Source organism: Gluconobacter thailandicus F149-1 = NBRC 100600 (assembly GCF_000964465.1).
GTDB lineage: Bacteria > Pseudomonadota > Alphaproteobacteria > Acetobacterales > Acetobacteraceae > Gluconobacter > Gluconobacter thailandicus.
Genome location: NZ_BANH01000040.1, coordinates 57,672 through 110,869 on the forward strand (window position 1 = coordinate 57,672; position 53,198 = coordinate 110,869).

Here is a 53,198-nt window from a genome sequence, read left to right on the forward strand (position 1 = left end):
TGTCATCAGATACGCATACAGGTCCGAGACGTCCTGATCGTTAACCTTCGTGAAGTGGTCGAACGGGAAGGCCGGGTAAAGCTGCGAGCCATCGCGGGCAATGCCCTTGTTCATGGCGCGCTTGAACGCGTCCAGAGACCAGTTGCCGATACCCCATTCCGGGTCAGGCGTGATGTTGGATGAGAAGATGTCTCCGAAAGGAGTAGCCATCTTGAAGTCGCCGGCCAGTTCGGGGCCAGGCTGGCCATCTACGCGGGTATGACATTCGGCGCAGTATCCACCAGCCGCGACGATTTCGCCGCGCTTGATGGCGTCAGCGGAGAAGGACGCGGTTGAAGGGGGGGAGATGGGAGCGATTGCGGGGTACCACGCATAGGCGAGGAACCCGAGGCCACCCACCGCGCCGAGGCCCACAATACTGGCGGCGATCCGTTTGAGCATTCTTGCACTGTCCCGGCACTGTTTCAGAACTGCCGTCCTCATTGTGACGGATGATTGTCCCTCAATATGGTACGCGCTCCTGAAATGGAAGATTGAGATAACTCAAAATTTATCCGAATTGATGTTGTGGTTCAGTTTCCAGGGTGGGTTGGCCTCAATGTCACACATATTCGAGAGGTTTTCAGTCAAACTCACGCGGGATTGCGTCAATATTCATATTTATAAATAGGTATTTTATTAGTCCTATATGAACCAGTCACTGTCCTGAAACTCTGAAAAAACGATTCGTAGCGGATGAATATTCTGTCACTCAGTGCCAAAAAGAAGATATGCCTCAATTCAGAGGCATAATCCTGTCGCACAGAGAATGGAGCAGCCCTGTTCCCGATGCCCCCTGATAGGGGATAGGATATGTCGATTATCCCGCGTGAAAGGACGCCTCATTTCCATTCGTCCGGCTCTTATTCGCAGCCTGTCTGCCGTAGCCCTTCTGCTGGCTGGCGTGCTGGCCTTGTGCTGTGGGCGGTATCCTCTGTCGCCATCGCGTGTCGTGGTGGTTCTTGGGAGATTACTGCACTTATGGGGCGGCTCTGACCCGATTGCCGACGCGATCGTCTGGCAGGTTCGTCTGCCGCGTGCTCTGGCAGGGCTTCTGGTCGGAAGTGCCTTGTCCTGTGGTGGAGCGACTTTTCAGGCTGTTCTGCGTAATCCGCTTGTCTCGCCGGATCTTCTTGGTGTTCTGAGTGGATCTGCGTTTGGGGCTGCGCTGGTCATTGTATTGGGTGGTTCGCCAGCACTGATCCAGATCGGGGCGTTCTGCGGAGGGCTGACGGCTGTCAGCTCTGGCCTCTCCGTTTCCCGGCTGTTACCGCAAGGTGGGCTGCTGACGCTGTTGATGGGTGGCCTTATCGCCAATGCCGTGTTCACGGCTCTTCTGTCTCTTGTGAAATATACGGCTGACCCGATGGATCAGTTACCGGCCGTCGTGAACTGGCTTTTGGGCACATTGTCCCAGACAGGCTGGACGGAACTGTCCTGGCTGACTGTTCCCGTACTCGTCCTGGTTATGGTCCTTGTTCTACTGGCACCCTTACTGGATGTTCTGTCTCTGGGAGATGACGAAGCCCGAAGTCTCGGGGTTTCCGTTCAGGTCATGCGGCCCGTTGTTATTCTGCTGGCGACGCTTGTCTGCGCCATGACGATCTCCATGGCCGGAATCATCGGCTGGGTTGGGCTGCTGGTGCCTCATGTGGCGCGGATGCTCGCGGGCGCAGAACATCGGAACATGATGCCGGTCTGTGCCCTGCTGGGAGCAGCGGGGCTTATTCTGGCAGACACGGTCGCACGAAGCCTGACATCCGGAGAAGTGCCGCTCGGGATCATGACCGAGCTTTTCGGCGCTCTGGCCTTTGTTCTGGTGCTGCGCCGTCTGCGCGGGGAGAGCGTATGACGGAGGTGTTCCTGTCCTGCGACGCTGTCACGCTGAAGCGCGCCGGGCGAGCGGCCGTGCTGGACGGGATTACGCTCACATTCCGCCGGGGGGAACTGGTCGGGCTTCTGGGGCTGAATGGCGCGGGGAAGAGTACGCTTCTGCGTATTTTGATGGGATTGCTGAAGCCGGCGTCCGGTACGGTTCATCTGGAAGGTCGTCTGTTATCGTCTTTTCGTTCGGCGGATGTCGCGCGGCGGTTAGCCTATGTACCGCAGGGGCATGCGGCGGTTTTTCCCTATACGGTGCGGCGGATGGTTGAGCTTGGACGTGTTCCCCATCACGGCATCGCCGGGCAATTGGGGAAGGAAGATCAGCGAAAAGTCGATGCTGCGCTGGAGCGTCTGGGCCTGTGTGCACTGGCGGATCGACCGGTAACGGAACTGTCTGGCGGGGAGAGGCAGCGCGTTGTTCTGGCGCGGGCTTTGGCGCAGGAAGCGGTAGGGCTTCTGCTCGATGAGCCCATGACGGGGCTGGATTATGGTCATCAGGTCAGGTTGATGGGACTTCTGGCAGAGCTGGCGTCAGAGGGGCATCTTGTGTTTCTGACGTCGCATCGTCCGGAAGAGTTTTTTTCGTCCGGAAGTCGGGCGCTTGTTCTGGATCAGGGCCATATCGTTGCGGATGGTCCACCAGAGCAGATTGTGACGGCAGAGCGCCTGTCCCGCCTTTACGGTGTGCCGCTGGCGCAGATTGATCATGCCGGGAAGCGGTTTTTCCACCATGAGGAGAATACATGATGACACTGTCTCGACTGTTCGGCGGGCTTCTGAGCCTCTCCCTCATGGCGACAACGGCCTATGCGGCGCCCCCCACGCGGATTGTGGAAGGATGGTACGCGCATAATGCGACCCTGATCATGCTGGGCGCGCAGGATCATATCATCGCCACGGTGGCCAAGCCTTCCATCATGCCCTGGATGTTCAGGCTGGTGCCGTCCCTGTCAAAAGCGCAGCCGCTCGAAGCTGGCAATCTGAACGGTGAAGAGCTGCTGCGTCTTGATCCGGATCTGGTGTTCGTCACGGCGTCCGGTCATTCGGCGGATGCTCTTTCAAAGGTGGGGCTGCATGTCGTACCGGAAGGGTTTGATCGTTTCGTCGGCCTTCTGGAATGTGTGGACGGAACGGCGACCCTGCTTCAGACGCCTCTGGCCGCCAAACGGGCGCAGGCTTATCGCGTGGCGTTCCTGAAAGCCGTCTCGCAGGCCGCGACCAATCCGCAGGGGCCAAAAGTTCTTCATGTTGAATCGCTCAAACCTCTGCGTGTTGATGGCGATCAGAGCATCATTGATCAGTGGATTCTGTCTGCGGGTGGGCGGAATGCCGCTGTCGGCGTTCATGGAAACAAGCAGCCGGTGTCGATGGAGCAGATCCTGACCTGGAATCCGGACATCATCATTATCGGGGCCAATGCAGGAGATCCGGCGCAGCTTGCCAGTGATGGTGTCTGGTCCCAGCTTGCGGCTGTGAAGGCGGGGCGTGTCTATCGCAATCCGTCCGGAATTTTCCCTTGGGACCGGTACGGCCCCGAACTGCTGCTGCAGGTCGACTGGGCACGGCAGATCGTTCAGACCGGCCATGTGGATGAGGCGGAAATGATCACGAAAATGCAGGACTTCTACCGTCAGTTCTATGGCATCGCGCTGCGGTCCGAGGATGCAAAACGGATGCTTGCAGCCCTGCCGCCGGACTGAAACGGTAAAAAACACTCAAAAAGATTGCTGATTCGATCAGAATCGTTTCAGATATTGATTCGAAACTGCAAGGAAACTCTCGGATGACCCGGCCCTCCTCTTTCCCTAACGGTTCTTTCTGGAAAAAAGCATGTCTGGGTGCCGTTCTCCTGGCTGGTACGGCCTTTGGCGGAATGGCGCAGGCAGCTTCAGTACTGATGCCGGTGCCTCAGACAGTCTCTGCTTCCAATGGCGTCAGCCCTCTTTCCGGGGGCGTCCGGATTGTCTGGGATGCGCAGCCCTCTCCACTTCTGCAAAGAGCTGCGGCCCGTTTCACGACGCGGCTTGACGCTATTGCGGGGGCCGCAGGGCACGGCGCGCCTTATGTTCTCCATATCAGTGCTGGTCATGATCCGGCCTATCTTACCACGTCAACCAAAGAGCATTATGCTCTGACCACCTCGGCTGACGGCGCTCATCTTGAGGCTGATGGTCCGGCGGGTGTTGTTTACGGCCTGGCGACATTCCTTCAGCTTGTGCGTCAGACGTCCGATGGGGCGGTCGTAGAGCGACTGCATATTGATGATGCCCCACGCTTTGCATGGCGTGGTCTTCTGCTGGACGTTTCCCGTCATTTTGCTTCTGTAGAGACCGTAAAGCGCCAGCTTGATGCCATGGAGCTGCTGAAGCTCAACGTGCTGCACTGGCATCTGAATGACGGCACGGGCTTCCGTGTGGAGAGTCATGTTTTCCCGAAGCTGACCAGTGTTGGATCACACGGACAGTATTATACGCAGGCCCAGATCCGGGATGTCGTGGCGTATGCTTCGGATCGCGGTATCCGCATTGTTCCGGAGTTTGATGTTCCCGGTCATGCGCTGGCTGTTCTGCAGGCCTATCCGGAACTGGCAGCCCAGCCGCTGCCGGACGTTAATGCCGTGGGTGAAAACCTGAACAACCCGGCTATGGACCCGACCAATCCCAAGACGCTGAAATTCATTCGCGCGCTCTATGCGGAAATGGAGACGCTCTTCCCTGATCATTACTTTCATTCGGGCGGCGATGAAGTTCTGGGAACGCAGTGGACGAATAACCCGAAGATTGCAGCCTACATGAAGGCACATGGTTACGCGGATGCTCCGGCTCTTCAGGCGGCGTTCACGGCGCAGGTCGAAAAGATCCTGTCCAGCCAGGGGCGGGTCATGATGGGCTGGGATGAAGTCAGCGAAGCGCCGATCCCGAAGAATGTTGTTGTGGAAGGGTGGCGCGGTTCCAAATGGACTGGTTCTGCCACGCAGGCTGGCCATCCGGTTGTGGTGTCTTCGGGTTATTATCTGGATCTGCTGACGCCATCGCGCACGCATTATGCGGTCGATCCGTATGACACGAAGGCGAATGGCATTACGCCGGCAGAACTGGAAGAAACGCATCCGAAGATCACGCCACTGCTTCAGGCCTTCCTTCAGGACCCGAATGCAGCCCCTCTGACCGACGATCAGAAGAAAATGGTTCTGGGTGCAGAAGGCGCGTTGTGGACGGAAGTCGTGTCCGAAAACATGCTGGATGCCCGTCTGTGGCCTCGTACGGCAGCTCTGGCCGAGCGGTTCTGGTCTTCTGAAAGCGTGCGGGATGTGGATGATCTGGAGCGGCGCCTGCCCGTCATTATGGCGGAACTCCAGGCAACGGGTTTGCAGGCCACACAGCATGAAAATGCTCTGAAAGAAGGGCTGGCTCCGGGACATACCGGCCCGCTTTCTATGCTTCTGAGTGCTACGGTTCCGGTACGGAACTATGCGTTGAACCGTCTGGCTTCCAAGAGTGGAGATGCGATGCTGTCAGCTCCGGTGGCAATTGCCGATCCGGATGCGTTTGAGGCCACGCGTTTCAACAGCATGGTCAAGCGGTATCTGGCGGGTGAGAAGAGCCTGAAAGCCCCACTGAAAGCCATGCTGACGGCCTGGTCCTCCAATGATGAAGCCTTTTCCGCTATTGCCAAGGACGTGCCAGCTCTCGAAGAGGTAACGCCTGTCTCCCATACGGTTGCGGCGCTTTCCAATGCTGGACTGAATGTTCTGAACGGTGCTTCGGGAACGGCCTGGCGTCTGGATGCGCAGCATCTGATCGCGGCACAGGATGAGTTCTTCCACAATTCGTCGAACCACATCCTGTCCCTGAAGAGTGAGCAGCCACCAGGTGGTCTGCTGATTGCCATTTTGCCGGGCATCAAGGCGCTCGTCGAAAGCCACAACTGAGACGATCGGTCATGCCCCGCTTTCTAGAGGCGGGGTATGGTTTTTGCGTCTCATTCGTTTCGACTGTAAACTTACATAGCAGGCCCGAGGGCAGACCACATGGCCTGCCAGATTTTCACGATCGGGCCTTTTTGCATGCACCAGAAGACATTTCCCCGTAAGGCAGCTTTGCTGTTGTCCGCCAGTCTTGGGCTGGCAGCAGTGCCATCCGTTGTTTCCGCAAAGCCGGCTGTGCCGCTGATCACATATGATCAGTACGGTCTCGATCTCGCGGGCCGCAATATGAGCGTGAAGCCGGGTGACAGTTTCTTCGATTATGCCAACGGCAGCTTCCTGAAGACGCTCGAAATCCCGTCGGATATGAGCAGCTATGGCCCGTTCAATGCTTTGGCCGAGACGTCCCGTCAGCGCATTCAGTCCATCCTCAAGGACCTGTCTGCGCATCCGGTTGATGACCCGCAGTCAATCAACGAGAAGCTCGGCACCTATTATGCGTCCTTCATGGATGAAAAGGCGGTTGAGGCTGTTGGGGCCAAACCGCTGGAAGCCGAGATTGCTACCATTCATCAGATCACGGACCTGAAGACATTCGCCCAGTTCAGCGGTGCGTCCGCTACGACATTCGGTTCTTCCCCGTTTGCAGTGGATGTGGATGTTGATGCGAAAGACCCGACGAAATATGCACTCAGCATTGATCATGCCGGACTGGGAATGCCGGATCGGGATAACTACCTGAAGCCGGAATTTGCCTCCAAAAAAGCTGCTTATCAGACTTACGTCACGACGCTTCTGACGCTTGTTCACTGGGCTGACCCGACGAAGTCCGCTGCGGATATCGTGGCGTTTGAGACGGAAATCGCCAAGGTTCACTGGGCGCGGACGGAACTGCGGGATCCAGACAAGACCTATAATCCGATGACTGTGGCCGCCCTGGTCAAGAGCACACCGTCTTTTGACTGGATGACATGGCTGCTTGCATCTGGTGTGCCGGCAGCTGGTCTGGAACAGCGGACCGTCATTGTGGGAGAGCCGTCTGCCATCAAGGCTGAAGCGGATCTGATTGCCAGGACTGATCTGAATACCCTGCGCGCCTGGCAGGCTTTCCATATGGCCAATAATTCTGCGTCATTCCTGTCTGATCCGTTTGTGCAGGCGCGCTTTGCCTATGCAAAAGCGATGTCCGGCCAGCCTGCGCTGGCGGCTCGCTGGAAGCGCGGTGTGGATTTCACGAGCGCTGCCATGGAAATGGCACTCGGCAAAATCTATGTGGATCGGTATTTCCCGGCCTCGGATCGTGCTGCCATGCAGACCCTGACGGGCAACCTGAAAGCTGCTTTCCACAATCGCCTCGAACACAACACATGGATGAGCGCGCAGACGCGTGACGCCGCGCTGAAGAAGCTGGGCAGCTTTGAAATCCAGGTGGGTTACCCGAATGAATGGCGTGATTATTCCGATCTGGTCGTGAAGAAGGGTGATGTGTACGGCAATGCCGAGCGCGCATTTGCCTTCGAATGGCACTATCAGCTCAGCCATCTGGACAAGGTTGTGGATCGCAACGAGTGGCTGATGTCGCCCGCCACAGTGAATGCCTACAACAATCCGCGTTTTGTAGAGGTCGTGTTCCCTGCCGCGATCCTTCAGCCGCCGTTCTTCAACCCGAAGGCCGATCCGGCTGTGAATTACGGTGCGATTGGTGGCGTCATTGGGCATGAAATGACCCATTCCTTTGACGACAAGGGCCGCAAATACGACGACAAAGGGCGCCTGCGGAACTGGTGGACAAAGGAAGATGGAGAGCGCTTCCAGAAGCTGGCGGACCGTTTCGGTGCGCAGTATGACGCTTTCGAAGTACAGCCGGGCGTTCATGTGAACGGCCAGCTCACGATGGGCGAGAACATTGCCGATCTGGGTGGTCTGACGCTGGCACTGGATGCTTATCATGCGTCCCTGAACGGTAAGCCGGCTCCGGTCATTGATGGCCTGACGGGCGATCAGCGCGTGTTCATGGGCTGGGCACAGGTCTGGCGTCAGAAGCTGCGCCCGGATACCGAGAAGCAGCTTGTCGTCATCGACCCGCATTCGCCGCCGAAAGCTCGTGTGAACATTCCGATGCACAACATAGACCTCTGGTACAAGGCGTGGAACGTGCAGCCGGGCGATAAGCTTTATCTGACGCCGGATCAGCGCGTCAAAATCTGGTAACTGTGCGTGATGGGGTGGAGCGCCACCCCATCTGCCCACTTTTTTACGGGCGCATATAGTGGGCTGCCGCAACCATGTTGATCAGGGCAGCTTTCGTCTCTGCCCATTTGCGGGTTTTCAGTCCGCAATCCGGATTGACCCAGAGGGCATCCGGGCTGATGGTTCTGCTGGCGGCCCGGAGCAGGTCCACCATTTCCTCGACAGACGGCACGCGTGGGGAATGGATATCGTAAACGCCTGGCCCGATTTCCGCAGGGTAACGATAGGCTGCGAACGCATCGAGCAGTTCCATGTGGGAACGGGCGGTTTCAATCGAAATCACATCCGCATCCATCGCGCCAATGGCAGCAATGATGTCGTTAAATTCCGAGTAGCACATATGGGTATGGATCTGCGTCGCGTCCCGTACACCCGAGGCTGAAATGCGGAAACTTTCCACGGTCCAGTCCAGATAGGATCGCCGGTCTGCGCTCGCAGGGCATGCAGGACCGTTCACGCCCCGAACAGGAAATGTGCGGCGTGGAGACATGCGTGACCCGTCCGGAACGCCCCGCCGGAGGATGTTATGTGCGGTGGCAGGTCTCCTGGCTTGCGGGTCTTCGCACCGATTCCGCCTTCCCTCTTAGCCACGCCAGATGTGTGAACATCTCGCATGGAACCATGACAAGCCTCATGACTGCCGCATATTCTGAAAAAGAGTCAATAGCTCTTGCTCATATAAAGAACTCCTTATATGAAAGCCTGTATGGAGCAGGCACTTACCATTTTCCAGGCACTGGCAGACATGACCCGTCTGCGGATTCTGGCCCTTTTGCGCGAAATGGAACTGTCCATCGGCGAAGTGGCGCAGGTTCTTGGGCAGAGTCAGCCTCGCGTTTCGCGTCATGTGAAGATTCTTGCTGATGCTGCGTTGATCGAGCGGCGGAAGGAAGGAAGCTGGGTGTTTCTGACCTTGGGTGCGCCGGAAGTTCTAGAGCCTGTTTTCATGGCGCTGGATCGGTGGACGGCACGGGAACCGGCGGAAATCCGTGCGGATCGTATTCGTTTGCAGGCCATTCGGGATGTTCGTGCCCTTGCGGCCGAAGACTGGTTTGAAACCCACGCGGCAGAATGGGATGCGTTGCGTTCCCTGCATGTTTCCGAGCAGGAAGTTGAAGCGGCCATCCTGCAGACGCTCTCGGCGTTCCCGATCGGTCGGCTTGTGGATATAGGCACCGGAACTGGTCGCATGATGGAGCTGCTGGGGCGGGGAGCCCGAACCGTCATCGGGTTTGATCGCAGTCCGGCCATGCTGCGGCTGGCGCGAACCAAGCTGGGGGAAGCCGGTCTGGAGCACGCCGATCTTCGGCAGGGCGATTTTCAGGCACTTCCTTTGCCGGAAGGCTCGGCCGACGTCGCGGTCATGCATCAGGTTCTCCACTACGCGCAGCATCCTGCGGCCGTGATTGCAGAGGCCGCGCGTATTCTGGACGCCAATGGCCGACTTTTGGTTGTCGATTTTGCTTCTCATAACCGGGAAGAACTTCGCACGCGGGATGCGCATGTCCGGCTTGGGTTTACGGATGCGCAGATGGCGACATGGTTTCGTGCCGCCGGTCTGATCCCCGCGGAGCCGGTGGCTCTTGAAGGTGAACTGACCGTCAAACTCTGGCTCGGCCAACGCCCCAACTGATCTGAATTATTGAACAAGGAGCTGGCGTGATGCCCGCACAGACAGGGCCTCTGCCCGCAATTTCGTTCGAGTTTTTTCCTGCCAAGACGGAGAAGGCTGCCGCTACCCTCCTGGAGAATGCAAAGACGCTTGCTGCTTTTGGTCCGCAGTTCATGTCCGTGACTTACGGGGCAGGCGGGTCAACACGGGACCGGACCCTGGCCACGCTGAAAGACATGGTTCGGGAAACTGGCGCGCCACTGGCGGGACATCTGACTTGCGTCGGAGCCTCCAAAGAAGAGGTCAATGCCGTGGCTCAGGCATACTGGGATGCAGGTGTGAAGCACATCGTGGCCCTGCGTGGTGATCCGCCGCCGTCAGCCGGGGGTGTGTATGAGCCTCATCCGGAAGGTTATGCCGGGGCTGTGGATCTGGTGCGTGGATTGAAGGAGATAGCGCCTTTCGAAATCTCCGTTGCGGCTTATCCGGAAACCCATCCTGCCGCTCTCAATCCTCAGGCGGATCTGGAGCATCTACGGGCGAAGATTGACGCTGGAGCAGACCGGGCTCTGACACAGTTTTTCTTTGAAGCGGAGACGTTCCTGCGATTTCGGGACCGTGCAGCTGCGATTGGAATCGAGCGTCCGATTGTGCCAGGTATTCTCCCTATAGGGAGCGCAGCGCAGGCATGGAAGTTTGCCGAAATGTGTGGCGCCAACGTGCCGAAGTGGATGCGGGATCTGTTCGATGGTCTGGACGAGACGCCGCAGACACGTGCGCTTGTTGCAGCGACCGTGGCGGATCGTTTGTGCCAGACACTGAAAGCGGAAGGTGTGGAACAATTCCATTTCTATACGCTGAATCATGCAGATACGGCGTCTGCTCTTTGCCGCCTTCTCGGGTGTCGTCCGCTCTGAAGGGGAGAGGGCTGGATTTCCTGTGCGAACGGGGTGACAAAAGGGAATGACAAGATTCCCGATCGTTCTTCTCGACTACGATGGTACGCTGGCGGAAACGCAGCCGGCCATTCTTCGCAGCCTGAAGGAAGCTTTTGAGGCCAGTGGCTACGAAGCGCCGTCTTCGGACGCTCTCAAGAAGCAACTGGCCAAGGGCGGCACGCTTCAGACGCTCTTTCAGGCCGTTGTCCCCAAGAGCGATGACGAGGCCGCAGGAGCTTTTGTTCGCCATTACCGGGCCTGTTATCCCAAGGCGGATCAGGAAGAGACAGTGTTGTTTGATGGCGTAAAGTCAGTTCTGGACACGCTGAAGGGCAAAGGGGCCACCCTGGTCATCCTGAGCAACAAGCATGCACCAACAGTTCATCACAGCATTGAGCGTTTTGGGCTGGGAGAATGGCTCAGTGGTGTTATCGCTTCCGAGCCGCAGTATCCACACAAGCCAGATCCGCGCGTCATGACGGATCGTGTGCGTCCCCTGTTTCCGGATGCAAAGGCTTCAGAGTTTCTGATGGTGGGGGATACGACCGCCGATCTGACTTTTGCCCGTAATGCAGGGATTGCAGGCTGCTGGGCAAGTTATGGTCACGGTTCTGCACAGCAGTGCATTGATCTCAAGCCAGATTACCGGATCGACCGCGTGACCGATCTTCTGAACGTCGTCAGCCTGTAACAGATCGGCTCAGCCCTTCGGGGCTGGGCCAATACTTCCGCGTTCAATCAACTGGGTCTTCAGAATGACATTCTGGCGCCCATCCTGCTGAACGAGAAGGCGCACGGCTTCCATGCCCTTTTGCTCATGGGGCTGACGGATGGTGCTGAGATCAGCTGCTTCGGCTGCCGGAATGTCGTCGAAGCCGAAAATTGACACATCCTGCGGGATACTGAGGCCTGCGGCACGAACGGTCTGCATGGCGCCGATCGCGACACGGTCACTCATGGCGAGGATTGCTGTGGGACGTTCAGGCCGGTTGATGAGAAACCGGGCGCCTTCAGCACCAGCTTCTTCGGAATTGATGGGAATTTCCCAGGCCGGAACTGTTTCCGGGGCAATGCCAGCTTCCTGAAGAGCTGTCAGGTACCCTTCCAGGCGCATGGCAATCGTACTGTGAGCAATATTGGCGCGGCGCTTCGCGGTCAGGATACCAAAGTAATCGTCATGCGCTGTTTTAAGAGACAGGATTCCGAAGCGGCGATGTCCAAGCTCCAGGAGTGTCTTGGCAGCTTTGTAGGCAGCATCCTTGTCATCAATGCCAACATACGGAATGCCATCAAGCCGTGGTTGATCTACGACCACCAGCGGTACATTTCTCTGTTGAGCCATCATGACGCACCGGCTGTCAGGGGCAACGGAATACAGGATATACCCGTCCACGGCAGCATTCCCCAGCGAAACGGGGGTGTTCATGTTGCGAAGGCTGCTGCCAGCAGAAATCAGTGCCAAATCGGTTTCGAGTTCGTTGCAGCTTTTGGCGACACCATTCAAAACAGTCAGAACTGCTGGATCCGAAAAGGCGTAGGGCAGGTCTTCGCTGAAAAGAAATCCAAGTGCGCCAGCATGTCCCGTCGCGAGCTGCTTGGCTGCTGGGTCCGGGCCGGTGTAGCCCATGTCCTGCGCGGCGGCGAAAATCTTTTCCCGCAGGGCCGCAGAAAGCTGACCGGGGCGGATATAGGCGTTCGAGACGGTCGTGTGAGACACCCCGACCTGTGCTGCTACGTCCTTGAGGGTAACTTTGCGGCGGCCGTGCTGACGGGTGGTTTTCATGGACTGTCCAATAATGAAAGCGGGCCTTTTACGCAATCCTGATAGGTACTGCGCAGACCCGTCAAGGCTAAGGCCCTGAAAACAAATACTAGCCTGCGTGTTTCCATTCCGTCTTCACAATTACGACAGGACAGCTCAGAAAGATCATTCTTTGGGTTTGGAAACAGTATCGCTCTTCTTGGGGAGTGGTTCGAACATGGCGCGACATTTCGGGCTGAGCTGATCCAGCTTTTTCTTCATGCAGGCAGTAATCTTGGCTTCGTTGGGAATGGCGAATGTGCAAAGCCGGATTGCATCGCCCTGACAGGCCTGTTTCTGCTCGTCGCGTGTTGCCGCGTTAGCAGAGCCAAGGGCAAGTCCAGCCAGATAGGCTAGGATCACAAGATAACGGGTCATGGTCCGCCTCCTTTCCATGTAAAAGCGTCTGGCGAAGAAAGCAGTTTCCGGCCTGGTTGGGGTGTCGTCAAGAAGATGACGATGATGCACAAATAGACCTGAAACAGTCCTCTTTGATTTACCGTGACAAGGGCCGGACGATACGGGCAAAGCGGGCACCATCCTGCGAGGCCGCCTGAGTATTCGCCTTGCGCAGAGGCGTTGCGGCCGAAGGGGTAACGGCCTGTCCATCCGGGCGCAGGGTCATCAGAAGCATCCGGGCGCGGGCAGCGTCCGGCGTATCAGCCATGCAGTAACTGATGGCGCGGGATTCACGCTGCGACTCAATCAGCCCACTGCGTCGCAAGGTGCCAAGGTGCTGGCTCAGTGTGGGCTGCCCGATTCCCGTCATGGTTTCGATTTCGCTGACGGCATGCGGGCCATCCAGGAGTGCTGACAGGATCGTCAGACGCTGGGGTTGCGCCAGAAGGCGGAGCCATTCGGCAAGATTACGGCTTTCTTCAAGTGCGAGCAGAGTCATGAGCGGGGCTTTTTCGGCTGAAGGAACCAACTCGGGCCGGCCTTCTGAACGGCCTCCTGGGTTTGTGGTGGCGGAGCGATGGCAGGCTCACCGGGTTGCCATCCCTCGGGTGTGAGGATGTTGGATCGATCAACTTCCTGCAGCGCGCAGAGGACACGTTGCAGCTCTGCAACCGAGCGCCCGACGCTGGCCGGATAGTTGATGATCGTGCGAATGATGCCCGTAGGATCAATGAAAAACACGGACCGGACCGTGGCGCTGTTCTGGGCTTCGAGATCTATCATTCCATAAGCCCGGGCCACTTCCATCGAAGGATCTTCCACGATTGGAAATGGGACACGGACATTGAAGCGCTCTTCAATGGCTGAAATCCATGCCAGATGCGCGGGCAGGCTGTCTGCGGACAGGCCAAGCAGAACACAGTCCCGTTCTCGGAAAGCAGGCTCCAGTTTGGAAAGGGCAATGAACTCGCTCGTGCAGACAGGCGTAAAGTCTGCAGGATGTGCGAACAGCATCACCCAGCGTCCGCGCAGGGAACTCAGTACGAATTCACCGTGTGTCGTACGGGCCGTGAAATCCGGGGCTTCATCCCCAATACGAAGCGTCGGGAAGGAAAGATCGTCAGTGATGGGGCCTGTCATGGTCCTGTTCCAGCTTGTCCGGGTCTTGACGTTTGATAGTTAATGACTTTAATAAACACAGAATTGATTTTTTTGAAATGCTTAACTCCGGGGGTGAAAACGTCATGCGCGATGCTGCCATTGAAGCTGCGACCGCCCAGATCAGGCGTGTGCAGAACGGTGAGGTTCCGTCCCCTGTAGTTTGCACGTTCTTTGACGAAGCCACAAATACCGCCAGCCACGTTGTTCACTGCCTTGTCACCCGTCGCGCTGCGATCATTGATAGCGTACTTGATTACGACGCCGCCGCGGGCCGGACATCCAACGGTTCTGCCCAGGTGATTGTGGAGTATGTTCGCCGGGAAGGGCTGACCGTCGACTGGCAACTCGAGACGCATGCTCATGCCGATCATCTCTCGGCTGCACCATGGTTGCAGGAACAGCTCGGTGGACAGCTGGGAATTGGCGCGGACATCATTCGTGTTCAGAATGTTTTCGGCAAGATTTTCAACGCTGGCACGCGTTTTGCGCGCGATGGGTCCCAGTTTGATCGGCTGTTCAGGGATGGGGAGACTTTCGCGCTTGGTGAAATTCCAGTGACCGTCCTGCATGTTCCGGGTCATACGCCTGCGGACATGGCGTTCGTTATTGGAAACTCCGCCTTTGTCGGGGACACGATTTTCATGCCGGATTTTGGCACGGCCCGTGCGGATTTTCCGGGGGGCGATGCCCGTCAGCTTTTCCGGTCCATTCGCCGTCTGTTGTCCCTGCCTCCGGAAACGCGTTTGTTCCTCTGCCATGACTACAAGGCTCCGGGTCGTGACGAGTATGCGTGGCTGACGACGGTTGCCCTTGAACGCGAGTGCAATATCCACGTTCATGATGGCATCAGCGAAGACGAGTTCGTGTCCATGCGGACGACGCGAGATGCAACACTGGCGATGCCAAAGCTTCTGATGCCGTCCGTACAGGTCAACATGCGAGGTGGCCACATGCCCGAGCCGGAAGCGGATGGCATCAGCTACATCAAGATTCCCGTCAACCGCATCTGAGCGGAACCATATTCATCCATTTTTACCGTCACCGGAGAGGTAATCATGCCCACAAACCACATCACGGAACGCTATGCTGTGTCCCCTCAGGTGGCGCCGCAGGATGTTGCTGTTCTGAAGAGCGAAGGTTTTCGCAGCATTATTTGCTTCCGGCCGGACGGTGAGGCACCGGATCAACCAGAAGCCAAGCTGGTGGCCGATGCTGCAAAGGCCGCGGATATGGCATTTGTCACCATCCCGGTGAAGGCGGGGACGGTGCCTGATGACTCTCAGATCCAGGCAACCCGTGCAGCGCTGGCGTCCCTTCCTTCGCCGATCGTTGGATATTGTCGCTCTGGAACCCGCGCTGCTCAGATCTGGGCATTGGCAGAGGCTGGCACGCGTCCAGCCAGCGACATTCTTGCGGATGCTGCGCGGGCGGGTATTGATCTGGGTGGTTTGAAGTCTCGCCTTGAGGCCGTGCCGGCACCGTCCATGCCGTCTCGCGAAGGTGCACGTCACTTTCAGGTCCTTGTCATTGGTGGTGGGGCTGGGGGGCTGTCGGTTGCGGCAAGCCTTCTGAAGCGTGACTCGGCTCTCGCGCTAGGGATTGTGGAACCATCCGAAGAGCACTTCTACCAGCCGGGCTGGACGCTGGTTGGTGGCGGTATTTTCAAGGCCGCACAGACGCGTCGCCGTGAGCAGGATCTGATTCCCAAGGGCGCGGTCTGGCTGCGAAATGCCGTGGAAATCTTCCGCCCGGAAGCGCGTGAGGTTGTGCTGAATGACGGGACGGTTCTGTCTTACGATGCCCTGATTGTCGCAACCGGGATTTCCCTGAACTGGGACGCTATCCCGGGCCTTAAGGAGACCCTCGGCAAGAACGGTGTGACCTCGAACTATCGCTACGATCTCGCGCCCTATACCTGGCAGCTGGTGGAGCAGTTAAAAGGTGGCAAGGCCATTTTCACGCAGCCTCCCATGCCTATCAAATGTGCGGGTGCGCCGCAAAAAGCCATGTATCTGGCTTGCGATGCATGGCGTCGTCGGGGCGTACTGAAGAGCATTTCGGTCGACTTCAATACGGCAACGCCTGCCCTGTTCGGCGTTAAGGAATTCGTTCCTGCATTGATGAACTATGTGCGCGATTATGATATCGCTCTGCATCTCGGTTCAAAGCTGGTCGAAGTGAATGGGCCTGAGCGGATTGCCGTGTTCGAGCGCAAGACGGAGACCGGTATTGATCGTGTGGAATGTACGTTCGACATGCTGCATGTCGTACCGCCGCAGGTCTCCCCGAAAGTGGTGCGTGAAAGTGCGATTGCCGGTTCGGATGGCTTCGTGGAGGTCAATCCCGAGACGTTGCAGCATGTCCGCTATCCACAGGTCTTCGCTCTTGGGGACGTGATTGGCACGTCCTGCGCCAAGACGGCAGCGGCTGTGCGGGTTCAGGCTCCTGTGGTGGCAACGAACGTTCTGGCGTTCCTGAAGCGCAAGGATCCGGTTTCGGGATACGGCGGCTACGGTGCGTGCCCATTGACGGTGGAGAACGGCAAGATCGTACTGGCTGAATTCTCCTACGGCGGAAAACTGGCGCCAACGCTTCCGAAATGGCTGCTGAATGGCCAGAAGCCAACCCGTCTGGCCTGGTGGCTCAAGAAATACGTCATGCCTGCTCTTTACTGGAAAGGCATGCTCAAAGGGCATGAGCTCTTCGTCGCGCCGGAACCGTTGAAGCCCGGCAAGAAGTGATCGTCAGCCAGCGCAATGCACATCGCGATTGAACTGTTCTGTGGCGTCATCATCGGTTTCACACTTGGATTGATTGGCGGGGGTGGTTCCATCCTCGCTGTTCCCCTGATGGTCTATGTGGTGGGTGTAAAAAACCCCCACGTTGCCATCGGTACCAGTGCCATGGCGGTGGCCGTGAATGCGCTGGCGGGTCTTGTCAGTCATGCGGGGCAGAAAACCGTCAAGTGGCGGTGTGCTGCCGTTTTTGCACCTTTTGGCGTTGTTGGGGCGTTGGTGGGTGCGGCTCTGGGCAAGGCCGTGGATGGCCAGAAACTACTCCTCTGCTTCGCCATTCTTATGATTGTTGTGGGCATTCTGATGCTCCGGGGGCGCCGGAATCCGGGGATTGCCGGGGCCGCCTGTAACCGCGACAACATGCCCAAAGTCATGGCCAGTGGACTGGGAACAGGCCTCCTGTCCGGGTTCTTCGGAATTGGGGGAGGGTTTCTGATCGTACCATCCCTGGTTGCCTGCACACGGATGCCTATTCTGAATGCGATTGGCACTTCGCTGGTGGCAGTCGCGGCTTTTGGTGCCAGTACAGCCCTGAGTTACATGCTGTCGGGCTATGTAGACTGGGTCATGGGGGCGCTGTTTGTGGTGGGCGGCGTCGTGGGCAGCACACTGGGAACTTCTGCCGCTCGCCGTCTGGCTGGGGCAGGGAGTACTCTGACGACGTTTTTTGCGGGCGTTATCTTCGTTGTTGCAAGCTACATGATCTGGCAAAGCCTTGCGGCTCTCTGACACCTTGCCTTTAGACGCACGAATGTTTTTCATTCAAAGCCTGCCTGATGAGTTCAGGCAGGCTTTTTCTTTTGGTGGTTTTTGAGTTCAAGTGACATCATTTCGCATATCAAGAATCTTTACTCTTAATGAATTTAGTTAATTTTAATGTATTGCGAGGCGGACACTCCGTCCTCACATCTGGTTTTCCATTTCCGTAAAACCACAACGAAGCGCCACTTTTGGTGAAACGGAAATTTTAGTCGTCAGGCCAGCATCTCATTGGAGAAACGGTCTTTTTCCATGTTCCATTCCTTAACCGTTATGACATACTACACGTGATATTGAAGCACGGGGGAGAGAATGGTGGCGGATGTCGGTCAGAGATTGCGGCTTGTTCGTGTCGCAAGGAACCTGTCCCAGCGGGAACTGGCCAAGCGCACAGGTGTCACCAATTCTACCATTTCCCTGATTGAATCAGGAGACATGAACCCCTCGATAGGCACGTTGAAGCGTGTTCTTGACGGTATTCCTGTCACGCTTGGCGATTTCTTCAGTTTCGAGACAGAAGGGCAGGAAAAATATTTTTACCCCGCCGAAGACCTGACAGAGATCGGACAAAAAGGCGTGTCCCTGCGGCAGGTTGGGGGCAATCTGTTCGGTCGTGCCCTTCAGGTCCTGCATGAGCGTTATGAGCCGGCATCTGGTACCGGTGTTGCATATGCTCACGATGGGGAGGAGGCCGGTGTCGTTATCCGCGGGCAGGTGGAAGTCACCGTGGAGAACCAGACCCATATTCTTGGGCCGGGGGATGCGTATTACTTTGACAGCCGCAAGCCCCATCGCTTCCGCTGTATCAGCGAAGAGCCCTGCGAACTGATCAGCGCATGTACGCCACCGACATTCTGATCAGTCGCCTGTTAAAACAGAAACATGATGGATGTGTGTATTCTCAAGGATGAAGAGGGCGGTTTTCCCGGAATCCATCCCTGAGATAATGCTGTAGAGCGCCAATTGTGTAGTGCTGCTTCACATCAGGATTGGCCTCAAGATAGGCGTTGTTGTTCCACAACGTGGTTGCCAGCCTTGGTCCTTCGACGAAATTGACCGGGGTTGCGCCGGCCCCCACAAAGACACGCACACTGCCATCATAGAGATGGGCGTATTCATCAGCAGTGACGAGAAGTGCCTCAACAGCATGAGCGCCTTCTGCGTGGGGCTGGGCAAGATAGGCGCGCAGAGCAGCTTCGTCGTCCGCATCAACCAGGCCGACCACCTTGTTCTTCAGGCGCTCTCTCCAGGCCTGATAGGGAACGTGGTGGTCATGCAGATAAGTGAAAGCAGTACTTTTGAACTCATCCCGAATGGCTGAGCGGGGTTCGTGCTGTCCATTATCGCAAACTGAGATCGTTTTGGCTGCGACAAATCCTTTGTGGAAATGGCGGATGGGAGAGTACCAGCCGGTCTGACCTGGAACATTGAAAAGAGATGTATCAATTCTGAGCGCACAGTCTGTGCCTCTCAGGGCATCAAGGCCTACATGAATGGCGGCCTTGTCCAAGGAGAGGCCGTCTTCCGTAAAGATAGCGAGAAGCTCATCGCAATCGACGGGCAGCGCAAAATCATAATCATGATTCCCGTCCCAACTGTGGATGATATTGGTAAAATGGCCACCCTTGTTATGAAAATCATGCGGCTGGTTCAGATCTTTTCGAACCAGAACGCCTCGCTTTTCGGCGCTGTCCAGAATGGCAATTGTTTGGGGATCAACAGAGCCGTTATCAAGAATAGTCAGATTTTCGAAACCGAAAAGCCAAGCATAATGCGCAATCCAGCGAGCGAGCATGGTACCTTCATCTCGCTGCATCATTACAACGCGCACAATAGCCATGTTTTTACTCTTCCCAATGCTTCCGGATATGCGATGCAGGCGGGCCGGTCAGGGTCTGATTGCGAAGGCAGACACGCCTTGGCTGCAATATATAAAGAAGTTTGACCTGCTTCGCTATCCTGTGGGGAGAGGTGAAAGAGGTGCCAACGGCTTAAGGTTCCCTGCTCACAATTTCATGAGGGGTGTTTTTTCCAGGAAACGCACCAATCTTAAGCCTTGTGGAAAGCCTCTCGATTTCGTTAAGGCTAGAGGCAAGACCTTTTTCAACAGGGAGGCCGGGTATGTCCCAGTCGTCATCTTTAGCGGTAAAGGAAATCTTTCCGCCGCATCTCGGAGATATGAAGGTGGCGCGTTCGCCTGGTAGGCCCGTCAATCTTCTTCTGAAAGACACGATTCTGTCAGCGATCGCCACGGTTCTGACCGAAGAGGGCTATCAGGGGCTGACCATTGGCAAAGTGGCGAAAGCGGCGGGGGTTTCCACGGCAACCGTTTATCGGCGTTGGCCAACGAAACAGGCCATGTTCTTCGATGCGATCCGTCAGTGGAAAACCAGTCTGACACCGGATATCGACACGGGAAGTTTTCTTGGAGATGTGGATCAGCTTGTTGAAGCGCGTATCCGCTTTCTTGCAACCCCACTTGGGCGTACCTACGGCACTTTGCTGGGCGAGGCGGTCCACAACCCGCAATTCGGGACTGTTCTGCGTGAGGTCAGCATCGAGCCTGCACGGGCACAGATGCGCTGCTTTCTGGAGCGCGCAAGACAGCGGGGAGAAGCCGGGTTCTGTTATCCAGCTGATACGGTTCTGGACATGCTTCTCAGCACTATTCACTTCCGCGCAATGGACACCTTGTGGAACTGCACTCTGGAGACAGAAGCGAATATCCGGGACCTCCAGGGTCTGATCCGTTGTTTGGTTGGAACCCGCCAGTAAGCGGGCACAACCCCCTTTGTTGATGTCAGAAGTTGCTTGAAATACGGCCGCCAATAAATCGTGGCGTGCCGGGAATATAGAAGTACGTTGTCGTCGCCATGCCGCCACTTTCGAAATACTGGCGGTTCAGGATGTTCGAAGCGTACACCGTGGCTTCCCAGTGCCCCGAGGCGGGGCGCAGGGTCGCGTGAGCTCCAAGCAGGAAGTAGGGTGGCAGGCGATAAAAGCCCGTCCCTCCGACAGCAATGGCCTGACTGCCACGATATGACCAGTCTGGCCCGATATCGAGGCCTAGTCGATCTGTCAGGGCCTGACGCCATTCGGCTTGCCCATTGAGGGTTAGCTTGGGCTGCCCGTTATCCACGCCTGCAAAATCGGTGGTAATGGCCTTCCAGACGCCTGTCTTGGCATAATAGGCGTTTGTAGCGGCGCGATTGACGTTCGGGAAATCCTGATAATTTCCACGCTGCCAACCAATATTCTGTGTGACGAAGATATGCCGGACCGGGTGCATTTCCACAGTGCCTTCAAAGCCCCAGCTTTCTGACTTCGGAACATTGGTGATTTCGCTGAGTGGTCCGTAATTCGGGATCATTACTGTCCCGACAACCTGCTGTCCGTGGAAATCATTATAGAATGCGGCACCGTTCAGGCGCAGTTTTCCGGGGATTGGGTCGCTTTTGAAGCCGACCTCATGGGTCAGGACTGTCTCCGGGCCGAAGGGATCAAGCTGGGCCTGGATCTGGGTATTGTTGGCGCTGAAACCGCCCGGTTTGAAGCCCTTGCTCAGCTTGTAATACACCATGGTGCTTTGAAGCATCTGCCACGATACGCCGATCTGTCCCGCGAACTGGGCAGATGCCGTACTTTCAGGCTGGAAGATACGTGTTGAACGGCCAAAGATTTCAGATTTCAGACCTGTGAGTGAGCGGTCATCAATTTCGTGCAGAAGTCCGCCAAACAGCGTGACGTTATGAGGCAGGCGATAGCTGATATGGCCGAACTCGGATGTGCTTTCCTGATTCATCCCGAAATTGGTGGACATCATGTATCCGCGCGCAGTGTAGTTCGTGTAATCGAACAGAAAGCGCTGTTTCATCCGGCTGCGCTGATAGAACGCGCCGACAACCCATTGCAGACGGCTGGATGGATCGCGGGATGAGAGCCGAAGTTCCTGCGTAAACGCGTTTGCGCTGATGGTGCGGTACGTATCGGCCTGTGAGGCTGACGTTGCATCCTGATCTGTGTATTCGCCCTGGCGTTCTGTTTCAAAGGCGCTGATGGACGTGATTTTGGCAAAGCCCAGATCGCGGTCGATATGAAGATCCCAGCCCCAGAACTGGTTGTGCTCGCTCGGTTTGAGGCTGCGGGGACGGCCGATCAGATCGGCAAACTGAGGCCTCAGAGACCATTCAGCCTGCTGCCGTCCCAGTGAGGGCAATCCCTGGGAGCCGATCAGACGATAAACCGGAACGCCGGTAACGACTTCGCTGTTGTCCTGCACGAAATGACCGGACAGCATGATGGTCGTCCGGCTGTCAGGACGCCAGCGGAGCTTGCCACGCAGAGCCCAGGAGTCTGCATCGCCCAGATGGGCTCCCGTGAGGGGATTGGTCTGCCAGCCGCCACCCTGTCGGGTTTGACCGGAAAGGCGGAAATCGAGTCCCTTCGCCAAGGGGCCGGACACGTAGGCTTCGCTTCGGCTGCGGGCATAGGACGCAATGTCTTCGCTGGCGCCATAATGCCAGGTGCTCGTCGGATCTGCCGTGCGAAAACGGACTTCACCGCCTGTGTCGGACTGTCCATGCATGGTGCCGACCGGGCCCGGTGTGACCGTTGCATCTGCCAGGTCGAACATCAGGCCGCTGGCCATGGTCGAGAATGCGAAGGGCACGTCATCGAAATAGGTCAGAACGGTTGGAATGTTGTTTTGGGTAAAGTCGTTGAAACCCACGCCGCGAAGATAAAAATTCGTGGAGGCCGTTCCGTTGATGGACTGAATGGTCAGATTGGGGGCAACGCGCTCAATGTCCCGTAACGTCACGACGCCGCGCTCGATAAGATGCTCTGCGGTCAGTCGTGTATCGGCGTCCGGCTGTTTCTGGGCTGACTGAAATGCAAAATCCGTTCTCTTGACGCTGACCTTGATGGTTTCATCCGCATGAGCCTCAAGAGATTTCGGCGCGGAGTGCCTCTGTTCCTTTTGGGGTAGATGGATAGGGCGTGTTGCTGCGAGGGTTGATGAGGCGCTCAGGAGACTGACGCCCAAAAGAAGAACCCTGCGGAACGACATGGGAAAAGATACTCTTCTGAAAGGAAAGTGCCGGGCAACGGCAGAATTGTGGCTTTTATATCTCACCGGGACGCCAGAGCAAACAATCAGGAGGAAAAGAGTCCGCTTCCGCTTGATCTGTTATGATATAACATAATAGAGACTTGGCGCTGAAAATCTCTTTCGCCTGTTGAGGACGTCATGTTGCCTTTTGTGTCTGCCCGATCCTTCCTTGTGCTTCTTGGATGCATGACGGCTCTGTGTGGTGCTGCCCACGCGCAGGAAACGACGACAGGAACAACAGGTACCGATACGGAGACCTCACGTTCCAGCTTCGGCCATTCCGACGACCAGCATGGTACGACCGTGACGGAAACCAGTCGGCAGGGTGAGGACAATATTGTCGTCAATGCCCATCTGGAGCGTGCCCGCGATGCGCTCCAGTCTTCCACGGGTGCCACGACCTATCATTTCAGCCGTCAGGATATCGAGACCAATCCGGGTGGCGATAATGCTCCACTCACTTCCGTCCTGCTTCAGGCTCCGGGTGTGGCGCAGGATAGCTATGGTCAGATCCATATCCGTGGCGATCATAACGAAGTTCAGTTCCGTCTGGACGGTGTAGCACTTCCGGAAGGCATGAGTGTCTTTGGTCAGGCGCTGATGACCCGATTTGCCCATTCCATGTCCCTGACGACGGGCGCGCTGCCCAGCGAGTATGGATTTCTTCAGGCTGGTGTGATCGATATCAACACCAAGAACGGTTATTCCGACCCCGGTGGCAGCATTTCCATCTACGGCGGTGCGCGCGACTATTTCTTCCCGTCACTTCAATATGGCGGTCACAAAGGGAAATGGGACTGGTTCGCGACGGCTGACTATGTTCACAACCGTGTTGGCATTGAAAACACGACCCCCAGCTTCAATGCGATCCACGATCTGACCAATCAGTATCACTTCCTCGGGCACGCCCGTTACACGGTTGATGAAAACACCCGGATCAGCCTGACGGCCGGTGTTTCGAATGCTGAGTACCAGCTTCCGAACAATCCGGGTCAGCAGCGCCAGTTTGCCAATCCGTCCTATCTTGGAAGCTCTCTGTCCCAGAACCAGTCTGGCATTGGGGACAGTGGAAGCCTGAGTGAGCATCAGAAGGAAATCACGGATTTCGGCATGTTGTCCCTTCAGAAGGACATGGGGCGTCTGAGCTTCCAGACGTCTGCCGTTCTGCGATACAGTTCCCTACGGTACTCGCCCGATCCGCTGGGCGATCTGGTTTATAACGGCATTGCACAGCGCGCGGCGCGTTCTGTCTTTTCAACCGGAAACCAGACGGATGCGACCTGGCAGGCCGCAAAAGATCATACTGTCCGTTTCGGCTACCAGATCTATGTCGAGCGGAATACGTCCAAGTCTGACTCAACTGTTTATACGCAGACGGGTGAAGATGAAGACGGCAATGCCGCTTACTCCGGCGATACGGCCAGCATTCATGATGGTTCCGGCCGCACTGGCTGGATGTACGGACTGTATGCTCAGGATGAGTGGCGTCCATTCAAAAACCTGACCATCAATTACGGTCTGCGTTTTGATGGCGTGGATGAGTACACGCATGCAAAGCAGGTCAGCCCACGCATCAACATCGTTTACAAGCCTTGGCATGGTGGAACCTTGCATGCGGGCTATTCCCGTTACTTCACGCCGCCGCCGTTCGAACTCGTGACCGGAACGGCCCTGTACAAATATACGGGCACCTCTGCACAGCCTGCGAACTACAAGAACAGCACGGTCAAAGCTGAACGCGACCATTACTTTGATGCTGGCTTCTCCCAGACGATCCTGCCGGGCTGGCATGCGTCGTTTGATGCCTACGTCAAACTGGCCAAGAACATGATCGATGAAGGGCAGTTCGGCTCCCCGGTCATCCTGTCGGTGTTCAACTATCGCCGCGGACAGGTGCACGGATACGAGTTCTCAACGGACTACACACGTGGGGCGTTCAGTGTGTACGGCAACTTCTCCTGGTCGCGTGCCATCGGCAAGGATGTGGTGTCCGGTGAATGGAACTTCGATCCGGACGATCTGTCATACATCAAGAAGCACTGGGTCCATCTTGATCATGACCAGCGCTGGACGGCGTCTGCCGGCACAAGCTACACGGCGTTCTACAAGACCGGGCATCCGCTGCGTCTGTCAGCAACGATGGTTTATGGAAGCGGTCTGAGAGCAGATGGCGCGACGCCAAACGGTGCGTCCGTCCCGCAATATGCGACGTTTAATCTGTCTCTTGTTCAATCCTTCAAGGATCTGTTTCACGTACCGTTCCTGAAGCAGACGCAGCTTCGTCTGGATGTGACGAACCTGTTCGACAAGACTTATCTCCTGCGTGATGGCAGCGGAATTGGCGTGGGCGCGCCGCAATATGGTCTGCGCCGCACGATCCTGACGGGTATTGATCAGCGGTTCTGAGATTCCAAAAAAAAGGGGCAGGCATGAGAATGCCTGCCCCTTTTTTTGTCCGTTTTTTTAAATGGCGGAAATTATTCCGCTACTTCCATATCCAGTACGAATGGATCATTGCGTATCCACGGTGGCCCGTCCAAATTCAGAATATGCGGGATCTGTGAAAGGGGAATAGCCTTGGAAAAATGCCATCCCTGAAAGAAGTCACACCCCATGAGCGCCAGCGCGTCTGCCTGCTCGGAGGTCTCTACGCCTTCCGCCACCACAACCCGCCCCATGCTATGCACGATATCAATAACGCCACGAATAATGGCGGTGTCTATTCCACGTTCCGTCACGCCGGCCGTAAAGACCCGATCGATTTTGACATGATCGAAGGTAACGGTTCGCAGGTGGGTGAGGGATGCAAAACCGGTTCCGAAATCATCCAGAGAGATCTGAATACCTGCCCGATGAAGTTTCTTCAGTTCATCAAGAATATGCTGGTTGTGCATTCCGAAAAGGATTTTTTCCGTGATTTCGATCGTGATTTTCTCGGCCGAAACGAAATATCGATTCATTTCCCGGAATAGTCTTTCCGTGAAATGATAGTCGCGGAAGTCATCGGACGTGACGTTGATGGAAACGCGGTCGAACGGTACTCCCTGCTTTGTCAAATGGCGGATGTCCATCAGGGCCTGACGAAGTACGAAATCTCCGATGGCAATGCTGAGTTCCGCGTCTTCAAAAGCCTCTGGAAAGTAATGTGGACCAAGGAGGCCGCGTTCTGGATGATCCCACCGCAGCAGAGCCTCAAAAGATGGACGCTTTTCCCGGTTGATAGGTAGAATCAGCTGATAAAAAAGCTTGAACTGCTTTTTCTTGAGGCCGATTTGAATCGCCTTACGCATGCGGGAGCGCCGTTCGGTCTTCTCCTTCATGAATTGTGCGTATTTCTTGATCCGGTTACGTCCTTCGGCTTTGGCTTCATAAAGCGCCAGATCCGCACAGCGCAGGATTTCACGTTTCCGGCTGTCGTTCAGGCGCGATACGGCGTAACCCAGACTGGCGCTGCAATGATGCGTCAGGCCGCCTCCCCGGAAGCGGAAGCGCATATTCTCAAGAATTTTCTTAAGCTGGATTTCAAATGTCTGCGGCTCATCCGACACCATGATGATGGCGAATTCGTCGCCGCCGATGCGTGCAATGAAACAGTCCGGAGACTGAAAAGTCTTCAGTCTGTTGGCAATTCGCTTGAGCAGTCGATCGCCGGATTCATGACCGGACGTATCGTTGATGGCCTTGAAGGTATCAATATCGAGAAGGCACAGGCAGACATACCGGTTATCAGGATGTTCCCGGGTAAAGAGATCTTTGAGGTACTGCGAGAACGATGTGCGATTGGAAATATTGGTGAGGAAGTCCGTATTCACGGCGACCTGCAGCTTGACCCTGTTGGCAGTCAGGCGCTGCTCAGCATGTTTGCGAGCGGTAATGTCAAAGCGGATGGCAACGTAATTTGTTACTTTTCCGTTTGCGGCGCATCGCGGAACAATAGTTGTATCGACCCAGTAAAGCTGACCGTTTTTACGCCGGTTGCAGATTTCACCATGCCAGACCCCACCTTGAGCAATGGTCCGGTACATTTTCTGGAAAAAATTCGAATCGTGAACGCCGGAATGAAGCATCCGGTGATCCTGGCCAATCAGTTCATCACGCGGATATCCACTGATTTCCACAAATTTGTCGTTGGCTGAGAGTATCCGGCCGCGTATATCTGTAACTGCGACAATGGCTGAGCAGTCAAGGGCATGAAGAACAAAAGAGTCGTGTGCACTTTCAGACCAGGCCTGAAGTGATTCGATGTAAGTTCTGAAATCCTGCTCTTGAGAAGGCATTACAAATTCTGTCCCGCTGGTCCGTAAGATGTGAGTGTTGCGAGAAAAGCACTAACAAAATGATAAAAACCAGGTTTTTCCTGAGTTGTCTCTATAAAAAGACAATAAAGCAAGAACTGTTTCTTAACAGACGGGCATCTTTAAAACAGAACAGTTTCAAATGCCAGAAACACATTCATATAATGTTTTCTGGCATGGTGGAAAAAGAGGCTTAGAGTGCTCCTTCCCAGCCTCCTCCCAGAGCGCGATACAGATGAGCCATTGAAATCGATACTCCGGCCCGTGCTTCAGACAGGGCACTTCGTGTCGAAAGAAGCGCGCTCTGTGCTGTCAGGACATTCAGGAAATCCCCGGCACCTTGGCTGTACTGAAGCTGGGCAATGTGAACGGCTGTTTCATTCTCGGTGACACTTTCTTCCAGTCGCTTCTGACGCTCCTGAGCGGTGCTTAGATCCGTCATGGCGTCATCGATTTCTTCCCAGGCATGCAGAATTGTTTTCTGAAGCGCGATCACGGCTTCTTTCTGCTGTGCTTTGCGAAGATGAAGCTGGCCAGTCAGGCGACCGCCCTCAAAGAGAGGCAGCGTCATGGTCGGACCGAAGCCATACTGACGTGATGCCCAGGACCCGAGCCCGCTGAACTGGAGAGCCTGAATATCGAGGCTGCCGGAAAGGGTGATGCGGGGATAAAAGTCCGCAATGGCAACGCCGATACTGGCCGTCGCAGCATGGAGGCGTTCCTGTGCGGCACGAATGTCCGGTCGGCGATCTGCCAGCTGTGAGGGGAGGCCGGTCGGGATGGTTGTGGGCACAGGCGGAATGGCACCGGGCTTGCCGAGGGTACTGGCCAGTGCTCCCGGTTCGCGTGCGACAAGGAAGCTGAGGGCATTGATGAGATGCACTTCCTGACTTTTCAGAACAGGAAGACGGGCCTCGAAACTATGCATTTGCCCGCGGGAATAGGCGACATCAAGTTTGGTCGCTGTTCCCTGGGTAAAGCGCAGATTTGTCAGATCGACACTATGACGTGCGATCTCGATACTCTGCTGCGTGATGGCGATCTGGGCCTGAATATTCCTGAGTGCAATATAATTCTGGGCTGTTTCCGCCATCAGGGAAACAAGCACATTGCGCTGCATGTCTTCCGTGGCGTGCATCGCGGCAGTGGCAGCTTCAACCTGCCGGCGGACATGTCCCCAGAAATCCACTTCCCAGGATGCGCTCAGCCCATATTGTGGAAGGTTGAACGCAGGGTTGCCCTTGGCGCCATCAGCCGCCGCCGGTCCGAAACCCTGTGCTCCGCTGGCAACGTCCCCTGGACTGGCCTGCTCGGTTGTTCCGAGAAGACCAAGGATACCATTGGTGCTGGCACGCTCGCGCGCATAGGACGCGGCACCATCCAGTCGCGGCATTTGTGCCGCACTGGCAATACGGCGCTCCGCCTGACTTTCGGCAAGGTTCAGGGCGGCCGTTCGCAGGTCAAGATTGCTGCGGACAACATCGGCTTCTAGTTGCGTCAGCACTGGGTCGTTGTAAAGGTGCCACCATTGCGGATCGAGCGCGGCTTCGGTTGGGTGGTCTGTCGCTGGAGCGACACTCTCATGGTAGTGCGCAGGCGCGTTGTCGGAGGGCTTATGATAGTCCGGTCCGACCGTGCAGGCGCTCAGCGCTGTGACGGACAGAAGAGCAGCCATTCGTGGGGATAGAGAAAAGCGCATGGACTGTCTCACTGCCAGGCGTAACGGTTGTCACGGGCATGTGGGCCTTCCGGCTGCGAAGCCGTGTCCACTTCCGCTTCAACAGACATGCCAACGCGAACCTTGGTCGCCAGAGGCTGCCCGGCATCGAATGTCAGTTTGACGGGAACGCGCTGGACCACCTTCGTGAAGTTGCCTGTCGCATTATCCGGCTGGATCGCAGCAAAGGCTACGCCCGTCGCCGGTGCCAGACTGTCCACATGCGCGTGGAGCGGATGGCCGGGGAAGGTATCAACCCAGATGGTTGCCTGCTGGCCTGTCTGCATCTTGGTCAGCTGGGTTTCCTGAAAATTGGCCAGCACATAGGCTTTCTGAACCGGAACCACAGCCAGTAAACCGGTGCCCGGATGCACGTATGCCCCGACGCGTACGCCACGCTCGCCAACAATGCCGTCTACCGGTGCTGGAATGGTGCAGTAGGACAGGTTCAGCTCTGCCTGATGCTCGGCACTTTGAGCTTTGAGCAAGGCGCCCTGTGCACGCTGGATCTGAGCCTGAAGAACCGGAATTTGCTGTCGGGCACTATCAACACCAGCCTTGTCACGGGCGAGAGCGGCCATCGCTTCCCGAAGATGGGCATCCGCGCCCTGCTGTTGCTCGAGCGTGCTGGCTCCACCTGCGGAAAGATTATGGTAGCGGGTGGCGTTCTGCTGGGCGAAGGCCAGACTGGCTTCGTCAGCTTTAACAGTATCCGAAGCGGCGGCAATCAGGCTGTCCTGACGGGCAAGCATGGCCTGAAGGTTGTTCACATCGCCTTCTGCGGCTGCCACGTCGCCCTTGGCGGCGGCAAGGGCGGCGCGATAGTCGTCATCTTCGATATGGGCAAGTTCTTCGCCAGCGTGAACGTTTTCGTTGTCTTCCGCCAGAACGCGGTCGATCCGGCCGGAGACTTTGGGGGCAACGGTCGTGAAGTCAGCCGTGACATAAGCGTCATTGGTTTTCTGATGAACGCCGTCACCCACGAAGAAGCGGTCGGCGCTCCAGGCCAGTCCGGTCAGAACCACGACTGCACAGCCGGCGAGAAGAAGAGGCTTTCCATAAATCATGTCTGAGATATCCGGATCTTAATGTGCGGGGGCGGAGAGGGGAGCCGCCGGAACAGGAGTGGAGGCAGGAGCGGGAGCAGGCTTGGGCACCGGGCCCTTGCCGGGCGGATAAACGCGTTTTGGAAGAATGAAATTCAGAGCGACGTACCCCGCACACAGCACCGCAACGACGAAATAGATATCGGCCAGAGCGAGTACGACAGACTGTTCGTGCAGGTAGTGATGGAAGATTGCCAACGCATTCCGGGAGACATGCGCGGTATCTGGAGATGTGTTCTGGATCGCGTCTTCGATCGGATTGCCCATGCCGGACAGGGACGTCGCGTTATTGCCGGAGCGGTCCAGCAGCATGTTGGAGTGATACTGTTCGCGTCGTCGAAGCAGAATTGCAAACAGAGCCGCACCAACGGCGCTGGCCATCCCCTTGAGCATGTTTACCATGCCGGAAATGAATGGCCCGTCCGCCGGCCCGAGGGACATGGTTGCCAGTACCAAAACGGGAATGACCACCATGGGCTGTCCCACGACCTGTAGGCCTTGCAGAAGATAGAAATTATCCCGCACCCAGTCCGGCGTGAGCCAGGTTCCAAGGAACGCCGCCAGCCCGAGGCAGCTCATGCCAATGCCGAGCAGATAGCGGCAGTCTACTGATCGCATGTTGCAGAGGGCCGCTGTTAGCGGAAGCATGATGAGCTGCGGCAGGGCCACCATCAGCGCGATAGGGGCTGTCTGGGACGGGCGGTATCCACGAACTTCCGCCAGATATGTGGACGGAATTTGTATCATCAGACTGCAGATGACCAGAACACCGACAAGGGTCAGCATAGACATCGCGATGTTCCGGTTTTTCCAGTACTGAAGCCGGAAGAACGGACTGTGATGATGCCATTCGTGGAACAGGAAGCCCACAAACAGCGCACCGCCCCAGAACGTCAGATGGGAAATGATCGGAGAGCGAAACCAGTCCAGCCGGTCGCCCTGATAAAGGACTGTGACCACGCAGAGAATGGACGGCACACCAATGAAGAAGCCGCGCCAGTTGAACTTCATGAACCGTTCGAGATGCACAGGGTCCCTGGGAAGGCCGTAAGCCATCATGGCGATGGCGATCGCACTGAGGGGAATGACCTCCCAGTACAGCCAGTGCCAACCGAAATGCTCGAACCACAGGGCTTCCAGCGGGCTACCCAGATTGGGGCCGAATGTTGCACTCATGGCGTATCCGCCCACCCCAAACACTTTGATGGGGGGTGGCAGATATTTGAGCATGACGGTCATGAGGACGGGTGGCAGACATCCTGCGCTGAGCCCTTGTGCGGCACGCAGGACGCACAGGGAAATCATGTCCGGCATGAAGGGCAGGGGAATGGATAGAAGAGCCAGAACCGCCGTCATGAAGATCGAAAACCGGTAGATCGAGAACGTCATGTAGAACCATGGCGTGAAGGCCATGGCAGCAATGTTGAACGCTTCGTATGTCGAAATGAACCACGTGCCTTCATCATGGCCAATATGCATGGCGCCGCGGATGTCCGACAGACCGATTTCGGTGATGTGCTCGTTGAAACCCGCAACGTGGACAGCCAGCAACATGCCAAGACACCCGATCAGGGTGCGCATCCCGAAGGGCGGCATATAGGACGGTTGCGCGGGGGGCGCTGCGGTTTGTGAAGGTGGTGCCATCAGCTGCTCTCTTGGTGTCTGAGCGCATCTATCAAGGCATGACGGGGGGCAGAAAACCCTCACTTCGGATAAGTGAGGGTTCCACTTTTCGGAAGACTGATCGAGAAGCCTTTCATTTCTGTATGTTGGACCGCACTATTCCTGTTTATGCTCACGGGAATGTTTCGCCTTGCAGACAGGAAGGACACCCCATGTCAGACAAGCAGCCTCTCGGACGCCGTTATGACCTGGATCTCCTGCGTTATCTTCAGGTGCTGGTGGAGGAGCAAAGCGTTTCCCTTGCTGCCCGCCGTCTCAAGGTGAGTGAACCGGCCATGAGCCGGCATCTCGCGCGTTTGCGGACCGTATTCGGGGATCCGATCCTTGTCATGTCTGGGCGGCGCATGGTGGCGACAGCCTTTGCCAATCGTATCCGGGATCGTGTGCAGACGCTCGTGCGGGAGGCGGATGATCTTCTCAATGATGGCGCTACGTTGAACCTGAAAGCCATGTCCCCAAAGTTCACCATCCGGGCAAATGATATTGTGGTGGGAGCATTCGGGCGCCCCATTCTTCAGGCGCTACAAAACGAGTGTCCTGATTGCCGGATTGTGTTCTCACCGGAATCGGAGGGGACGGCCAGCGAAGCTCTGCGCGGCAACAAGATTGACCTTTATATTGGGGCGACGGATGAACTGAGCCCGGAGATCATGCGTCAGACCCTGTTTGAAACATCGTTTAGCGCCCTGGTTCGGAAAGGGCATCCTATTCTGAAGGGTAAGATAACGCCTCAGTCTCTGGTCGCGTACGACCATGTGAGCGTGTCCAGAAAAGGACGGTCAAATGGGCCGATTGATGCGATTCTCAAGGAACGTTACGGGCTTTCACGCCGGATTGCGATGGTTGTTCCTACATACCATTCCCTGATCGCAGCCATTGGCGAGACTGATCTCATTCTGCCATTGCCCAGAACGGTCATTGAGCGTTTCCCTCTTGAACGCATGGGTTTGGACAGTTTCGAGTTTCCGTTCGAACTGCCGCCGGTGCGGCCTTTTCAGGCCTGGCATCCGCGTGTGGACATGGACCAGCTGCATCGTTGGCTGCGAGAAACCGTGCATCATGCTGTCCGGCAGGAACTGTGGCGCATTCGGCAGACATAAAATGTCTTAGAAATACAGCCTGTAATTATTGAGAATCATTTGCATTCGCACTCGTTCTGAGGAAGATAGCGCCAGTTTCGGCATGCAGATGTGATGTGCATGGCCTTGGAGGAAGCAGTTCCCGAAGATGCCGTCTGGTTGAATGCGGCGATGGCGGGGGGATTATTCCGGGTGATCAAGGCTGGCGACTGTCTCGTCTGTATGCTGTTGGCCAATCAGTCCAGGTGGTTTCATGCCTTCGAAAAACGAACATTTTAGCCCGCGATCTTTGAAAGATGGCCTGGTTTGCGCCGATGCTGGTCAGTCCTCCGCAGCGAAATGGCAGAAGCTGGCGCTCCTGGCTCTGGGAGCCGGGCTGGGCGTGACGGAAACCGGAGACGCAGACGCGCAGGATGCCGGAACTGCGAGCGACACCGCTTCAGTCAGCCTTCCCGCCGTCAAGGTTCATGGACAGGCTGAAACTGCCGTACCGGAGCCCACCAATACGAATAACACCACACTTGATATTGGGCGTATGCCTGACACCGTGCGGGAAACGCCTCAGATTATCAGCGTCGTTCCGAAGGCCCTGATTGAGCAGCAACGTCTGTTCACGCTGGATCAGGCCCTGGCCAATGTTCCGGGCATCACAATGTCTACGGGAGAAGGCAACGGGGGTATGAATGGCGATCAGTTCCGTATCCGCGGGCAGCAGGCCCGTGGGGACATCTATGAAGATGGCCTGCGGGATTTTGGAACGTATGTGCGTGACACTTTCAACACGGACAGTGTCGAAGTGGTCAAAGGTCCGAGCGGGGAATATTTCGGCGCCGGCAACGTTGGCGGTGTGATCAACCAGACGCTGAAAAAAGCGCATCTTGGCAATCATTATGCTTTCGATCAGTCCATCGGGAGCGGAATGCAGTATCGCGGGACAGGGGACGTTAATTACCAGCTCGGCAAGCATACGGCTCTGCGTGTGAATGGTATGTACAACAAGCAGGACGTGGCTGACCGCAACAATGTTCGGTCAGACCGTTATGGCGTAGCGGCTGATCTTGGCTTTGGTCTCGGAACAAAAACCACTTATCATCTGAATTATCAGTGGCTCGGTAGCCGTGGAATGCCGGATTACGGTGTTCCCATGATCCTGATCGGCAATACCTATTCACCGATTACCGAACATGGGCTTAATCGCGATACGACATATACGCGCAGTTTTGACCGCGATAATTCCAACATTCATATGGTCACGTCGAAGTTTGCGACGGAAATTTCGAAATGGCTGACCCTGAGCAACGATACGCGCTTTAGCCATTATCACCGTGAATATGCAGCAACGACACCAAGTTCTTGCTCTGGCACATGCGCATCAAGCTTTCTCTCAGGAGGAAATCCTACTCTGCCTTACGGAGCAGGAGGTGGTATTGCCTATCAGCAGGACGGCTGGGGTATTCAGAATGTCATGATGGGGCGATCGAAGTTCAATACTGGCTTTCTGAAGCACGACATCCGGGCCGGCGTGGATATCAATTATACCAAGGACGACCGGAGCATGGGGACCTATGTCAACAGGTCAAACACCCAGACACTCCGGAATCCGTATTATTCTTCCCCCTCGACCTATATCACATGGCCTTCTACAGGGCGCCGCATGACGGATTTCCGGGATCTGGGCCTGTTTCTGGCAGACAAGATCCATTTGACAAAAAAGCTATCCGTTTTCGGAACATTCCGGTGGGATAGTTATCAGAGCAAATTCTGGAGTGCGACTACGGCTGCTGCGGGTACGCAGTCCCAGTCTTCGAACAGGTTCAGTCCGTCCGCCAGTGTGATGTATGATATTACCAAGGACGCGACCGTTTATTTCACCTTCGCGCGGTCGTACAAGCCGGTCGGAACGGATGCGTCGTCCATCGTCACCAATAATGCGGCGAGCGCTGATGTGGCAAATAATGGGCGGGATCTCAAGCCGCAGCGCAGCGACCTGTTCGAGGTTGGGAGCAAGCTCGATTTCTTCAACAAGCGCCTTGGTGTCACGGGTGCGCTGTTCCAGATCAATCAGAACAATTCCTACACCTATGACGATGATGGCAGCATCATCACAGGATTTCAGGATGCGGGAACAGGACGGCGCATCCGGGGCGTGGAACTGAGTGCAACTGGCAAGATCACTCAGGACTGGGATATCTATGCCACCTACGCCTATATGGGCGGCAAGGTGACGAAGAGCGCCACTCTGTACGGCAATCAGGCGCCTCAGCTTCCGCACAACACATTCTCGGTGTGGAGCACCTACAACCTGTCGCATCTGGTTCTGCGACCCAGCCAGGGGACGCTGAAGGTTGGCGGTGGTGCCCAGTACAGCTCTGGTTACTGGTCCAACGAAGCCAATACGGCGCGTATGCCTTACAACTTCTCGCTGAACGGCATCGTGTCCTATGACTACGGCCGGTATCATGTGCAGTTCAACGCCAACAACCTGACCAACCAGCTGAATTATGGTTCGGCCTTCAATACAGGACGTGCGGTTCCACTCTCCGGACGGACGTTCATGGGAAGTTTCGGCCTCAACTTCTAAGGCCTGGCTCAGGAAGAATAACGTTCAGCCCTTCCGGTCAGATGGCCGGAAGGGTTTTCTGGTCAGTATTGGTAGATAACCATGGTTTCGCGCGGGCAGTCAGACGATCCTGTTCCTGAACACGAAAAGCCAGCCGCATCCTGTCCTCCACAGGTGCAGGCCCAGCTTCTGCTGGGTCAAATGCATGTGGATAGAGGGTGGTTCGTGGAAGCTTTCCCATATTTCGAGGCTGCTGCAAGGAGTGGTCATCCGGTTGCCGTGAACATGCTCGGGCGTGCTTATGAGCGAGGCTGGGGCGTCGTCCGTAATTCTGCTCAGGCCGCATCATATTTCGAAACAGCGGCTGCGGCAGGAGAGGGGTGGGCCATGTTCAATCTGGCAGACCTCCTGCTGCTGGGAGATGGGATTCCAAAGAACCGCGTGCGCGCCTACCGGCTCTATGTGTCTTCTGCTGAAAAAGGAAATGTGAAAGCTCTCAACATGCTGGGGCTTCTGCACGAGGAAGGTATCTGCGAGGCGCCGGATCCGGAAGGCGCGAAAGTCTTCTTTCAGGCCGCGTCAGAAGGGGGAGACTGCTGGGCAGACCTGAATCTCGCACGTCTTGCGCTGACACAGCAGGACGTCTCTGTTGCCTCGTCCTGTTTCCGGAGGGCTTTGAAATCCGGTTTCCCGGATGTTTGCCAAGCGATTATCGATCTGATCGGAGTTTGTGAAAATCCTGTTCTGCATACCGTGAAAGCACAGGCCATCCGTCAGATTGCAGGGAAAGAACAGCCCAAAATTGTCTCAACACCATTGGAGCAGACCTCGTTTGCCGAGAGACTGTGCGCGGAGTAGCGAGGTCCGATGTTGGGGATGGGGCCTCTTGGCCGCGATGTTCCCGATGATGCTGACTTTAGGGAGCTGGCAGCCTGTGAAGGCCACATTCATTGCTGGCCTCCCTCCAGTTACTCCTGTCGGCGTGTCTGTTGACCATCGGGGTGCAGTCGTTCCGGAGACCCCGAATGATGTTCTGGCCATGGACATCAGCATGATCCTCACAAACATTGATGTGAGACCGATTGCCCCGTTCAGGAAGCGGGGCAATCTGCTTTAAAGCTCAGCCCATTGCCGCAGAAGGTTGTGGTAGGTTGCTGTCAGGCCCAGAACCGCTGGGTGATCATCGGGAAGTGCCTTACGGGTTTCGATGATGGAACGGTCAAAATCATACAGAAGAGCGCGTTTTGTATCGTCCCGGACCATGGACTGGGACCAGAAAAACGACGCCCAGCGGCTCCCGCGCGTGATGCGATTGACGCTGTGCAGGCTGGTCGACGGGTACACGACCATGTCGCCTGCAGGCAGTTTGACGCTCTGATTGCCGTATGTGTCCTGAATAACGAGTTCTCCGCCGTCATAATCTTCAGGGGAAGACAGAAACAGCGTTGAGGAAACATCCGTCCGGATGCGGAAGCCTGCGCCCGGAATAGGACGAATGGCATTATCAACATGGGCGTTGAAATGCATTCCGGTGTCGTATCTATTGAAGAGTGGCGGATAAACCCGCAGGGGCAGGGCCGCACTGTTGAAAGTGGGATTGCGGCCAAGGGCACGCAGAACGATCTCTCCCAGTTCCCGGCACACGTCTGAATCCTGAGGAATTTGCAGGTTCAGCTTTGCCTTTGCGGACTGCTCTCCTGCTGTGACGCGACCATCCGTCCACTCCGCCGCCTCCAGGCGTTCACGGCAGTAGCGGACTTCCTCTCCGGACAGAACATTCGGGACGTGGATCAGCATGTTTCCGGGGCTTCCTTGTTTTGAGATGCGGCCTTTCTCAAGGTCGGTTCAAAATCCTGCTTGTAAATAAGAATGACTCTCATTATCGTTCATAAAACTCTTTGCGGATTTCTGCAATCCATGTGGCGTTTTGTGTCAGGGGTTGCGCGCGTTCTGCGTCAGCATCCAGCGAAGAACGGATATGGTCCAACCCCGAGACAGGAGGGCGCAGCGTGTCGCCCCCGACAGGCACAGTAATGTCTCTTACGTTCTCCCCCTGGCAGATGTTTCTTGGCGCCGGGCCGGTAGTCCGGTGCGTTATGACGCTTTTGGCGGCTGCGTCCGTCGTCACCTGGACGATCTTCATTGCCAAGACGATGGAACTGGTTCGCTTGCGCACACAGCTCAAGAAATCAGAAACGGCGCTGGAAGACACAGATACGCTGCATCTGGGGGAAGAATGGACGCGCGATGGTGCGGGTATTGCTCATGCCATGGTCCTGGCCGCAGAGGCGGAGCGCCGTCGCTCGGAAGATATTCCTGCCGATCGTGACGGCATCAAGGAGCGGATTGTTTTGCATCTGGAGCGTCTGGAAGCTGCCGAAGGCCGTCGTTTGATGAGAGGTACCGGCGTTCTCGCCACGATTGGCGCGACGTCCCCCTTCATCGGCCTGTTCGGAACGGTCTGGGGCATCATGTCATCCTTCACAGGGATTGCCGCCGCTCATGCGACCAGTCTGGCTGTCGTCGCTCCCGGCATTGCAGAAGCCCTGCTGGCTACGGCTCTCGGTCTGGTCGCCGCTATTCCTGCTGTCGTGATCTATAACCATCTTGCCCGTCAGACGGCGGCCTGCCGTGCCTGCGTCGCAGATCTGACATCGCTCGTGATGCGTCTGGTCTCCCGTGATCTGGCCCGTGCGGCGCTTGCAGCGAACGCAAACGTCGTTCGCTTCATGGCTGCGGCGGAGTAATCGCAGGTATGGCCATTCATATCCGTCATGCCGATGAGGCAGTGCTGGAAGCGCACGAAATCAATGTAACGCCGTTTATCGACGTCATGCTGGTGCTTCTCGTAATCTTCATGGTCGCTGCGCCGCTGACGACGGTCAACGTTCCGGTTGATCTGCCATCTTCCACCGAAACGCCTGCGCCTCGCCCGGATGAACCAGTTTTTCTGACCGTCAAGGCTGATCATACGCTGGCTTTGGGGGAGGATGCCGTTACTTCGGATCAACTCGTTGATGCGCTTGGCAAGGCTAGCAAGGGCAACAAGGAAGAGCGGATTTTCCTGCGGGCAGATAAAACCGTTGATTACGGAGCGCTGATGGACGTGCTGGGCCAGCTTCGGAAAGCTGGTTATCTCAAGGTCGCTCTCGTCACCCTTCAGGGGCAGGAGGCAGGGGAAGGGCGGTGAGTTCTTCGCACGTGTCCGTACCCACATCCTTCCGGGACTGGTACCAATGGTATCAGCAGACCGAAGACCGGCGGAGTGTGCGTGTCTGGGGGCTGTCCGGTGTCGCTATGGCTGTTTTGACAGGAATGGCACTCTGGTGGGCTGTGACGCATGCGCCGTCACCGGTTGCAGCCCCAAGCGCCGCGCCTCCTCCGGCCATTGCGATTGACATGTCACCCATGCCGACCCCTGCGCCAGCCCCGCCACAGGATGTCGATCCCGGGCCGCAGCAGATGGTCACGCCGCCAGAGTCGCAGCCGGATACTCCGCAGCAGGTTGATGCCCCGCCGTCGCCGGCCCCGCATCCGCCCGTGCCTGTTCCAAAGGTGGAGAAGGTCAAGGTTCACAAGAAGACAGCAAAAACGCCTCCCCAGCCTGTAAAACCGATCCCGATGCAGGCGCCTGTTGCCGAGAAAATGACGGCGCTCCCCGCTGCGGACAGCACGCCGTCCCAGAGCAGCAGCGCGGCTTCGACGTCTCATGCCAGTCGGTCCAGCAACGCGCCTGTGACCTGGCAGGGTGATATTCTGGCGCGTCTCGAACGTTTCAAGCGTTACCCTGCAGAAGCTCTGGCGCAGCATCAGGAAGGCACGCCCATTCTGTTCTTTGTCATGGATCGACGCGGGCATGTTCTGTCTGCAAAGATCCGGAAGAGCGGTGGTTTTGCATTGCTTGACGAAGAAACACTGGCCGTCGTGCGCCGGGCAGAACCGTTTCCGCCCCCACCCGCAGAGATTGAAGGTGCGACAGTTTCCCTTACTGTTCCTATCGAATTTTCCGTCGAGGACCAGTAAAGGGAAAAGCTGAAGGAATGCTCCCGTCAGATCGTGGCTGGAGATGACATCGAAACTGGACGTCTCCAGCTTCCGTAAGCGTTAACGTCAATCAACGCACAGAACCGGGCAGCCTCTGTACCGGGCCTGTGCGTCTGTTGTCATGCAGTCTTCAGACCCGTTGCCAGAGATGCCTTGCTCAGGGGCAATTCAAGGATGAGAAGATGACCGTTACTGACATGACAACCATCGCTCCCCCGGAAATCCGTCGTGTCATGCACGCGCTTAAACGCCGTGATCTGATCGTGGTGGACGTCGGGCGTGTGACGCCACACATGATCCGCATTACGCTCCAGGATGAGAGCCTTCGGGATTTTCCCAGCGTATCTCCGGATGATCATATCAAGATATTTGTCCCGCAGGCTGACGGCGAAATGGCCCGCAGGGATTACACGCCGCGGGTGTTCGACCGGGCCGCAGGGACGCTGGTTCTGGATTTTGTGGATCATGATGGCGGCCCTGCAGCGGACTGGGCGCGCAATGCCAAGCCTGGTGATCGTTTGGCTATTGGTGGCCCCAAAGGATCGCGCGTCATTACGGGTGATATTCGCAACTGGCTTCTGATCGGGGACGAAACGGCTCTTCCCGCCATCGGCAGACGCGTCGAAGAACTGGCTGCCGGAACGCCTGTCACGACACTGGCTGCAGTGACGGATGCGGCAGAAGAACAGCACTTCGAAACGCAGGCGTCCCACACGCCTGTCTGGGTTCATCGTCCAGTTGAACAGGCGCATCAGGCCGAACCATTTCTGCATGCCTTGAAGACCATTCAGATCGTGCCGCAGACATTCATCTGGGTTGCGGCGGAAGCATCTGTCGCGCGGGCCATCCGGAATGTTCTGGAAAATGAGCGCGGAATTTCGCCGCAGTGGATCAAGGCATCTGGTTACTGGACGAAGAGCTGAAAATGGAAAAAGCCACGCTTTACCGGAAGGGCAGATAGCGGAAATCGAAAAAGAGTTGACTCATGCTGGTATGCGGATCGCCGCCGATGCACTTCCTGCTTCATACGGGACGGAACGTCATCGTCGTCATGGGGGAGGAATAATCGCAATCAGTCCAGAGGTGATACCTATTCATCAGAATTTTTTGGATTGAAAGGCGAAGGAAAACAACGAAATACTCCCTCTCAAAAGATGTCTGATCTGTAACGCAAAATTGTGATCGAAAAGTTTCAGATTCAGGGGGAATTTCCAGCATAAAGAATGCGCCAGAACGTCACCATTTTTCCAAAAGAACATACCGCAAAAACATTGCTAAATCGTTATTATAAGCGCTAGAATCCGACACTTTTTTAGGTGGCTGGATAACCGAAGATGCTTTCCTTTTCGCCTCAATGGCGTCGTCACATACTTGCATTGTCCTGCGCCTGCATCGGAGGCCTGATGCCCCCCTGTGCAATGGCTACCGGGGCGCCGGCCAGCGTTCCAACAGCGAGTCACGTTCTTCATCCGATTGCCTTCAATGATGAGGTCAAAACACGGCAGGTTCTTGTAGCGGTTGCTCTGGGGCAGGCGCCGGCGGATCTCATGATTCACAATGCGAGGGTGCTGAACGTCTATACTCTGAGCTGGGAAGACGGGCAGGATATTGTCATCGCCCGACAGCGCATCGCCTGGGTCGGCCCAGCAGGGCAGTGGAAAGGGCATGCGTCGTCAGTCTTCGATGCCAAAGGTCTTCCTGCCGTGCCGGGGTTTGGTGAATCCCACAAACACATAGAAAGCTCGATGTTGTCGCCTGAACTGGAGGCGGCACTGGTCATTCCCCTTGGGAATACGTGGACGACCGAGGGCTCACACGAATTCGCCAATGTCAGCGGGGTGCATAACGTCGAATTCTGGCTGACGCCTGAACGGCTCGGAAGCCCGTTGAAAATTTTCCCTGCATTGGGATCGGCCACGCCGCCTTCAGCTTTCGAGCAGGGCGGTGGCAGTTACGCTTATCAGGAAATCGCAGACAATATTCGCAACAATCCCCGGGTTCAGGGGCTGGATGAAGTCATGGACTGGCCTGCGGTGTCCAACCCCTCTCATCCAGGTCATCAGCGGATCTGGGAGAATATTCAGGCAACATTTGATAATCGTGGTGTGATTGACGGGCATGGCGCCGGACTGTGGGACATGGACACGATCAACGCCTTTGCGGGTGCAGGTCTTTCCAGCGATCATGAAACCCGATTGCCACAGGAGGCATGGAACAAGCTCCAGCATGGATTATTCCTGCAATTGCGGGACGATAATATCGAGCGTGCTGTCCCCTATTTCGTTGGCAAGGGGCTGAAGAGCTGGAGCAATGTTTCCCTTGTCACAGATGACCGGAATGTTGCCGACACCCTGAAGCAGGGGACAATGAATTATCACATTCGGCTGGCCATCAAGATGGGCGCTCCGGTGGAGGCGGCCTATGCCATGGCCAGCCTTTACCCGGCGCAGCATGGTCATATGGATCAGATTGTCGGATCAATTACGCCAGGTCGCTACGCGGACGTGGTTCTTCTGTCTTCGGTTCCAGACGTCAAAATCAAATATGTTTTCGCGAATGGAAAATTGGCAGCTCAGGACGGGAAATACCTGCTGCCGGTTCCTAAAATTACATGGCCATCCTGGGCTTCCGATACGATCCACATTGGCAGAACACTGACGGCAAAAGATTTCGAAATTCTTGCTCCCAATGGGAAAACAACGCAGGTTACAGCCGCAATTCAGGCCCCGTTTTACACAGACCCGGTGCAGAAAACGGCAACGCTTCCTGTTGTGAATGGAGTTGTTCAGCGGGACATTGCCCATGATATCATCAAGGTGGCGACTGTGGATCGCTACATGGGGCAGGGACGTCTGGGAAAGATGTTCTGGACAGGAAATGGTCCGAAGACGCCGGATAGTGCGATTGCCACATCCGTTTCCCATGACCTCCACAACATTACCGTCATGGGAACGAGTGACGAGGCCATGGCGCTGGCTGTCAATCGCATTGCCGAACTCAAGGGCGGCATTGTGATGGTGTCCCACGGAAAGGTTCTTGCCGAAATGCAGTTGGAAATTGCAGGCCTGATGACAAGCCGACCCATCCAGGAGGCAGCGGCAAGTATGGAAAACGTTTATGCCAAGGCTGACACTCTGGAGTGGATCGGGACGCCCGGCTACCCGCGGAGACTTCTGATTTCCATGATTACCTGCAGTCCGTTCACATGGCGGCTGGTTGTTCCGTATCCTGGCAATCCAAGCGGGCTTGTTCTTCTTCAGACAGGGCAGACAATGCCGACAGTCTGGTAAGGTATGGGTGAGGTTTACGGGGGGCTGAAGAATATCAGCCTCACCTTCAGGTCCATCATCCGTATCATTATTTTTACGGCTCTGTTCGGGTTTGCCCCTGTCGCCGAGGCCGATCCTGAATCCATGACGAGAGTTCTGGTATCGCTGGATCGGCCAGATGCGGCAACTGTCATGATCGACATGGATCTGACGGTTCTGCTTGGTGATCCCGGCCGTTATTATGCTCTGGCGACCGGGACTGGCCCGCAGCATGAGGTAGAAGTTCGGCATGTTGCAGAACGTATTACGCAGGTATTGCCGCTTTTCGCTGGGCAGCGTCCGCTGCATGCGACTTTTGTAAGCTATGTTTTTTCCGTCAAGAGCCGCGAAGAATACATGGACCTGGCGGCTGACAAGCCCGCACATTTCCAGTTCAATATCCCTCTACCCGCGGATGGCGGCCCTCTACAGCTCCGGATTCCGTTGGGCGCGCAGATCGACTATCCGGTCGCCTACACACTGCAATTTCCCGAGCGCCATTTCACTCAAACCCGTTGGCTGGATGCTGGCCAACATGAAAGCCTGGCCTTCGATTATCGAGGCAAACTGCCTGCTCACCACGCAGATCAACCCGCCAGTTTCGATCCGGATGCGTTGACGTGGTGGCAACAGCTTCCGGTGTATCTGAAGCTTGGATTCAAACATATTGTCCCCGAAGGAACAGATCATATCCTGTTCGTTCTCGGGCTTTTCTTCCTCGGGATCAGTTGGCGAAAACTGCTTTCGCAGACCACGGTCTTTACAGTTGCTCATGCCACAACATTGTTTCTTTCGACCTATGGAATTTTCGAGCTTCCCAGCCGCTTCGTGGAGCCGGCCATTGCGCTGTCAATTTCCTTCGTGGGGCTGGAAAATGTCTTTAGCCCCCGGTTGGGAATAGCCAGGTTATTGGTTGTTTTTGCTTTCGGCCTGATTCATGGGTTCGGCTTTGCCAGTAGTCTGAGCGAAGTCCCCTTTCCCAAACGGGATTTCATCGGTGCCCTGCTGGGATTCAACCTGGGTGTGGATGCAGGGCAGCTCTTTATCATCCTGTTGGCCACTCTGGCGGTCGGATGGTTCAGAAAACGCCCATGGTTCAGAAGCCGGATTGCAATTCCGGGATCGCTTGTCATTGCGGCTATTGGTCTGTTCTGGGCCTGTCAACGTATTCTTGCGTATCATCTGTTCTTCTGAGAGCCACTAGCGCCGCAATCACGCTTGAATGCAAGAAAAGCGGCTCTTACAGCGGATACGCTGACGAATAGGGTCCCAAGGCTTATTTTGCCCTGTCAGGAAAGACAGAGCTCAAGGCATTCAAACGAAAGCTATATTTTCGTTAGCTATGATGGATTTTTAATCCGCCTTGTTTGATCTCAACCCAAGATCAAAATCAGCTTATTACATGACCTAGAAAATTCTAAATCATCGTAAAGCTTGGTGTGCCAACGGCAATGAAACCGAGAACTGGAACCTATTGATATCGTTTGAATGAAATCATTTTCTTATCTTGTGATCGATTGAATGTTCGAAATGTCAATCTGCAAACATAATGTCCGCAAGGCGGGGGCAACAGAAAGTCCGGTTTGTGCTTGAAGATCGATAGCTGAGTGTCGCCCCGAACCCTCGATGCTCTTCAGGATGCGGTATGTGGGGCGATTGACGATATCTCCCATCGTCAGGCCGCCACTTGCTTCATCGCCGCTGGATATGAACCAGATTGATCGGATTATGCTCTAACAGGCCCTAACCCATAGATTTGCGAGGCCTATACAAACGATGCGGTCGCAGCCTGCGCTATGAGCTGCGCGGCCTGCTCGATCCCACTCTCCGCCAGTTCGCCATATCCGTGGGAGATGAGGCGCCTGAAATCCGCTGACGCCGGGTCGGTGGTTAGCGGATCCGTGGCTGAACGCAGGGGGTAGTCTCCGGGAATCTGAAGGTTCAGTTTGCGCGCCTTGCTGACATAGGTCGCGCTGTCAGGAACACCTGCGGGGAGGAACCAGCTTATTCTGGGGGCCTGTCGGGCATTGAAAATCCGGAACTCCCCCAGATGGTGTTGCATGGCACTGACGAGATGATCGCGCCGCCGCATCAGGGTCATCCGCCGGCGCTTGAGGAATTCGTCCAGATCACCGGCATCCATGAAGCGTGCCAGGGCTTCCTGTTCGAGCCATGGCAGCCCGTTATCGGTAATCAGCTTGGTGTCGAGCACGGCAGGCAGTAGCGGCCATGGAACCACCATGTAACCCAGCATCATGCCTCCACCGAGCGCCGGTGCGAACAGCCCGGCATGGATGACAGTCTTCCCACCCGAGAGAGAGAGGAGGGAGGGGACGGACTTTCCGTCCAGCGTCAGGAAATCAAACATCGATTCCTCGAACACCGGGGTCCGGTTCCGGGCTGCGAGGGCGAGAAGCTGGCGGCGACGGGGAAGGGACAGCGTGGCGTTCGTGGGAACCTGACAGCCCGGATTGACGCAGAGCAGCTGAACATCCGACAGGTCCATCCCCGCAATGCCTACGCCCTTGCCATTGACGGGTATGTCTACGATCCCCATGCCCATTTTTTCGTAGAGCAGCCTCTTCCCGATGTAGCACGGTGCCTCCAGCGCCACTTTCATCTCCGGGCTCAGGAGCGCCTGTGCGATCAGCGAGTGCGCCTGCTGAAGGCCGGAAATGATAATGACCTGCCGCTCGTCCACGGCGGTTCCATGGCGCGCTGTCAGCCAGCGGGCAAGCGTATTGCGCAGGAAAGGCAGGCCGGCATTAGACTGGAACTGGCCCCCGCTCTTCCAGTTTTCATACTGGAAGAGCTTCTGGATGGTGCGTTTCCATTCAAGGGACCGATAGACTGGCTGGTCGCTCCCGAAGCCCAGATTGACTTGCCCGGCCAAATTAATTGACGAAAAATCACTGTGGTTCTGGTCCGCGAATGTCCGTTCGGGACGGGAGCCAACACTGTCTGCGCCCGTAATATCGTCCGGCTCGGCCAGAGCGATCGTCTCGGCCGCCGCTTCAGAAGAGTGTGGCGGAGTCTGGTGGACGTAAGTGCCGCGTGACGGGCGCTTTTCCACATAGCCCTCAGCCTCCAGATGTTCGAGTGCAAGCATGACGGTATTGCGTGAAACGCCCCAGTTGGTGGCGCATTCCCTGATCCCCGCGAGGGGTTCTCCCGGTCGCAGGGTTCCGCTGCTGATTGCAGCCGCAAGCTGTCGCACGATCTGTTTCTGAAGGCTTTCGCCAGACTGCCGGTCAAGAAACGGCAGGAACATCACCACAGGCTTTTCTCCGGCATTAAAAACTAAAAATAATAGTGATAACCGTACCCATTGAAATTATACTATCCGTATCTATCGTTAAATAAGATTCTCACTCTATCACTTCGTGGTGTAATTTAGCAGGAAAGCTCACGTCGTGGTTGGTTTTGTCCGTTCAGCAGCGCTTCGTACTGTGCATCGTCTGTTTCCGGGCGTGCCGGGCTGTGTCTGCCGGGGCAGGGCAGGCATGGGTACGCCTGCCGGCGGCCAGACGCTTGTTTTTGTGACCGTGGCGCTGGGTTTTTCCGCAGCCGTGGGACACGCCCAGGACGTTCCCGACAGGAAAAAGCCGCTTCGCCATGCCGTGGCTGGAAAAGCGACGCCTGCACACCGCCCCTCGGGCGTGGAGACGGTCATTGTCACGGCCAACCGGCGCGCGCAGGATATCCAGAAAGTCCCCGCCACCATCACCGCTATCAGCGCGGAGACCATCGCGCGGCAGCATCTGGACAGCGCCGCCGACATCGCGGCTTTCGCGCCCAATGCGCTGGGCTATAATTTCGATGGCCGTCTGCGTCCGCGTTACTATATCCGTGGCGTGGGCAATGGAAACGTCGCAAACAACGCGGTGGGCGCCGTCGCGCTTTATGCCGACGATGTCTATCTGAACAGTCTGGCGTTCCAGGGCTTCCCGCTCTTCGATCAGGCGCAGGTGGCGGTCCTTAATGGTCCTCAGGGTACGCTCTGGGGGAAGAACGCCACAGCCGGGGCCATCCAGTTCACCTCCCTGCGCCCGACCTTCCGCAATGACGGTCATGCGCAGGTGGATTTTGGCAATTACGGCCAGAAACGCGGCGAACTCGTCCTCAATACCCCGGTCATAAGCAAGACGCTCGCCACTCGTCTTTCCGTCCGTTATGAGAATTCCGACGGCTGGGCGCGGAACCTGCAAAGCAACAAGCGGGTCGGAAATTTTGGTGATTTCGCCACCCGCTTCCAGACTCTCTGGCGTCCCAGTGACCGGCTGGAATTCCTTCTCAACCTTCATGTACGCGACATGCAGGGGACGAATGTTCCCTATTACAGCGTGTCGGGAACCTCGGTCTATTCTCCGCTGAAAACCGGCAGCCGCGATCTGACGAACACCAACGTCAATGGCCGACAGGCGCTCGTTTCGGAAGGCGCATCCCTGCACACAACATGGCGGCCGGGGGCGGGGCTGGCGTTCACGTCAATTACGGCTTTCGAAAATGCCCAGCGCCGCCAGTCCGGGGACGGGGACTATACGCCGCAGGAATTCAGCCGTTCCTACGACAAGCTGCATCCCACGCAGGTCAGTCAGGAGTTCCGTCTGGCATCGGACGCGCACAGGCGCATTTCCTGGATTGCGGGTGCCTATTATTTCCACGAAAACCTGCAAGACAGCTACGCCACCGCGACGCTCCCTCCCGGCGCGGTCACGACCCCGGCCATCATCGGCCAGCCCGGTTTCGCGGCCACGAACTACACCCAGACCACGGACAGTTTCGCACTGTTCGGTAATACGACCATCCACGTTACCAAATGGTTCCAGATCGCGGGGGGTGTCCGCTGGACGCATGACCATCTGCATCTTGATCTTGAGAGCCGGCAGGGCCTGTCGCCCGTCTCTTTTTCAGCCAATCCCGCAAACTGGTGGAACGCCGGAAACGTGACGTCATCGCTCGTCGGGATCGACAGCTATCATGGCGGCAGGAGCTGGTCGAATGTCAGCTACGAGGTGGAGCCGCAGGTCCTGCTGGGTAAGAATCAGATGGTTTATGTTCGCATCGCCGACGGCTACCGCTCCGGACTGTTTAACACGCAGATCACGCCCAATCCGGTCAATCGCGGTGGAACACCCCTTCAGAAAGCCGCCCCCGTCAATCCGGAAACCCTGTCGTCCTATGAGGGCGGCTATAAGGGAAGCTGGTTCGACAAACGCCTGACCCTGAGCGCCGATGGATTTTACTCCAAATACGACAATATCCAGGTCTCCTGGACCGCGACGGACGCCGCTACGAAATCAACCATTATTTCCCTGACCAACGCCGCATCCGGCATTTCCTATGGTGGCGAAGTCGCATTTCAGGCCCGCCCGCTGGATGATCTGACCGTCTCGGGCAATGTCGGCATCCTGCGCACGAAATTCACGGATTTCACGGCCCCCGCAAGTGCCACCGGCGCCACGGACCTCACAGGCAACGAATTCGCCCGCGCCCCGCACCAGACCGCCAATATCTCCGTCGATTACCACTTCAGAACCCGGATCGGAGACGGCTCGGTCGGCACGCACTGGAACTATACGGGGCATTATTTCTACCTCGTCTCAAACGAGAAAGCCTCGGCCCTGCAACAGTCTCCCGTCTGGCTCGGTGACGTGCATGCGTCCTTCCGCCCCGGAAACAGCCGCTGGGAACTGAGCGGCATCGTCACGAACATCACGGGCAACCGCTACCTCGTGCAGGTCCTGCCGTACTCCGCAACGAGCCAGACCTTCACCTACCAGTACAGCGCGCCGCGCATGTTTCTCCTCTCCGCCCGCGTCGATTTCTTCTGAGCCAGAGGACACAGTCATGAGCCTTTCATTCCCTGTCATTGACCTGCACGCGCACTGGTTCGCGCCCTCCACCCTCGACATCCTCGGCCGACGGTCCGAAGCGCCCCGCATCGGCCGACTGGGCGACGATCTGACCATCTGGCGCAGGGGCGCGGGTGCGGGAACCGGCGCGCCGTTCCCGCTCGGCCCGCAATGGACGGATATCAGCGCCCGCCTCGATCATCTGGACGGTGCCGGGATCGTGCATCAGCTCATTTCCTGGCCTACGACCCTCGGCGTCGATGCCGCGCTTGGGGCATCGGACACGCTGGATCTCTGGACCGGCTGGAACAACGAAACTTCCGCTCTGGTGCGTCAGAACCCCGACCGCTTCAGCGCCGTCGCGGCCCTCAGCACAAGCGATCTCGACTGGTCCCGGAGCGAACTGGCGCGCGCTCATGAAAAGCTGGGACTGATCGGCGGCGTCCTGCCGGTCAACGGCTTCTTTTCCCGGGCCTCCGCCGAACAGTTTCGGCCGATTTTCGAGGTGGCGCAGGCCCATCGCAGCCATATCTATCTGCATACGGGTTTCGCCAATCCCGTCATCACGGGACAGCCGCCCGATATCCTCCACGGGGATAACGAGGCACTCCGCTGGGTTATCGACAACGGCTTTCATTTCGCCTCCGCCGTGGCGACGCTGGCCTTTACGGATTTCCTCGACCCGTTCCCCGATGTCACGCTTCAGATCGCCATGCTCGGCGGCAGCGGCCTCGGGGCTCTGGCTGCCGAACAGGCCGAAGTCTCCCCCCGCATCCAGGCCGGTCCCCTGCGTCGCCACTTCCGCCAGATCTGGCTCGATACGGGGGCTGCGGGCAGCGGCAGTGCCGCCGTGGCGGCAGCCATCCGCGTGCTGGGGTCGGAGCGCATCGTGTTCGGCTCGGATTACGCCCCGCTGCCTGATATCCGCCCCACGCTCGACCGCGTCCGCGCGGCAACCGCCACCGATCCCGACAGCCGGCACGCCGTCCTGTCCTCAAATGCCCTGTCGCTTCTCTCCCGCCACGATGCCTTCCCCGCACATCTGGCGTCATTCAGGAAAACAGCATCATGACGCGCCCTGTCATTCATTATACCCGCTGCCCTTCCGTCCCGACCGTCACAGCTCTCGCACAGGCGCAGGGCCTGTTGGAAGAAGAATTCCGCAACGACGCAGATGTGGATTTCGAATTCAGCTCCGTCGGCTTCTCGCCCAAGCTGGACTATGCGCCAGCGGACCGGTTGTGGTTGCGCAATGCCGGTCATGCCCCGGCAGTGTGGAAACGCAGTCTGGGCGTGGCCTGCAAGGTCGTCGGGCTGGCCTTTCTCGAAGGACGCTATCCCGTTCTGGCGCTGCACGGCGCGGGCATCGCCAGTCCGGCGGACCTGAAAGGCCGCCGCGTCGCGGTTTTTCACAACCCCGACAGCCCGTTCGATCTGATGGTCGCCCAGCAGCTCAAAATCTATCAGAGCGCCCTTCAATCGGCCGGCCTGTCCCTGAACGATGTGGAGCCGGTCTATCTCCCGCGCTTCCGTCCCGGAGCCGCGAAAGGCGGCTTCCTCCTGTCGCTGTTTCAAAAGGGGCTGGAGGCGCTTGAGGCCGGGGAAGTCGATGCCGTCGCCGCGTCCATTCCGCCCGATGGCGGCTTTTACCCGCAGCTCAACGTGGTTTACGACACACGTCTTGCGCCCGAGCGCATCCAGCGCGTGCATCCCTCTGTCCTGCGCGGGCTGGTCGTCAGTCAGGCCCTCCTCGACGAGCGTCGTGATCTGGTCGTCAGAATCGTCGAGCGGCTGATCGAGGCCTCGGAGCGGGCCGCGCGGGCTCCGCTGGATGCCCTCAGGACGCTCGCGGGGGATCTCGGTCAGGCGCCGGAGACACTGGCCGCCGTTTACGAGAACATCCCCCAGGGCGTGCGCCTCGACCTGAACGATGATTACGTCGCCTCGCTCGCCACCCAGAAAGAGTTTCTGCTGCGGCATCGTCTCATCGAGCATGATTTTGATCTCGAAAGCTGGATTGATTACTCCATCCTTGCCGACGCCACGGTCCTGCATCGCCAGAGACAGGCCCTGAACGCGGAGATCTGAGCCCATGTCCGACGCCTCATTGCCCTTCTCCGCCGAGACTGGAGCTGCCATGTCCACGATCCCGGAGCGCGTTCGCGCCTCGCGCGGCTGGGCGCTCATCCTGCTGCTCGCGACAGGGACCACCTGCGCCATGGACGGCATGATCCTCGCCGGACTGCTGACGCCCATTAAGGAAGACCTTCACCTGTCTGATGCGGCTTTCGGCAGTGTTGCCTCCATTTCGACCATCGCCGGCGTCGTCGGTGCGCCGCTTTTCGCGGCCCTGTCCTCACGCTTCAGTCGCAAGAGCGTCCTGATCGGGTCCATCATCCTGTGGAGCCTCGCCTCTGCGGGAAGCGCCTTTGCCTCGGGTCTAGCCACGCTTGTCCTGTGGCGGACGCTCACGAATTTCGGCATCGCGGCCTATCAGGGGATTGCGCCCGGATGGCTGGCGGACCTGTATGACAGGAGGGAGCGCAATTTTGTCTTTTCGCTGTTCATGCTGCGCAATAAGCTGGGATCAGCCTTGGCGTTCGGCATTGGCGGCTGGATTGCGGCCCATGCCGACTGGCACCGCGCCTTTCTCCTGACCGGACTGCCCGGCCTTGTGCTCGCCCTGCTGCTGCTCTGGGTTGCGGAACCCGCCCCCGGTCACGCTGACGGTCATGTCAGCACCAGTGCAGCCCCGACAGGCTGGAAGCAGCAGCTCTCCGTGCTGAAGATCGCCCCCTATGTGACACATCTTCTGGCGCTGTGCCTGTTCTTTTCCGGGATGATGACCGCACAGATGTGGCTGCCGGCTTTCCTGCACCGGGCGCATGGTCTGGATAACCTGCATGCGACGCGCTTCGCCTTTTGCGTTCTGCTTGTCACGCTGCCGGCCGGTCCGGTGGGCGGCTGGCTTACCGGGCGCTTTCTCGCTGGGAAAGTCTGGGGCATTTCCGCGTCCCTCGCAGCGAGCGCCCTGCTGGCTTCCGGTCTGTTTTTCGTTGCCTTCACGATCGCCAGCCTGCCTCTCTGCGAGGTTTTCAGCCTGCTGGCGATCGTGACTTTCGGGGCCACGGCGGGAAGCCTGACAACCCTGCTGATCGAGACGGTTCCGGTCTCGCTCCGCACCATTTCCGGGTCTTTCGGCGCGATGGTCGCAGGCGGCGTTTCGGGGCTGTTTGCGCCCTGGCTCCTCGGCCTGTTGTCAGACCGTTTCGGCCTTGCCCATGCCGTTCTCGTCGGACCGGCCTTTTACGCACTCGCGGCCGTGCTCTGGATCGGGCTGAGCTTTCACGCCTTCCGCACCCGCGCATCCTGATTTTCGTTTTTCTGTCTGAGGGTTCACACTCATGAACACGTTCAATATCCAGTCTCCCGCCTCTCCGTCCTCCGAAACCGCTGCCCGAAACGCACGCATCGCCGCAACCCGCCCCGTCACGGCTGAGGCCTATCCAAAGGACTGGGTGGTGCGCGCACGCGACCTCGCCGGAGAGTTCCGGAAGGGCGCCGTGGAGCGCGATCATGAGCGCACGTCACCTGTCGATCAGATCCGGCGTCTGCGTGAAAGCGGCATCGTCAGTCTGCTCTATCCCGCCGAACTTGGGGGCGGGGGTGGTACCCTGCGCGAGGCCGCCAGCAGCGTTCTGGAAATCGCCAAAGTCGATGGCTCCACGGCAGCGCTTCTCGGGTTTCACTTCTACAATTCGCTCGTGCCGCTGCTCACCGACTACACGGGTCAGAACGCCAGTTTCGTCAGACGTTCTACACAGGCTCGCTGGCTGTGGGGGAACGTCACGCAATATGTGAACAAGGAGTTCGTGGCGGAGCATCACCCTGATGGCGGCTTCACGATCAGCGGCACGAAAAAATGGAATACGGGTGCGCCTCTTGCTGAAATCACGACTGTTCTGGCCATCCATCCCGACCGGGACCGTTATATCTACGCAGCAATCCCGACGAACCGGGAAGGCCTGACATTTCACGAAGACTGGGACCCGATCGGCCTCCGTGGAGCGGATTCCAGCACGATTGAATTCGAGAATGTCAGGATCCTGCCACAAGACGTCCTGCACTGGTCGCATGGCCCCAAACAGACTGGTCCTCTCCCGCTCTGGGCCAGTTTCGGCGCCATTTTCTATTCCGCCGTCTTCATTGGACGCACGTTGGGCGCCCTCGAACGCATCCGGGACTACACGCTGGAAAGCCGACGTCAGGGAACCTTTGGCGGGGCATCGGTCTCCGCGGATGATCCGTTCATCCAGGCGGAGTTCGGGCAGTACTGGGTGCAGGCCCAAGCGGCGCAAGCCTATTTTGAAAGGGTGATAGAAAGCGTGCAGGCCGCCTGGAGGCGTCGGGCAGAGCTGACGGACGAGGAACGCGGCAACATCGCTCTCGAAACCCTGTCACTGCGGACATTCGCCTCCCGGACGGCCCTTGAAATCACACCGCGCATTTTCGAACTCGCCGGGGGGAGGGGAACCTTATGGAGCGCCGATTTCGATCAGTACTGGCGTGACGTCCGCACGCTTTCGTCCCATGATCCGGAAGTCCTGGCCCGCCGCGTCATTGGACAGCACGCCCTGCACGGCACCCCCTTGATTTTTCCAACTCATTTCAAAGCCAGTGTGTAAAATTAGGTGTTCGAAGCACGATCCCGTCGAGGGCCCGGACGTCGATATGACGCCCTTCGCGCACTTTGACCGAGGTTTCCTCGAGCCAGGCACGGGCGAGGCGGGCGGTGTCAAATGCTCTGATGATCCGCTGGCCGTTGACCAGCTTGCGGGCCCTGTATTGCTTGGGCCCCCGGCAACTCACGCCATCAGG

General features: G+C 57.0%; 42 protein-coding genes and 2 pseudogenes (1 of these 44 only partly in view). 29 read left to right on the forward strand and 15 right to left on the reverse strand.

Going from position 1 to position 53,198, the window contains the following annotated elements:
* Positions 1–441: the beginning of a c-type cytochrome gene (locus B7444_RS11000; RefSeq protein ID WP_007283245.1), read on the reverse strand. 894 nt of this gene lie to the left of the window's left edge; the window shows 441 of its 1,335 coding nt (coding positions 1–441); its start codon is at positions 439–441; the stop codon falls past the left edge of the window.
* Between the two features lie 427 nt (positions 442–868).
* On the opposite strand from B7444_RS11000, the gene B7444_RS11005 reads away from it, so the two are divergent.
* The 5 genes from B7444_RS11005 (at position 869) to B7444_RS11025 (ending at position 8,059) form a co-directional block, all read left to right on the forward strand.
* On the forward strand, positions 869–1,891 hold the full coding sequence (locus B7444_RS11005) for a FecCD family ABC transporter permease (RefSeq protein WP_007283246.1): 1,023 nt from the start codon (positions 869–871) through the stop codon (positions 1,889–1,891).
* Positions 1,888–2,670, forward strand: a complete 783-nt coding sequence (locus tag B7444_RS11010; RefSeq protein ID WP_007283247.1) for an ABC transporter ATP-binding protein — start codon at positions 1,888–1,890, stop codon at positions 2,668–2,670. Before B7444_RS11005 ends, B7444_RS11010 begins: the two co-directional genes overlap by 4 nt.
* Positions 2,667–3,623, forward strand: a complete 957-nt coding sequence (locus tag B7444_RS11015) for an ABC transporter substrate-binding protein (RefSeq protein WP_007283248.1) — start codon at positions 2,667–2,669, stop codon at positions 3,621–3,623. Before B7444_RS11010 ends, B7444_RS11015 begins: the two co-directional genes overlap by 4 nt.
* An 83-nt stretch (positions 3,624–3,706) precedes the next feature.
* Positions 3,707–5,854, forward strand: coding sequence for a beta-N-acetylhexosaminidase (locus B7444_RS11020; RefSeq protein ID WP_007283249.1), 2,148 nt, complete (start codon positions 3,707–3,709; stop codon positions 5,852–5,854).
* Positions 5,855–5,953: 99 nt separating this feature from the next.
* On the forward strand, positions 5,954–8,059 hold the full coding sequence (locus tag B7444_RS11025; protein WP_007283250.1) for a M13 family metallopeptidase: 2,106 nt from the start codon (positions 5,954–5,956) through the stop codon (positions 8,057–8,059).
* A gap of 43 nt (positions 8,060–8,102) precedes the next feature.
* On the opposite strand, the pseudogene B7444_RS11030 reads toward B7444_RS11025, so the two are convergent.
* A pseudogene (locus tag B7444_RS11030) lies at positions 8,103–8,531 on the reverse strand (5-methyltetrahydropteroyltriglutamate--homocysteine methyltransferase); the annotation flags it as partial.
* Between the two features lie 261 nt (positions 8,532–8,792).
* Between B7444_RS11030 and B7444_RS11035 the strand changes: the two are divergent.
* From B7444_RS11035 to B7444_RS11045, 3 genes are read left to right on the forward strand one after another with little or no spacing between them, the layout of a single operon-like run.
* Positions 8,793–9,731: an ArsR/SmtB family transcription factor gene (locus B7444_RS11035; RefSeq protein WP_007283252.1), complete on the forward strand. Its 939-nt coding sequence runs from the start codon at positions 8,793–8,795 to the stop codon at positions 9,729–9,731.
* A gap of 29 nt (positions 9,732–9,760) precedes the next feature.
* Complete coding sequence (metF, locus tag B7444_RS11040; RefSeq protein ID WP_015072541.1) at positions 9,761–10,627, forward strand: methylenetetrahydrofolate reductase [NAD(P)H]; 867 nt, start codon at positions 9,761–9,763, stop codon at positions 10,625–10,627.
* 46 nt (positions 10,628–10,673) lie between these two features.
* Positions 10,674–11,339: an HAD family hydrolase gene (locus B7444_RS11045; RefSeq protein WP_007283254.1), complete on the forward strand. Its 666-nt coding sequence runs from the start codon at positions 10,674–10,676 to the stop codon at positions 11,337–11,339.
* A 9-nt stretch (positions 11,340–11,348) separates the two neighbouring features.
* Here B7444_RS11045 and B7444_RS11050 read toward each other — a convergent pair whose 3' ends face one another.
* The 4 genes from B7444_RS11050 to B7444_RS11065 form a co-directional block, all read right to left on the reverse strand.
* The gene (locus B7444_RS11050) at positions 11,349–12,431 is read right to left on the reverse strand and encodes a LacI family DNA-binding transcriptional regulator (protein ID WP_007283255.1); all 1,083 of its coding nucleotides are present in this window, start codon (positions 12,429–12,431) and stop codon (positions 11,349–11,351) included.
* A gap of 144 nt (positions 12,432–12,575) precedes the next feature.
* A complete protein-coding gene (locus tag B7444_RS11055; protein WP_231502798.1) occupies positions 12,576–12,827 on the reverse strand; it encodes a hypothetical protein in 252 nt (83 codons plus the stop codon).
* A 118-nt stretch (positions 12,828–12,945) separates the two neighbouring features.
* Entirely contained in the window at positions 12,946–13,347 is a 402-nt protein-coding gene (locus tag B7444_RS11060; RefSeq protein ID WP_007283257.1) for an ArsR/SmtB family transcription factor, read from the reverse strand.
* Positions 13,344–13,988, reverse strand: coding sequence for a peroxiredoxin (locus B7444_RS11065; protein WP_007283258.1), 645 nt, complete (start codon positions 13,986–13,988; stop codon positions 13,344–13,346). The genes B7444_RS11060 and B7444_RS11065 overlap by 4 nt, the downstream gene beginning before the upstream one ends.
* Positions 13,989–14,092: 104 nt before the next feature.
* Between B7444_RS11065 and B7444_RS11070 the strand changes: the two genes are divergently transcribed.
* The 4 genes from B7444_RS11070 to B7444_RS11085 all read left to right on the forward strand — a co-directional run bounded on the left by B7444_RS11070 (position 14,093) and on the right by B7444_RS11085 (position 18,421).
* Positions 14,093–15,019: an MBL fold metallo-hydrolase gene (locus B7444_RS11070; RefSeq protein WP_035729339.1), complete on the forward strand. Its 927-nt coding sequence runs from the start codon at positions 14,093–14,095 to the stop codon at positions 15,017–15,019.
* Between the two features lie 45 nt (positions 15,020–15,064).
* Positions 15,065–16,750: a bifunctional protein tyrosine phosphatase family protein/NAD(P)/FAD-dependent oxidoreductase gene (locus B7444_RS11075; RefSeq protein ID WP_007283260.1), complete on the forward strand. Its 1,686-nt coding sequence runs from the start codon at positions 15,065–15,067 to the stop codon at positions 16,748–16,750.
* A 15-nt stretch (positions 16,751–16,765) separates the two neighbouring features.
* Positions 16,766–17,533 (forward strand): sulfite exporter TauE/SafE family protein, encoded by a 768-nt coding sequence (locus B7444_RS11080; protein WP_007283261.1) that lies wholly within the window; start codon positions 16,766–16,768, stop codon positions 17,531–17,533.
* Between the two features lie 342 nt (positions 17,534–17,875).
* Positions 17,876–18,421, forward strand: a complete 546-nt coding sequence (locus B7444_RS11085) for a cupin domain-containing protein (RefSeq protein WP_007283262.1) — start codon at positions 17,876–17,878, stop codon at positions 18,419–18,421.
* Between the two features lie 43 nt (positions 18,422–18,464).
* Here the strand turns inward: B7444_RS11085 and B7444_RS11090 are convergent, their stop codons facing one another.
* Positions 18,465–19,403, reverse strand: a complete 939-nt coding sequence (locus B7444_RS11090; RefSeq protein WP_231502797.1) for a glycosyltransferase family 2 protein — start codon at positions 19,401–19,403, stop codon at positions 18,465–18,467.
* Positions 19,404–19,684: 281 nt separating this feature from the next.
* Between B7444_RS11090 and B7444_RS11100 the strand changes: the two genes are divergently transcribed.
* Complete coding sequence (locus B7444_RS11100) at positions 19,685–20,338, forward strand: TetR/AcrR family transcriptional regulator (RefSeq protein WP_007283264.1); 654 nt, start codon at positions 19,685–19,687, stop codon at positions 20,336–20,338.
* Between the two features lie 25 nt (positions 20,339–20,363).
* Here the strand turns inward: B7444_RS11100 and B7444_RS11105 are convergent, their stop codons facing one another.
* Positions 20,364–22,631 carry a TonB-dependent receptor gene (locus B7444_RS11105; protein ID WP_007283265.1) on the reverse strand — a complete coding sequence of 756 codons (2,268 nt, stop codon included), beginning with the start codon at positions 22,629–22,631 and terminating at the stop codon, positions 20,364–20,366.
* Between the two features lie 180 nt (positions 22,632–22,811).
* Here B7444_RS11105 and B7444_RS11110 point away from each other — a divergent pair, with 180 nt between their 5' ends.
* Positions 22,812–25,079 carry a TonB-dependent receptor gene (locus B7444_RS11110; RefSeq protein ID WP_007283266.1) on the forward strand — a complete coding sequence of 756 codons (2,268 nt, stop codon included), beginning with the start codon at positions 22,812–22,814 and terminating at the stop codon, positions 25,077–25,079.
* Positions 25,080–25,150: 71 nt separating this feature from the next.
* On the opposite strand, the gene B7444_RS11115 is transcribed toward B7444_RS11110, so the two are convergent.
* The 4 genes from B7444_RS11115 to B7444_RS11130 all read right to left on the reverse strand — a co-directional run bounded on the left by B7444_RS11115 (position 25,151) and on the right by B7444_RS11130 (position 31,435).
* The gene (locus B7444_RS11115; protein ID WP_007283267.1) at positions 25,151–26,950 is read right to left on the reverse strand and encodes a putative bifunctional diguanylate cyclase/phosphodiesterase; all 1,800 of its coding nucleotides are present in this window, start codon (positions 26,948–26,950) and stop codon (positions 25,151–25,153) included.
* Positions 26,951–27,161: 211 nt separating this feature from the next.
* On the reverse strand, positions 27,162–28,643 hold the full coding sequence (locus B7444_RS11120) for an efflux transporter outer membrane subunit (RefSeq protein WP_007283268.1): 1,482 nt from the start codon (positions 28,641–28,643) through the stop codon (positions 27,162–27,164).
* 32 nt (positions 28,644–28,675) lie between these two features.
* Positions 28,676–29,752, reverse strand: a complete 1,077-nt coding sequence (locus tag B7444_RS11125; protein WP_007283269.1) for an HlyD family secretion protein — start codon at positions 29,750–29,752, stop codon at positions 28,676–28,678.
* A gap of 18 nt (positions 29,753–29,770) precedes the next feature.
* Positions 29,771–31,435 carry an MFS transporter gene (locus B7444_RS11130; protein WP_035729307.1) on the reverse strand — a complete coding sequence of 555 codons (1,665 nt, stop codon included), beginning with the start codon at positions 31,433–31,435 and terminating at the stop codon, positions 29,771–29,773.
* Positions 31,436–31,626: 191 nt separating this feature from the next.
* Between B7444_RS11130 and B7444_RS11135 the strand changes: the two genes are divergently transcribed.
* The 4 genes from B7444_RS11135 to B7444_RS11150 all read left to right on the forward strand — a co-directional run bounded on the left by B7444_RS11135 (position 31,627) and on the right by B7444_RS11150 (position 36,230).
* The gene (locus tag B7444_RS11135) at positions 31,627–32,574 is read left to right on the forward strand and encodes a LysR family transcriptional regulator (protein WP_007283271.1); all 948 of its coding nucleotides are present in this window, start codon (positions 31,627–31,629) and stop codon (positions 32,572–32,574) included.
* A 232-nt stretch (positions 32,575–32,806) separates the two neighbouring features.
* A complete protein-coding gene (locus B7444_RS11140; protein ID WP_231502796.1) occupies positions 32,807–35,134 on the forward strand; it encodes a TonB-dependent receptor in 2,328 nt (775 codons plus the stop codon).
* A gap of 81 nt (positions 35,135–35,215) precedes the next feature.
* Positions 35,216–35,971 (forward strand): tetratricopeptide repeat protein, encoded by a 756-nt coding sequence (locus B7444_RS11145; RefSeq protein ID WP_035729305.1) that lies wholly within the window; start codon positions 35,216–35,218, stop codon positions 35,969–35,971.
* A 37-nt stretch (positions 35,972–36,008) separates the two neighbouring features.
* Positions 36,009–36,230, forward strand: a complete 222-nt coding sequence (locus B7444_RS11150) for a hypothetical protein (protein ID WP_007283276.1) — start codon at positions 36,009–36,011, stop codon at positions 36,228–36,230.
* On the opposite strand, the gene B7444_RS11155 is transcribed toward B7444_RS11150, so the two are convergent.
* On the reverse strand, positions 36,227–36,910 hold the full coding sequence (locus B7444_RS11155) for a Fe2+-dependent dioxygenase (protein ID WP_007283277.1): 684 nt from the start codon (positions 36,908–36,910) through the stop codon (positions 36,227–36,229). The two genes, B7444_RS11150 and B7444_RS11155, sit on opposite strands and share 4 nt — an antisense overlap.
* 236 nt (positions 36,911–37,146) lie before the next feature.
* On the opposite strand from B7444_RS11155, the gene exbB reads away from it, so the two are divergent.
* The 6 genes from exbB (at position 37,147) to B7444_RS11185 (ending at position 43,659) form a co-directional block, all read left to right on the forward strand.
* On the forward strand, positions 37,147–37,860 hold the full coding sequence (gene exbB, locus B7444_RS11160) for a tonB-system energizer ExbB (RefSeq protein ID WP_035729302.1): 714 nt from the start codon (positions 37,147–37,149) through the stop codon (positions 37,858–37,860).
* An 8-nt stretch (positions 37,861–37,868) separates the two neighbouring features.
* Positions 37,869–38,303: a TonB system transport protein ExbD gene (exbD, locus tag B7444_RS11165; protein WP_007283280.1), complete on the forward strand. Its 435-nt coding sequence runs from the start codon at positions 37,869–37,871 to the stop codon at positions 38,301–38,303.
* Positions 38,304–38,314: 11 nt separating this feature from the next.
* Entirely contained in the window at positions 38,315–39,136 is an 822-nt protein-coding gene (locus B7444_RS11170; protein WP_007283281.1) for an energy transducer TonB, read from the forward strand.
* Positions 39,137–39,339: 203 nt separating this feature from the next.
* Positions 39,340–40,080: a siderophore-interacting protein gene (locus B7444_RS11175; RefSeq protein WP_035729300.1), complete on the forward strand. Its 741-nt coding sequence runs from the start codon at positions 39,340–39,342 to the stop codon at positions 40,078–40,080.
* A 480-nt stretch (positions 40,081–40,560) separates the two neighbouring features.
* Positions 40,561–42,447, forward strand: a complete 1,887-nt coding sequence (locus tag B7444_RS11180; protein WP_231502793.1) for an adenine deaminase — start codon at positions 40,561–40,563, stop codon at positions 42,445–42,447.
* A gap of 3 nt (positions 42,448–42,450) precedes the next feature.
* The gene (locus B7444_RS11185; RefSeq protein WP_007283285.1) at positions 42,451–43,659 is read left to right on the forward strand and encodes a HupE/UreJ family protein; all 1,209 of its coding nucleotides are present in this window, start codon (positions 42,451–42,453) and stop codon (positions 43,657–43,659) included.
* A 571-nt stretch (positions 43,660–44,230) separates the two neighbouring features.
* Here the strand turns inward: B7444_RS11185 and B7444_RS11190 are convergent.
* Positions 44,231–45,736 carry an aminotransferase-like domain-containing protein gene (locus tag B7444_RS11190; protein WP_035729298.1) on the reverse strand — a complete coding sequence of 502 codons (1,506 nt, stop codon included), beginning with the start codon at positions 45,734–45,736 and terminating at the stop codon, positions 44,231–44,233.
* Positions 45,737–45,878: 142 nt separating this feature from the next.
* Between B7444_RS11190 and B7444_RS11195 the strand changes: the two genes are divergently transcribed.
* The 5 genes from B7444_RS11195 to B7444_RS11215 are packed head-to-tail and all read left to right on the forward strand — an operon-like array spanning position 45,879 to position 53,005.
* Entirely contained in the window at positions 45,879–48,299 is a 2,421-nt protein-coding gene (locus B7444_RS11195) for a TonB-dependent receptor (protein ID WP_007283288.1), read from the forward strand.
* 16 nt (positions 48,300–48,315) lie between these two features.
* A complete protein-coding gene (locus B7444_RS11200) occupies positions 48,316–49,392 on the forward strand; it encodes an amidohydrolase family protein (RefSeq protein WP_007283289.1) in 1,077 nt (358 codons plus the stop codon).
* Positions 49,389–50,408, forward strand: coding sequence for an ABC transporter substrate-binding protein (locus B7444_RS11205; protein WP_007283290.1), 1,020 nt, complete (start codon positions 49,389–49,391; stop codon positions 50,406–50,408). Before B7444_RS11200 ends, B7444_RS11205 begins: the two co-directional genes overlap by 4 nt.
* Positions 50,409–50,412: 4 nt before the next feature.
* Positions 50,413–51,693, forward strand: coding sequence for an MFS transporter (locus B7444_RS11210; protein ID WP_007283291.1), 1,281 nt, complete (start codon positions 50,413–50,415; stop codon positions 51,691–51,693).
* Positions 51,694–51,724: 31 nt separating this feature from the next.
* Complete coding sequence (locus B7444_RS11215) at positions 51,725–53,005, forward strand: acyl-CoA dehydrogenase family protein (RefSeq protein WP_007283292.1); 1,281 nt, start codon at positions 51,725–51,727, stop codon at positions 53,003–53,005.
* On the opposite strand, the pseudogene B7444_RS16945 reads toward B7444_RS11215, so the two are convergent.
* Positions 52,989–53,198: pseudogene (locus tag B7444_RS16945) on the reverse strand (hypothetical protein); the annotation flags it as partial. The gene B7444_RS11215 and the pseudogene B7444_RS16945 overlap by 17 nt on opposite strands.

Bases quoted from the DNA above. Each gene is read 5' to 3' on its own strand.
- B7444_RS11010 (WP_007283247.1), top strand. From the start codon at position 1,888: ATGACGGAGGTGTTCCTGTCCTGCGACGCTGTCACGCTGAAGCGCGCC.
- B7444_RS11015 (WP_007283248.1), top strand. From the start codon at position 2,667: ATGATGACACTGTCTCGACTGTTCGGCGGGCTTCTGAGCCTCTCCCTC.
- B7444_RS11020 (WP_007283249.1), top strand. From the start codon at position 3,707: ATGACCCGGCCCTCCTCTTTCCCTAACGGTTCTTTCTGGAAAAAAGCA.
- B7444_RS11025 (WP_007283250.1), top strand. From the start codon at position 5,954: ATGGCCTGCCAGATTTTCACGATCGGGCCTTTTTGCATGCACCAGAAG.
- B7444_RS11035 (WP_007283252.1), top strand. From the start codon at position 8,793: ATGAAAGCCTGTATGGAGCAGGCACTTACCATTTTCCAGGCACTGGCA.
- metF (WP_015072541.1), top strand. From the start codon at position 9,761: ATGCCCGCACAGACAGGGCCTCTGCCCGCAATTTCGTTCGAGTTTTTT.
- B7444_RS11045 (WP_007283254.1), top strand. From the start codon at position 10,674: ATGACAAGATTCCCGATCGTTCTTCTCGACTACGATGGTACGCTGGCG.
- B7444_RS11050 (WP_007283255.1), bottom strand. From the start codon at position 12,431: ATGAAAACCACCCGTCAGCACGGCCGCCGCAAAGTTACCCTCAAGGAC.
- B7444_RS11055 (WP_231502798.1), bottom strand. From the start codon at position 12,827: ATGACCCGTTATCTTGTGATCCTAGCCTATCTGGCTGGACTTGCCCTT.
- B7444_RS11060 (WP_007283257.1), bottom strand. From the start codon at position 13,347: ATGACTCTGCTCGCACTTGAAGAAAGCCGTAATCTTGCCGAATGGCTC.
- B7444_RS11065 (WP_007283258.1), bottom strand. From the start codon at position 13,988: ATGACAGGCCCCATCACTGACGATCTTTCCTTCCCGACGCTTCGTATT.
- B7444_RS11070 (WP_035729339.1), top strand. From the start codon at position 14,093: ATGCGCGATGCTGCCATTGAAGCTGCGACCGCCCAGATCAGGCGTGTG.
- B7444_RS11075 (WP_007283260.1), top strand. From the start codon at position 15,065: ATGCCCACAAACCACATCACGGAACGCTATGCTGTGTCCCCTCAGGTG.
- B7444_RS11080 (WP_007283261.1), top strand. From the start codon at position 16,766: ATGCACATCGCGATTGAACTGTTCTGTGGCGTCATCATCGGTTTCACA.
- B7444_RS11085 (WP_007283262.1), top strand. From the start codon at position 17,876: ATGGTGGCGGATGTCGGTCAGAGATTGCGGCTTGTTCGTGTCGCAAGG.
- B7444_RS11090 (WP_231502797.1), bottom strand. From the start codon at position 19,403: ATGGCTATTGTGCGCGTTGTAATGATGCAGCGAGATGAAGGTACCATG.
- B7444_RS11100 (WP_007283264.1), top strand. From the start codon at position 19,685: ATGTCCCAGTCGTCATCTTTAGCGGTAAAGGAAATCTTTCCGCCGCAT.
- B7444_RS11105 (WP_007283265.1), bottom strand. From the start codon at position 22,631: ATGTCGTTCCGCAGGGTTCTTCTTTTGGGCGTCAGTCTCCTGAGCGCC.
- B7444_RS11110 (WP_007283266.1), top strand. From the start codon at position 22,812: ATGTTGCCTTTTGTGTCTGCCCGATCCTTCCTTGTGCTTCTTGGATGC.
- B7444_RS11115 (WP_007283267.1), bottom strand. From the start codon at position 26,950: ATGCCTTCTCAAGAGCAGGATTTCAGAACTTACATCGAATCACTTCAG.
- B7444_RS11120 (WP_007283268.1), bottom strand. From the start codon at position 28,643: ATGGCTGCTCTTCTGTCCGTCACAGCGCTGAGCGCCTGCACGGTCGGA.
- B7444_RS11125 (WP_007283269.1), bottom strand. From the start codon at position 29,752: ATGATTTATGGAAAGCCTCTTCTTCTCGCCGGCTGTGCAGTCGTGGTT.
- B7444_RS11130 (WP_035729307.1), bottom strand. From the start codon at position 31,435: ATGGCACCACCTTCACAAACCGCAGCGCCCCCCGCGCAACCGTCCTAT.
- B7444_RS11135 (WP_007283271.1), top strand. From the start codon at position 31,627: ATGTCAGACAAGCAGCCTCTCGGACGCCGTTATGACCTGGATCTCCTG.
- B7444_RS11140 (WP_231502796.1), top strand. From the start codon at position 32,807: ATGCCTTCGAAAAACGAACATTTTAGCCCGCGATCTTTGAAAGATGGC.
- B7444_RS11145 (WP_035729305.1), top strand. From the start codon at position 35,216: ATGGTTTCGCGCGGGCAGTCAGACGATCCTGTTCCTGAACACGAAAAG.
- B7444_RS11150 (WP_007283276.1), top strand. From the start codon at position 36,009: ATGTTCCCGATGATGCTGACTTTAGGGAGCTGGCAGCCTGTGAAGGCC.
- B7444_RS11155 (WP_007283277.1), bottom strand. From the start codon at position 36,910: ATGCTGATCCACGTCCCGAATGTTCTGTCCGGAGAGGAAGTCCGCTAC.
- exbB (WP_035729302.1), top strand. From the start codon at position 37,147: ATGTCTCTTACGTTCTCCCCCTGGCAGATGTTTCTTGGCGCCGGGCCG.
- exbD (WP_007283280.1), top strand. From the start codon at position 37,869: ATGGCCATTCATATCCGTCATGCCGATGAGGCAGTGCTGGAAGCGCAC.
- B7444_RS11175 (WP_035729300.1), top strand. From the start codon at position 39,340: ATGACCGTTACTGACATGACAACCATCGCTCCCCCGGAAATCCGTCGT.
- B7444_RS11180 (WP_231502793.1), top strand. From the start codon at position 40,561: ATGCCCCCCTGTGCAATGGCTACCGGGGCGCCGGCCAGCGTTCCAACA.
- B7444_RS11185 (WP_007283285.1), top strand. From the start codon at position 42,451: ATGGGTGAGGTTTACGGGGGGCTGAAGAATATCAGCCTCACCTTCAGG.
- B7444_RS11190 (WP_035729298.1), bottom strand. From the start codon at position 45,736: ATGTTCCTGCCGTTTCTTGACCGGCAGTCTGGCGAAAGCCTTCAGAAA.
- B7444_RS11200 (WP_007283289.1), top strand. From the start codon at position 48,316: ATGAGCCTTTCATTCCCTGTCATTGACCTGCACGCGCACTGGTTCGCG.
- B7444_RS11205 (WP_007283290.1), top strand. From the start codon at position 49,389: ATGACGCGCCCTGTCATTCATTATACCCGCTGCCCTTCCGTCCCGACC.
- B7444_RS11210 (WP_007283291.1), top strand. From the start codon at position 50,413: ATGTCCGACGCCTCATTGCCCTTCTCCGCCGAGACTGGAGCTGCCATG.
- B7444_RS11215 (WP_007283292.1), top strand. From the start codon at position 51,725: ATGAACACGTTCAATATCCAGTCTCCCGCCTCTCCGTCCTCCGAAACC.